Source organism: Halomonas dongshanensis, from assembly GCF_024790395.1.
GTDB lineage: Bacteria > Pseudomonadota > Gammaproteobacteria > Pseudomonadales > Halomonadaceae > Vreelandella > Vreelandella dongshanensis.
On the sequence record NZ_JAJISC010000002.1, the window covers coordinates 401,098 to 457,063 of the forward strand.

Here is a 55,966-nt window from a genome sequence, read left to right on the forward strand (position 1 = left end):
AGAGTTGTTGAGTGATAGAACAGAGAGTGTGTTGCGCATGAGGATGGCGTTCGACAAATAGCATGATAAATAATTACCGTAAGTGATGCGTTGGCCGACAGTAATCCGAACAGCTTTGGCTGCTCGGAAAACGCTTTCTCATCCACTGAAAGAAAGTGATTGTCTTTTTATTTTTGGAAACGTTGCATGGCCTTCTGCGCTTCTGGATGCAACGCATCCTCAGCATATAAGGATTGTGCGATGACATCCCATTTCTCGGTACTATTAGCTTCAAGTGCGAAGTAGCGCTTGGCCGTAGCAACAGAATGAGCTGGGAGCGTGGCGAGCTTGGTTGCTTCCTCAAGGGCCAATTCGACCGGTGTTTGATCGATATGGCTTACCATATCGGCTAGTCCTATCCTAAAAGCTTGTTCTCCTGGGGTTGGCTCGCTTGCCAGAGTCAACCGTCTTGCGCGGTTGATGCCCACTTTGAGTGACAGTATGTGTAGTCCAAAACCGGGTAGCCAGCCCAAAGACACTTCGGGAAGATGCCAACGGGCCGTTGGAGTCGTCACCACGCTATCGCAGGAAGCAGCGAGCACGAATCCTCCGCCCATAGCAGCGCCGTTTACTGCGGCGATGACAGGCTTGGGAAAGACGAGAATTGAACGCATGAAAGCTGAGATTCGCGTATTGAGGGCCGCTACATCGTGGGGGCGCGCACGGCCAAATTCTTTCAAATCGGCACCAGCACAGAAAGCAGTACCGGCGCCTGTTAAAACCACGGCACGTACTTCTTGGTCTTGTTCAAGGTGGGTAAAAACACTTATTAAATCATCTAATAGCGCACTGCCAAGAGCATTGCGGCGCTCAGGACGATTCAGTGTTACCAATGCGATATCACCACGACTTTCGATCTTTACGTAATTGGCCATTACTTTGTCTCGCCCTCAATCGTCGCGAGGTCTTGCGCTAAGCTCATTGGCTGGTCGCGAAAAATACGCGCGTCCATTTTGCGTAAGTTATCAGCAACACGAATATTAAAACCAATACGGTCCAAAACGTGCTTTTTTAAATCAACGCCATCGGCTATCTCAATGAGAATCAAGCCTTCATCGTCTAGCGTAAAAACGGCGCGCTCGGTAATATATAAAACTTCCTGTCCGCGACTACGTGCAAACTGACCGTTGAAGGTTATTTGCTCAACCTTTGGTACCCATTTTTCAATATCACCATCGCGGTCTATGCTGAGGCCGCCTTCGCTATTGGGCGCCGCTTGGAGGCCACCAGTCGTTAGCGTGCCGGAAAAAACAATTTTGCGAGCACCTTGGCTAATATTGACGAATCCCCCAGGCCCAATGATGCGATCACCAAAGCGTGAGACGTTCACGTTGCCGTTTGCATCGACCTCAGCGAAAGAGAGGAATGCGACATCGAGACCGCCGCCATCATAGAAATCAAATTGATCTGGCTGCGGCACCAGCATGTCGTAATTAACTCCTGCACCGGCGTCTTTTCCTGGAGCAGGCATACCTCCGACGATGCCTTGTTCAGAGGTCATCGTGACTTGTTTGTAGACATCCTCCTCGGCTGCGATAACAGTAATACCATTTGAAACACCAAAGCCAATGTTGACGGTTGCCCCATTGCGTAACTCCATCGCGCCGCGGCGGGCGATGACCTTTCTTAAATCCATCTTGAGCGGTTTGGTTGAGCCACTTGGAACTCTCAGCTTACCTGCATATGCGGCGCTAAACTGGGTCTCATAAGTTTGTTTTTGATCTGGATCGATAACCACATAGTCAACCAGAAAGCCGGGTACACGTACTTCGCGTTGGGGCAGGCTATGGGCGGCGGCAGTACGCTGAACCTGTGCAATCACGATACCGCCGTTACGCTTGGCCGCAGCAGCCACGGAGTAGTTCTCGCCGATATAGGCCTCGTCTTCAAGGGTAAGATTGCCGTGCTCATCTGCGACCGAGGCGCGAATGATCGCGACGTCGATAGGCGTCGTTTTATAAAGCAGGTACTCCTCGCCCTTGATATCCACGAGTTCCACCAAATCTTCCGTGCTCGAAGGGCTTTGTCGGCACCCTTGCTGGCGCGGATCGGCGAAGGTATGCAGCCCGACCTTGGTGAGTACCCCAGGGCGCCCCGCCGCGGCTTCGCGCGTCAACTGAGCAAGAGCGCCTTGCGGCAAGGTATAGGCTTCGATCTTGTCTTGCATGGCAAGCGTCGAGAGTGAAGGGGTGTTGTTCAATCCACTGGCGACGATGCGTTTGAGCAGCGTCGGATCGTCGAAAAGGTTCAAGCCTGCCTTGTCCCAGTCGCCAATCGATACGGTCGCTGTGACCATTAGACTTTTGGGAGAGCCGCTGGCGTCGAAGCGCTCACGAATGGCGCGCAGCATCCGCTCGGGTACGCCATGGCCACCCCCTGACCCGCCAATGTAAAGACGGGCATTATCCTGGATCAATTCAGCGGCAGCAGCCGGTTCGATTATTTTGTTGACGGCAGTGGCGGACTGGACGGATGTCATCTTGCTTCCTCGTTGTGTTGGATGGATTGCATTGGGCTAAACAGCGCCAAGGGGCGCCATCATTGATGGCGTCATATCGAGTCGCTATCCACCTGCGCGCTAGGCGCGTGACTGTGGTTGGTAGCGTCGCGCAATATCGCGCATCTGGGTTATCTGAACGGGAGTGGCGGGCGGTGCCGTCGTGCCTCGAATCCGCAAATCCCGAGGAACGAGCACTCGTTCGATATCGGCGTCTCTTTCGTTCATACGGCGCATTAGCAAACGCACGGCCTCTTGCCCAATGTTGGTGCAGGGAACGCGTAGGGTCGTCAGGGCCGGATGCCATAAGCGTGCCTCGGTGACATCGTCATAGCCTGTGACGGAAAAGTCCTGGGCGACTTTCAGACCCAGGTTTTGTAACGCCAGGATGGCACCAAAGGCTGCCACGTCGTTGAAACAAACGGCTGCCGTCGGCGGATTCTCCAGGCGCAGCAAGTCGATGACCGCATCGTGCGCATCCACACGTGTGGCGGGGCAGCGAACGATCAGCTCGGGATGAACGGTCAGCCCTGCGCGCATGAGCGTCTCTTGATACCCCTGCATCCGCTCGACCCCGGAAGAGAAGGTTTCGTTCGCGCCTACGAAGGCGATACGGCGATGACCAAGCTCTATCAAGTGCTGGGTGAGCTGGCTGATCCCTAAGCGGTTATTACCGCCGATATAATCAAGTGCCACATCCTCGACATAGCGCGAAAAAAGCACGCAAGGTAAATGCCAGTTGCGAAGGTTGCGTAGCCACGCAGGATCCGTTCCCGCGGCTGGTGACATGATCAGCCCGGCGACGTTGTACTCTCGGATCGTATTGACGAACTCTTCTTGTACCTTGGGCGAGTCCTGGGTGTTGCCCAGTACCACGACGCGCCCTTGATCGGTCAAACTTTGTTGGATTTGCGCCACGATTTCAGAAAAATAGGGGTTGGTAATATCGTGAACGGCGAGACCGATGATATGGGTATTGGACGTGCGCAGATTGGCCGCCGCACGGTTGTAAACGTAGCCCAGCCGCTCGGCATGCCCCAATACGAGATCGTGTGTTCGCTTTGGAATGGTGGGGCTTTCGCGCATCACGAGTGAAACCGTGGCGCGCGAAACGCCAGCCGCTTCGGCGATATCGCTCAATGTGACGCGCCGTGCGGATCCTGAGCGACCGCTCTTTTGGGTGTTGTCGTTGCCACGTTCGCCAGCTTGTTTTTTCATTTTGCTCCTCTCGACATGTGCTGCTTGCATTTGGCTATGGCCTGCATCGCGTAGGGGAATAAATCTGGCTATTCAACCCAACGTTGTCATCCTACATGCAGCAGCATGCCGAACCGTAGCTGCGAACAACGCTGAAAATCGGTGACGCGCTATAGCTCGGGCAGGTGAAGGCCGCCATCGACATGCACGACTTCCCCGGTAGAAAACCCCAACTTTCCTTCTGCTAGTGCCGCAACGGTATTTCCCACATCGAAAGGCGTCCCCCAGCGGTTGATGGGAGTGAAACCGGCCGCGAAGCGAGCCTCGTAGCTCTCGCGAGCCACAGACGTCATCATCGACTCAATGACGCCTGGACGTACTTCGTAGGTGTTGATGCCGTGCGGCGCGAGTCGCAACGCATACAGCTGCGACATCATCGCAAGGCCTGTTTTGGAAATGCAGTACTCCCCGCGGTTCGTCGAAGCCATCGCAGCGTTGGCAGAGGAAACCGTCACGATCGAGCGGAAAGCTTCGGATGAAACCTGCACCATTTTCCGGGCGACGGCCTGGGTCAAAAAGAAGGTGCCACGCAAATTGATGGCGATCAGCCGATCAAAGCTCTCGGATGAGATCTCGAGTAAATCCCCCCGGGTTTTCACCGAGACCCCCGCGTTATTGACGAGGCACTCAAGCCCACCCAACGCTTCCCATGCCGTCTCTACGAGATGCTCATGCTCCTCGACATGGGAAATATCACCCAGCACGACGGCGCATTGGCGACCGTAGTGACGAACTTCTTGCTGAGCGGCCTGAAGGTCATCCGAATCAGCAAGGTCATTCAAGACGACATCGAAACCTTGCTTTGCCAGGTTCGTCGCAATGCCTCGGCCTATTCCCCTGGCTGCGCCAGTCACCAATGCGCGTTTTTCATGTTTCATGATCGAGCTCCTTTATTCAGTGCTTTTACAGGGTGCTTATACTTTTGTTCATTGATCTTTAGTCTTGGTTTTGTTGTTGGTCTTTAGTTTAAAACGTGGTTTTAAACTTTAGTATGAGTCTTGCATGATTAATGCATTGATTGTGGCCTTTTAAAATCCATGTTTTTTAGTAAGATGTTGTTTATTAAGTGATTTGTTTGATAAGTCCAACATTTTAAAAACGCGCTAGACGGCTGAATGGCCTTTGTGTATCGTTATACTAGATCGAGATAGTAAATACAACGCCACGCGACTTCGATAATCGATCCAAGAGGGTAAAGACCTTGAAGTATAAAAAACATCACACACTTATCGCCGCCACTTGCTTCCTTGCGACTTCCTTCATGGCAACCAATGCCATGGGGCTGGAGTTGACTGCCGCCCATGTCAATCCTTCCGGAGAGCCATCCAATGTGGCCTTTGCCGAGTTGGCCAGACGCCTGGAGAATTCCGAGACGGGTTTGTCCATGACCGTGTTTCCACAGGGGCAAGTGGGGGGCGAAAAGGATGCCATCGAACAGGTTCAGTTCGGGGCGCTCACGATGACGACCGTGGCAACGTCGAGCTTGTCCTCCTTCGTGCCAGCGGTTGGGGTCTTCGACATTCCATTTTTGTTCCGCGATAGCGATACCCACCCTTGGCATGTCGTGGATGGCCCTATTGGCGAGGAGATCGCCCAGGCGGTCGAGGCGAGTTCCGATCTCGAAGTGTTGGGGTATTGGTCTGCCGGTATGCGCCATATCTTTACGCGCGACGTCGATGTCGAAACGCCTGCGGATCTACTCGATTTGAAAACGCGGGTGATCGGTAGTCCGGTCTATATCGATACGTTCAATGCATTAGGCAGTAAGGCGACGCCCATGCCCTATGGGGAGCTCTACACGGCGTTGGCCACCGGCGCCATCGATGCTGCCGAAAACGATATTTCGGGCTACCGCAATATGCGCTTTTATGAGCAGGCGCCGCATTTGTCGCTTACCGGGCACTTCTTTCTCTATAAGTTGGTAATCGCCAATCGCTCCGCTATGGAGGAGCTGTCGCCGGAACAGCGAGCCGAGTTCGATGACATATTCGCTGAAGTAACCGAAATGCAGCGGCGCCTCTTTCAGGAAAATCGCGAACAGGATTTGGCATTTCTGCGTGAGCAGGGCGTCACGATAACAGAGCCTGATGTCGACGCTTTCATTGACGCCACGAGTGGTGTGGCTGAGCGCTACGCTCAAGAGTTTGGCGTGGATCTCGTCGAACGCATTCGTAATACCCAATAATCGACGACATTCATGGGCCATCCATTAGCGGATGGCCCTTACCACCTCAGCCAAAAGGGCGACTCCATGTTCTCGAACCTGATGCGTATCGAGCGTTGGCTCGAGCGTTTAGAAGAGGCCATCATCTTTACGGCATTAGTGACGATGACACTTACGCTTTTCAGCCAAGTGTTCTCGCGTTTTGTCTTGTCGACGCCGCTGGATTTTACCGAAGAAGTCACGCGGATTTGTATGATCTGGCTCGTGTTTATCGGTAGCGCCCGAGCACTCAAGAAATGCGAGCATTTTCTAGTCGACTTCTTGGTCAAGTCGCTGCCGTCAAAAATGGCCTCGTTAATGGGCCATGTAGGCGATGCCGTCACGATAGTGCTGATCATTGCCCTGGTATGGGTCGGCTACGGCTTCGTGCTCAAAGGGGCTGGCCAAACCATGCCGGCGCTTGGCGTATCGGTCGCCGTGCAAACAGTGGCCATGCCGCTTGGCTTCGCCTTCATGCTTTTCCATTGCGTCTGTTCACTTTTGCGCCGCCAGCACATCAACGTCAACGATGGGGCGCCTGCGCCCTCTAGCGAGGTGTGACATGCTGCCCTGGATACTTCTTGCCGTTTTTGTCTTGATCGCCATACGGGCGCCCATCTTCGTTGCGCTCGGGGCGCCAGCCATGGCGTATTTGGCGCTAAAGGGCGTACCGCTCGCGTTGGCGCCGCAGCGCATGATTGGAACGATCAATGACAGCATTCTCGCCGCCATTCCGATGTTTCTTTTGGCGGGGCGGCTGATGAACTTTTGTGGTGCCACCGAACGTATTTTCAATTTTGCCGAAGCGCTGATTGGCTATATCCGCGGTGGTTTGGGGTATGTCGCCGTACTCGCGAGCATGATCTTTTCGGCGATGTCGGGGTCTGCAGCGGCCGATGCCGTCGGTGTCGGTACGATCACGGTAAAGGCCATGCGGGAGCGCGGTTACGATCCGGCCTATGCCGCAGGCGTGACATTGAGCTCATCGCCTCTGGCCCCCATCATTCCGCCCTCGATCATCATGATCATCTTTGGCGCAACGGCGAACATCTCGATTGGCCGTCTCTTCATCGGCGGCATCATGCCCGGTTTGATGATCTTCGCGCTCTTGATGCTGACCGTGATGATCGTCAGTTGGAAACGCAAGTACCCTAAAGGCGATGCGTTCTCCATGAAGCGTCTTGTCAGGACCTTTTGGCGTGCTTCTGCCGTGCTCGTTACGCCGGTGTTGATTATAGGCGGTATCTTTAGCGGAACGTTCACGCCCACCGAGGCCGGCGTTATTGCGGTGGTCTACGTCATCATTCTCGGCATGTTTTACCGCTCTCTCTCCTTTGCTAACTTCTATCGCGAAGTCGTTGGGGCCGGCACCGCCGTGGGGGCATTGCTGTTAGTCGTAAGTGTCTCGGGATTGGATGGCTGGGTTTTCGCACGTGAGCAACTGCCCATGACGCTGGCCAACCACGTGATGTCGTTGACCACTGATCCTACGGCCATCCTGGTCTTGATTTTGCTGGTGGTGTTGGTGCTTGGCATGTTCATGGATGCGACGCCGATCATTCTCATGGTCGTACCCGCCATCATGCCGTTGGTTAGTAATACGACGATCGACCCCATTCATTTGGGCGTTCTGTTCTGCATCACCTGTGTCATCGGGTTGATAACACCGCCTGTCGGGGTGGCGCTCTATGGGGTGGCGATGGTGTCCAGGCTTCCCGTGGAACGCGTATTTCTCGCCAGTATGCCGTTTTTCGCCGCGCTATTCGGCTCCCTCGTCCTGCTGATTTTCTTCCCTCAGATTGCGACCTTTCTCCCTAATCTCATCCTAGGAGAATGACGTATGCGTTTATTGATCACGTCTGCCGAAGAGGTGGCGGCCAGCATTCAGGATGAAGCAACGATAGCCGTTGCTTCGAATGGCGGAGGAATGCTCGAACCCAATGCCATTTTTGCAGCGATCGAAGCGCGATTTCTAAAAACGGGGCATCCCCGCAATCTCACCCTCATTCATGCCATGGGGTTTGGTGATCGTGACGGTCGAGGAGCCAGCCATTTTGCTCACGAAGGGCTCGTTCGCCGTGTCATCGGCGGGCACTGGACATGGTCGCACAAGATGCAGCGGCTGGCCCGAGACAACAAGATAGAGGCTTATTCGTTACCGGCGGGAGTCATCTCCCTCTTACTGCGTGAAAGTGGTAGCGGCCGGCCAGGGTTAATCACTCAAACCGGGCTGGATACGTTTGTCGACCCAACGCAGCAGGGGGGACGCGTCAACGCCTTGGCGACACAAACGCTGGTCGAGCGGATCGAGCTGGATGGCCAGCCCTTCTTACGCTATCTACCTTTCAACGTCGATCTGGCCCTTATCAAAGGGACGCTCTGTGATGCGGCGGGAAATATCTCCCTGGGAGAAGAGCCTGTCGATCTCGATACCAAGGCGGCGGCGCTCGCTGCCTATAACAGTGGCGGGCGCGTGATCGCGCAGGTGCGTGAACAGGTCGCCAATGGCGCCATTCGACCGCGCGATGTGACCGTGCCGGGTGTCATGGTGAATGCGTTGGTCATTCACCCAGAGCAGAGTCAAACCTATCGTGGTGGGTATGACGCGGCGTTTTTCGGTAAAGGAGACGCCACGACGGTTGCCGACACTCTCGGCGTGGGAGAGGGCGCCAAAGGCGTGATCGCCTTGCGCGCTGCTGACGAGCTTACCGAGGGGGCGGTCGTCAACTTTGGCTTTGGCGCATCGGCAGGCGTTGCCGGTGTCATCGCGGCCAGACATACCCAGGATCGCTACTGGACGACCGTCGAGCAAGGCATACACGGGGGGCGGATGATGACCGACGAGCTGTTCGGATCAGCCCACGATCCCAAGGTCATCGTATCGACGACCGAGCAGTTCGATTTTTATCACGGCGGCGGGCTGGATATCGCGTTTCTGGGCATGGCCGAGTGCGACCGATTTGGCAACGTCAACGTTAGCCATATCGGTAACGGTTTCATCGGCCCTGGGGGGTTTATCGACATCACACAGAATGCACGCAAGTTGGTGTTTTGTGGAACGTTCGATACCAAGGGCAGCCAGCTCGACATTGGGGAGGGTCGGCTCGCGGTGAAGCAGCCCGGCAGTGTTCGCAAGTTCGTAAGCGAGGTGGCTGCCGTGACCTTTAGCGGTCGTCGGGCGACGGCGATGGGCCAGGTCGTGCTGTTCGTGACCGAGCGCGCCGTCTTCCAGTTGACCTCTGACGGTGTAGAGCTGATCGAGGTCGCACCCGGTATCGACATCGAGCGAGACATTCTTTCTGGCATGGATTTTCGTCCTCTCATCCGTTCACCACGCCTCATGAACGCGGAGTATTTCAATGCAGCATGAACATCTGAATATAGATACCCAAGGCACCGTTCGAATTTTGACGCTTACGGGAAAGCCCAAGCGTGGTAACCCGCTCACCCAAGCGCTGGCGAGCGATCTGTTGGCCGCCGTACTCGATGCCGAAAACGATTCGACGATTCACGCGATCGTCATTGCAGGTACGCCGACTCACTTCTCGGTGGGCGCTGATCTGAACGAAGTGCGTCAGCTCTCGGGCGTTTCCGCCGTTTTGGCTGACTGGTTGCAAGAGTTCGATCGTATTGCCGAGGCGCGCAAGCCAACGATTGCTGCCGTGCGTGGTTACGCGATGGGCGGCGGTTTCGAGCTTGCCTTGACGTGTGATCTGATGGTGGTGGCCGAGGATGCGCAGCTTGCCCTACCTGAAACAGGGGTAGGTGTCATTGCCGGCCAAGGGGGGACGCAGCGCATCCTGCAGCGTGCTGGGCGCTCTTATGCTAGCGATTTGATTCTAACGGGACGCGTGCTCGACGGCATCGAAGCCGTTCAGGCGGGAATAGCGGCTCGCGTTTGTCCTACCGACCAGGTCGTGGAGACGGCGATCGCCGTTGCCCATGACATCGCCAAGCGCAGCCCCGCCGCGATTCGCTTTGCTCGTGAAGTGCTGCACGAGGCGAGCGATAACCCGATTCGGCAGTCTTTGAAGATGGAGCGGCTATATGCCTCTCTCGTGCTCGATACCAGTGAATGTCGTGAACGTATCGATGCGTTCTTCTCTCGAAAGTCCTGAAAAGCGAAGCGTCCATCATGTCACAAGAGACCGCGTCTAACGTTGGCTTGCCGCTACCCATTAACGGCAAGACACGCCTTTACGCCATCCTGGGCGACCCCATTGCCCAGGTAGGCTCGCCCGGGCTTTTCAACCCCTGGTTTAGGGCGCAGGGGATCGAAGCGCTACTGTTTCCCGTCCATGTGGCCCCATCGCACCTCCCATGCGTGTTTTCAGGGCTACTGAACGTACAGAATTTTGATGGCTGGGTCGTGACGGTGCCCCATAAGGTTGCCGTGATGGATCTCATCGATAGCGTTACACCGCGTGCCCAGGCCATTGGGGCCGTTAATGCCGTTCGTCGCTTGGCAGATGGCAAGACGGAAGGGGACAATTTCGATGGCGTGGGCTTTGCAAGATCGCTGGCATCGCAAGGGATCGAGGTAAAGGGCAAGCGCGTATTGATCCTTGGCTGCGGCGGTGCAGGGCGTGCCGTCGCCTTTGCAACGGCCAGCGAGCAACCGTTGCAGGTCAACGTAGAAGACATCTCTCAAGACAGCGCCTGTGGGCTCACGGCTATGCTCACGGGGGCTTTTCCTACCTTAACGGTCGAGCGTGGCGCGGGTGACATCTCACGTTTCGACATCGTCGTGAACTGTACCACGCTAGGTCTCAAGGGCGACGACCCCCTGCCTTTCGATGTGGCAAGCCTTAACGATGGCACCCTCGTCGTCGACATCATTCCTCACTCTACGACGTTGCTCCTGGAGGCCGCTGAGCGCCGTGGCTTACCCATTCACCGTGGTAAAGGAATGCTCGAAGCGCAGGTCGCTGCCATTGGCGAATTCTTTGGTTACCCAGCGCTGAACTAAGCGCGTTTAGCAAAACGTTTGACGCTGATAGCGACGGCATCATGTTGATTTGTGAATGCGCCGGTTACCCGACACGACGATTAACCCAGAGGACAAACATGAACATCACACTGCCTGATACTGCTGGCCGTAGGACGAATTTCGAACTGAAGGCGCAGCCGATTACCGCTGCAAAACTTGGCCCGAACCCTGCGCGCACGGTGTACTCGGCAGCGCATGTCGTGGCCGATCCCTTTGCCGCGGGCGACCCCACGGGCCCGGCCCAGATCGACTGGCATGCAACGATGGCTTTTCGCCACTACCTGGCCGACCTTGGGTTAGGAATCGCTGAAGCCATGGATACGGCGCAGCGTGGCATGGGGCTGGATTGGCCTGGCGCCTTGGAATTGATTCGCCGAACACGGGAAGAGCTCCCTAATGCCCGCATTGGAAATGGGTGTGGAACGGATCAGTTGGACCTCAAGGATGCGCGTTCGCTGGATGACGTGCGCCGTGCCTACATGGAGCAGTTAGACGCTATTCAGTCGTTGGGCGGCGATATCATCCTGATGGCGAGCCGAGCGCTGGCCAAAGTGGCGGTGAGCGCAGACGATTACATTCGCCTTTATGGCGACATCCTTTCCGCCTGTGACAACCCCGTTATCCTGCATTGGCTAGGAAAAATGTTCGACCCGGCGCTGGCCGGATATTGGGGAACGGACGATTTCGAGCAGGCACTGGAAACCGTGCTGCAGATCATCGTTGACAACCGCGATAAGGTCGACGGTATCAAGATTTCACTGCTGGATAAGGACAAGGAGATTGCGCTGCGCCGCCGCCTCCCCGATGGGGTGAAAATGTATACGGGCGACGACTTCAATTATCCCGAACTCATTGCCGGTGATGCCCAGGGCTATTCGCATGCGTTACTCGGTATCTTCGACCCCTTGGCGCCCATCGCTGCGCGGGCCGTCGCTGAGCTTGGCGAACACGACACTCAAGCGTTTCGTCAGCTTTTGGACCCCACGGTTCCCCTGGCGCGACACATCTTCAAGGCGCCCACTCAGTTCTATAAAACGGGCGTCGTCTTCCTGGCCTGGCTCAACGGTTTTCAAGACCATTTCATCATGCTCGATGGTGCACAAGCCAAACGCGCGCTTCCTCATTTTGTCGAGCTGTTCAAACTCGCCGATAGCTGTGGCGCCCTGCGCGATCCTGAGCTGGCAATCGAGCGAATGAAAAAGCTGCTCGCACTTTATGGGGTGTAATCATGCGCGACTTCTCACAGGATCTATCAGCCCTTGCGCTCAATACCGCGACACTTGGACATAATCTCGATGGGTATGGAGCCGGGTGGACGCCAGAACGCGTGATCGATGCATGCGCCGAACGCGGATATGGCGGCATCGTATTCTGGCGACGTGAAATCGGTACGCAGGCTGCTCGAATCGGGCAGTATGCCCGTGACGCCGGGCTTGAGGTCGTAGGTCTCTGTCGCACCCCCTTTTTGGTCGGGCCCTTGGCGCCTAAAGGCCATGAGGCGATCATGGAGGATTTTCAGGCCTCCATCGACATGGCCGCAGCGCTAGGTGCGCCGGTGCTGACGATCGTCGTGGGCGGCGTGGAGGCGGGTACCAAAGGAGTGCGTCCCAGCCTCGATCTCGTCGCTGAGCGGGTCACGCGCATGGCGGATGTTGCTGCTTCTCATGGCGTCAAACTGGCACTCGAGCCGCTAAGCCCGGTTTATGGCGGTAACCGTTCATGCCTGGTCACGATGCGCGATGCGGTCGATATGGCCTTGGCGATCGATAAAGACAATGTGGGCGTGGCGGTCGATGTCTATCATACCTGGTGGGATACGGATCTAGAGCGCCAGCTTGTCCGCTTGCCCGCAGCGAAAATTCTCGGTTTGCATCTTTGCGACTGGCTCGCTGACACGACGGACGTGTTGCTGGACCGTGGCATGATGGGGGATGGGGTAGCGGATATCCGGGCTATCCGGCGCAGTGTCGAAGCGTGTGGCTATAAAGGCCTTTGCGAAGTCGAAATATTTTCGGCTCGACACTGGTGGACACAGGAACCGGCAAGCGTGCTCGACGAAATCGCCCATCGCTTTCGGACCTGCTGCTGAGGCCCAACTGGCATGAGCCGCCGCCCAAACGTTGATACCGTCAGTTGCCTTACACCCGCGCCACTACTCTAAGGCGTACATAATCGGCGCTCCAGTTGCCGTAGCTGTCGCGTAGGCTGTGGGAGAGTAGGGTGATGACGTTCTCGACGATGGCTTCTTGCAGGTCTTCGTCGAGGTTGTGCAAGAAAGGGCGGGCGAAAGTATCGAGCCAGCCGTTGATGCCGGTGGGTAGCGGCGTGGGACGAGGGATCAGCTCGATGCTGTCGACCTTGAAGCCCACGGTTTGCAGCAGGTGGGTGTACTCTTCCACGGTGGGAAAGTACCAAGGATGGCGACCACGAATGCTGATGCCGCGAAAATGAAGCGCGGCAATGAAGGCCGTGCAGATCGCCGCTACGTTGCCGTGACCACCGAACTCGGCAACGAAACGCCCACCCGGCTTCAATGCCCGCTTGACGCCCGCGAGCACCGTTTGCGGGTCGAGCATCCAGTGCAGCGCGGCGTTGCTGAACACTGCATCGAACTCGTGCTCGAACGCCAATTGATGACCATCCATGACGTGCGCGGTAATTCCACGCGCGCGCGCGGCCTCCACCATCGATGCCGACGCATCCACCCCCACCACCGAGGCGCCTAGCTGCGCTATGTGCTCGCTCAACGTGCCATCGCCACAGCCAAGGTCAAGAATGCGCTCGCCCGGCTGCGGCGCCAGTAACTTGACCACCGCCTTACCGTGATGTGCGACGAAATTGGCGTTATGCGTATAGCTACTCGCATTCCACGCTTGCCCAGGGGCAGTGTTAGGAGAATCGGTCATGGCGGCTTCCTGATGTCTTTTTTGATTGCTTTGCATGAGTATAGCCTGAGCCCGCCTAACGTATTAGGGCGTAACGGAAAATCCTACATGGGCAAGAAGTGGGGCAATCGATTAGTAAATGGCTATGTCTTACTATTTGAGATGAAGTCGTCTACTTGTCTTGGTAGCGTGTCGAAATGCGCGTTAATAACGCCCCCTTTTATAACGACAAGCAAAATACGACACGCACAATGGCTGATTCGGATCGTACTTTCAGTTCTGGACATAGCCCAGGATACACTTCAGGGCCTACCACGCTGCTGCATGCCATGCAGCTTCTTCAGATTACCGCGCGTGGCGGGCATCGCGGTGCTGGGATAGATGATTATCTGGATGCGCTGGAGATCAGCCGTCCCACCCTCTACCGCCTGCTCAAAAGCTTGAAGGAGCAAGGGTTTCTGCGTCCATCGCCTGTTAGAGGGCGCTATCTGCTTGGCTATGAGCTACTGGTGCTTGGTGCTCAGGCAGGTAACGGCGCTGGGCTTCGCGATCTGGCCCGCCCGCGGCTGCTTTCCTTGGCGCAATCCTTAGGTGACAGCTTCTATCTGTTTGCGCGTGATGGCGTCAACGCCGTCTGTCTTGAGGTGCAAAACGGTGCCTCTCCCGTAGGTAGCTTCGTGCGCGCTACTGGCGGGCGATTGCCTCTAGGCGTTGGTCAAGCCTCTATCGCGCTGCTCGCGTATTTGCCCACCACTGAGCAGGACGCAATTTTGGCTGTCAATGCTTGCCTACTCGAGCGCGATTACGCCATCGCCATTGCCGATATCAAGGCTGAGATTTGTCACCTGCACGCCCACGGTTTTGCTCGGGGTGTGGAGGGTTCGCTGCTGCCCGAGTTCGCCGGTCTTGCGGTGCCAATTCTCGATCACAGCGGACACCCGCTGGGAGCATTGAGCTGCTCGATGCTGAAGTCGCGCATGACCGATGCCCACCGAGAGGCGGTGCTGACGCAGATGCGTCACGAGGCCAATGAAATGGTTACCCACGCTCACGGCTTGCTCTACCTGGAATGACTGCCATGTCCCGACTTACGCACCCCACTCATCAACGTCGCTGTGGCTGGAACGCTTGGCTGCCCGAGCGCCACGTTCAAGCGCCGCTGGCAGGGCACCAGCATGCTGATATCGTCATCGTTGGTGCCGGATATACCGGTGTTGCTGCCGCGTTAGCTTGGCAGCAGCACCGTCCCGATGATCGCATTCTAATATTAGAGGCCGAGCAGGTAGGTGAGGGAAGCCCTGGGCGTAACTCGGGTTTCATGCTGGAAATTGCGTTGGCCAATGATGCTCATCCGGATGAACTCGCGCGCATGTCGCGCCTGAATGCTTTGAGTCGTGAAACCATGGCGTGGCTGCGCCAGCGAGTCGAGCAACAAGGCGCGGACTGTGAACTCCAGCACAGCGGCACCTATCGCGCTGCGCGAAGCGAACTGGGAATCGAGGCACTGGCCAAATACCGCCGCTTTCTCGACGCCGCACAACTTCGCTACGAAACCCTTGATCGTGAGGCGCTTGGCGAGCGGCTAGGAAGTCGTTATTACCGTCAGGGACTCTACTCGCCGGATTGCTATTTAGTGCAGCCAGCGGCATTGATTCGTGCGCTGGTGGATAGCCTTCCAAGCGCTATCACGCTGCATGAGTATTCCCCAGTACGCGATGTACTCGCTAATGGCGCTGGCTGGCGAGTTATCACCGATGAAGGCGAGATCAATGCGCGGCGGGTCATCCTCGCTAACAATGCTTTCTCTCGTGCGCTGGGCGCTGATGCCTCCCGACTAACTGCCATCTATACCTATGCGGCCCTGACCGAAGTACTGCCTGAGCCACAGCGCCAGCGTATCGCCGCTACTCCTTGGGGGCTTTTGCCCGCTCATCGTTTGGGTTGCACCCTGCGTACTACCCAGGATGGGCGGCTGATGATTCGCTCGCGCTACAGCTACGAGCGAGAGGCCGATAATGCGCGCATCGAGAGAGAGCTGCGCAATAGCCTCGAAGCTCGCTATCCCGATCTTTCCCCCATTCGCTTCGAAAGTATGTGGGGCGGTACCACTGGACTTACTTATAACGGTGCGCCGCTTTGGGGTGAGATCGCCCCAAGGCTTTTCGTTTCGGCAGGCTGTAACGGCGGCGGAATCATCAAGGGCACTTATCTGGGCAATGCTCTGGCACGTCGCGCCATGGGGCTGGCGACCGAAGATATTCCCGCGCTCTTTGGCCAGGCCAGTTGGATGCCGCCAGAACCCGTTCGCAAGCTAGGGTTCCACCTGAAAAGTCGATTGGAGCAGCGCAAAGCCTCGGAAGAGACCTAAGGCATTTTTCCTTCTGGACATTCTTTAACGACTTATAAAAAAAGAGAGATGAACATGTCCCCAGATCAACACCTCGGCATTTTATCCATTCTTCCGGCTGCGCTTGCCATCGTACTGGCGTTCGTCACCCGCAATACGGTATTTTCTCTGGCGGTGGCATGCTTCGTTGGAGTATTGACTCTAGGCCAGGGGTTAATGGGCTTTCCCACCTTGCTTAAGGAGACCTTGGGCACCACCAGTTTCTCCTGGATTTTGCTACTCGAACTCTTCATTGGCACCGTCATTGCTTTTTTCCAGCGCACCGGCGCGATCCAAAACTTCACGCTTTGGGTTGAGCGACGCGCGCTGACCCGGGTGCGGGTCCAGCTCATTGCTTGGGTCATGGGCATGTTCGTTTTCTTTAGCGACTACTTCAGCCCGCTGTTCGTAGGCAGTACCATGCGCGGGCTCACCGACCGCTACCGCGTCTCGCGCGAAAAGCTCGCCTACATTGCTGACTCCACGTCGGCGCCAGTGAGCGTGCTGGTACCAATTACCGGCTGGGCAGTCTTCATCTCGGGGCTTTTGATCGGCATGGGACCGATCGATAATGCGGCTCAGGCGATGGGGGTATTTCTTCGCGCGATTCCCTTCAACCTATACGCGTGGATATCGGTGCTGACGGTAGGATTGGTCATCCTCGGCGTTATCCCGCTGTTCGGCCCGATGCGCCGAGCCGAGCGCCGCGCTAAGGAGGAGGGGAAGGTGCTACGCGATGGCGCCGAGCCGTTAGTAGGCGAGGAATTAACCGAGATTCCCGCCTACCCAGGCGCGCGCACTAGCCTATTCTTGAATTTTTTTGCCCCGGTGCTGATCGTCATTGGCGTCGCCGTGGGCACGTTCATCGTACTCAACTCAGCCAAGACCATGGAAGCCTTTCTGGCGGCAGCGGTATTTCTTGGTGTGGTGATGCGGCTACAGGGGATTCCCTTCGACGACATCATGAAAACTGCCATTTCGGGGATGAAAGGCGTAATGCCCGCCATCATCATTCTGGCGTTGGCCTATTCGCTCAACCAGCTCTCCAAGGATATGGGCACGGCCAACTATATCGTCGAGGCGTCACGCAACTGGCTCACGCCTTCGCTTCTGCCCGCCATTACCTTCCTAATCGCCGCTCTGGTAGCGTTCTCCACGGGCTCTTCCTGGGGCACGTTTGCCATCGTCATGCCGTTGGCGGTACCGCTCGCCTTTAACTTTAGCGCCGATACACTAACGCCATTGGTCTACGCGACGGTGGCGGCGGTCGCCGGGGGTGGGGTCTTTGGCGATCACTGCTCGCCGCTATCGGATACCTCAGTGCTGGCATCTACCGGAGCGGCGTCAGACCATATCGACCATATTAAGACCCAAATTCCGTTTGCCCTGGCCGTGGCTGTGCTATCGTTCTTTGTCTATTTAATGATGGGCGCAACGTTCTAACTCGGAGATGACGTGGGGCTGCTACAGTAATACCAAAGCCCCACGAGGAGTGCTGACATGGCCGGTGGTTGGGCGCGTGATGGCGCCGAGCAGGAGCAGATCGAAAGTACGCTGGAAGATGCCGTGCAGCGGGCGCGAAGCGAGATGCCCAAAGGCGAGAGCCGCCGCCACTGCGAGGAGTGCGATGCGGTGATTCCTGAGGCGCGGCGCAAGGCCGTGCCCGGCGTGCGGCTGTGCATTGAATGCCAGAGCGAGCGCGACCGTAAGAAAACCAGTGTGAGTGGTTATAATCGTCGCGGCAGCAAGGATAGCCAACTGCGCTGAGGCGGCAGAATATGCGATGCTAGGCGTCTGTTAATCACGCATTCGACCTACGAGACCGCATGAACGACGTTATCGAACTACTCAAAGCCCACCGTTCCATTCGCAAGTTCAGCGACCAGAAAATCCCTCATACGTTGCTGCTCGAGCTCATTCGCGCTGGGCAAGCAGCGGCCACGTCGAGCCACGTTCAGGCCTATACCGTCATCCACGTGGTCGACCCTGCCAAACGCGAGAAAATCGCCGAGCTCGCGGGTGGGCAAGGGTACGTCGCGACCAGCTCGGATTTTCTCGTCTTCTGTGCCGATATGAAACGCCCGACCGATGCCTCCGAGCGTACCGGCGCCAACGTTGAGCGCGGCATGACCGAGCAGTTGCTCGTGGCCACCGTCGACGTGGCGCTGATGGCCCAGAACGTGGCTATCGCCGCAGAGTCCGAGGGGCTTGGTATCTGCTACATCGGCGGTATTCGCAACAACCCCCAAGCCATTAGCGAGCTACTGGCGCTGCCTGAGCACGTCTATCCTGTCTTTGGCATGTGTCTGGGCTACCCCGACCACTCGCCGGAGGTAAAACCGCGCCTGCCCGTCGAAGCGATCCTCAAGCAAGACGTCTACAGCGATGATGGTGAGCAGGTCGCCGCCTTCGATGCCGCCATGCGTGACTACTACCAAGGACGCGGCAGTAACAACAAGACCACCGATTGGTCGCACAACCTCACACCGCTATTCGACAGTAAACTACGCCCCCATATGCGCGATTTTCTCATCGCGCGTGGCTTCAAGATGAAATAGTCCAGGCCGCTACTACGGCGTACGGCTACTTGGCTCGGCCTGCGGGTGTGGTTGATATATAATTAGCTGCTTAATTATTTATCAACCCGCAGGCAGTTCCATGGTCCAGATTTTCTATTCTCACCACACCGACACGCGTGAGTTCGTCCACCGTCGCATCAATACCGAGAGCTTCGATAAGGCCTGCGAGATCGTCGACCAGTATCCATGGGCTCAGGAGATCGCGCTGTTCGAAGAGCTAGGCGAAGGCGGTGGCTTCGAGTTTTTACTGGGGGATCGTAGAGGGCCGCACGCGCATTATCAGTTTACCCCGGTCGAAGAGGGCAAGGGCTTTCTCGATGTCACCGTGGTGGCGAAAAGTGGTTTGCTCGGCGTGCTAGGGCGCCGAGCCTTGAGTCGGCATTTCGATCTCGTCACCATCGAGGCCGCCAAGACGCACATTCAGGAGCTGTTCGAACACTCCGTCGAGTTTTTGTATAGAAAACATAAGTTACTCAAAAAGTGACAAGCCCGCGCTGTTTTGCAGTGACGTACAGGAAAAGAGAGCGTAAGACGCAAAGGATCCAACGGTAAGGAGGAATCCAATGACAAGCGCGCCACATACCGTAACGACACGTACCATGACACCCAACGAGCGCTTTTACGCCGAGCAAATGCTTACCCTGCGGCGCTGGCGTATGCGTTCTTATGCCCTAATGGGAGCGCTACTTTTACTGATGACGGCGGCAGTGATATGGCTAGGCTGGCAGCACCCCTATCTATTGACATCAAGCACCCTCGTTCCCTTCTTGCTCATCATGGTGCTAGTGCTGGGTATCTTTGGGGGGATACGCATTGCCAAGATGGGGGTGGGTAGAAAAGTCGTTCTAGGAGAGAAGGTTCACGTGCTGCAAGGGCCTTTTTCTGTAGTGACGCGCAATGGTGGCGGACAGAACGCCAGTTGGAGGGAGTACTTCGTAGGTAATGTCTCACTTAGAACGCCTTTATTGACGGACCTCGTTGCGCCGAAAAGCACTGATCAAGAAATAGAGGTAGCTGCGGTCTATCTGGAAACCTATCCAAAGAAAGACAAGCTATTCGATAAGTATCAAGGTACGGAAGCCCTTGCGCTTTACATCGAGGACCAGATCGATATCGATACGCTGATCGAAAAGCGTGGCCGGTACTATTTAGTGGCTCACTTCATCAAAACACTGCTCTTTATGATCTTCGTGCTGCTTGCAGGCGCTGGGCTTCTAGTGACCACCCTGAGTGCCGAATTCATAACGAGCATGAGTAGCGTAGCCGTATTGGCGGTCTTCATTGGCGATCTGATCGTAACGGTAGTGGGGGGCTATCTACTGATGAAACTCTCACGCAAGGTGCGTCAGTGGCTCAACCCGAAAGAGCGTGGCATCACTCACGCGCAGCGCGTTCGAGGGCTCTAGCGTGTCTGACGATGTACAAACGCTGGGGCATCGAGAGCTGACGCCCAATGAGCGGTTCCACGTCCGCCAGATTGCGCTGTTCAAGCGTTTAGGGCTCCACGCAACGGCAATCATTGGCGCGATTTTCGGACTGCTGGCTTTGCCTGTTTTTGCGCTCGCGTTGGGGCTGCTGTTGCGTTTTCAGTTCATCGTTGCCTTGATCGCGGCGGCAACGGCCGCGCTCATGGGGTACTTGGCACGCAGTATGATCCGCCATGGACGCCGCCGAAGACTGCACATCGCACCGCAAGTGTCCATGATCAAGGGGATACTGGAAGAGCGAGCGGACCGCTATTCCAACCCCAACGGCGGTGTCACCATCTTACATGAGCATATCGTCGGACCTTTCGAGTTCATTCGTCCGCTGGATGCGGAAGTCATATTTCGGCCCTTCGTTGGCAGGGTCTTCGAGGCGCACGTGGTCGAGCTTTATTACCAGACGTCGAATGGGGCGTTGATACCACTGAAGAAAAAGCGTGAAGCGGTACTGCTCAAGCTGGGGGAGGAGGTCGATATCGATGGCGTCTACCGAACGTATGGCCGTCTCTATTTTTATCGCTACTTTCTGGGGCATGCCATGATCATCGGGCCTTCGGCGCTTTTGAGCCTTGTGCTGATGCACTACACGATTCCGCTTGCCAGCGCGTACGGGCTAGGGTTTTTCACCGGAATGCTGGCCATGATCGTGCCTCTGGCCGTTGCCTTCGCCGTTGGATCAATGGTCTATTTCCTTTATCGCGCGTTGCGCAAGCGCATCGATCCAGGGTTCGTGAAGACCCATAAGGAGCGGCTAAGGGGGTAGGTGTGGCTCTCGAATATCAACGTGCCGGACGCCGTAGCATTGACACGAGACGCCGTGCTACGGTCGGACGGTTAGCCTCTTCTTCCATCGAGGATATATCCATGTTCACCGGTCTCAGCGCCTTCCCCTTGACGCCCATTAACGAGCAGGGCATTCGCGAAGACGCATTCGTGGGTCTGGTACAGCGCCTGGCGAAGGCGCGGGTGGATTCCATCGGCGTTTTGGGCTCGACCGGCAGCTATATGTATCTATCTCTTGAAGAGCGAGCCCGCATAACGCGGCTGGCGGTGGAGCACGCCGAGGGAGTGCCGGTCGTGGTGGGAGTTGGCGCGCTGGCCACGCGCGATGCGATCCGTCTGGCCGAGGATGCCCAGAGCGCGGGCGCGAGCGGGGTGCTGCTGGCGCCGGTATCGTATCAGGCGCTTACCGAGGAGGAGGTGTTCGAGCACTACAAGGCAGTGTGCGAGCACCTCGATGTCCCGCTGTGTGTCTACGACAATCCGGGCACCACGCATTTCTCTTTCAGCGATGCTCTGCATGGGCGTATTGCCGAGCTTCCCCGCGTGGCGTCGATCAAGGTTCCGCCGGTGTCGGCTGAGCCCAACGCGGCCGAGGAGCGTATCGCGCGGCTGCGCGCGTTGATTCCCGAAGGCGTTACGCTGGGTATCAGCGGCGACCCGGTGGCGGCGGTGGGGCTGACGGCGGGCTGCGATGCCTGGTATTCGGTGCTGGGCGGGCTTTTGCCGGAGCAAGCGCTTGCCATCACCCGTGCCGCCCAACGAGGGGATGCACGCGAGGCGCAGCAACTGTCAGAGGCATTCGAGCCGCTTTGGGCGCTCTACCGTGAGCATGGCAGCCTGCGCGTTATCGCCACCCTGGCCGAGGCAATGGGCCTAGTCAGAACACCGTGCCTGCCGCTCCCGCTCAAGGCCCTCGAAGGCCAGGCGCGGGAGCGTGTCGAGCGCTTCATCGTAACCGGTTTTACTCGGTGAGTTCGATCAGGCGATCCGCGTAGTCGGTAAACAGGCCGTTCACGCCCCAGTCGAGCAGGTGCTGCATTTCGTCGGCATCATTGACCGTGTAGACATGCACCGCCAGGTTGTTCTCCTGAGCCTGCTCCACGAAGTCTTCAGTGATGACCGGCTCGCCGTCATACAGATAGTTGGTGCCCAGCCCCACGGCGTAGTCTGCCACGGCCTGGAAGTCCGCATCGGTGATTTCGTCGGGGCCCGGCGTCACACCGGTCCACTCTACCAAGCGCTCGTCGTTGTTCTCGTCCGGGTAGTACCACACCAGTTGGATCAGCGGGATGCTCGCGTTCAGATCGTGAATCTTGAGAAGGCTCTCTTGATCGAAGGACTGGATCAGCACACGGCCGGTGTCGATCATGTCATAGGCTTCCAAGCGGCGAACCAACGCCTCTTCGACACCGGGGTTGAGCTCGGGGGATTTGGTTTCCAGATAGTAGCGAGCGTCCTGACCGAAGCGGTTGAATACTTCCTCGAGCGTTAGTATTTCGGCGCCTGCGAAGGTGTCGTCGGCAAGCTCGGGGTTCTCCTCGTTGAACCAGCTGCCCGCATCGAGATCCTTGAGTTCGGCCAAAGTGTGGTCGTTGATATGGCCCTCGCCGTTGCTGGTGCGCTCGAGGGTGTCGTCGTGAAAGGCGACCAGCTCGCCATCGCTGGTCATTTGAATATCCAGCTCGAGGTAGTCCACGCCCCAAGCGTGAGCCAACTCGAGCGCGGCCATGCTACTTTCCGGCGCATGGCCGCTGGCACCGCGGTGAGCGATCACCTGAAACGACTCCAGATCCTTTAGCTGCTGCTCCAGCGGCGTGGCATCGGCCAGCGCGCTACCGGATACCAGAGCACCGGCGAAAAGACCCAAGGGAAGAAAAGCGGTTGTGTGATGTTGCATGGACAGTCCTTTTGTTGAATGGTCGCTCAATGACCTTACCGGTTTTTAACGCGCTTCACCAAGTGGGGGTAGATACGTTCCTATGAGTACCTTGCAGGACCATGAAAGCGATTTTTCCAAAGGTTGGGTGACCGAGGCAGGCTTCAAGGTGCTCCAAGATGCCGAGATCTATGGAGCCTCGGCCAGCATCGGTGCGGGTAGTACGTGTCTGGCCACGTTATGGCAAACGCTCGATGAACGTGTGCTTTCGCTTTATATGCCCGATGAAGGGCAGGCGCAGGTGAGCGATGCCGCCGAGTTGGCGCACTGGTGCGAGCGCTATTTCCCCGACTGTTTTGCCGAATATCGAAGACGCCGAAATGGTGGCTAGAAGCTTTGAGTGTGCGGTAGCGGCTTGATCGTGCAGAGGGCATCTTCCATTAACGGATCGCTCAAGTTGTAGAACAACTGCATGCAGTGAACTCGAAGTATGGCAGACAGCGGATAGGAAGATGGCTCGTTCTGCCCCCTAGTATAATAACGAGTTATATTAGGTAAAATTAGACATGGCTTGCCGTTTACATCAGACTGTAACACAACGTTACCTTTGTAAGAGATTGGCTATCCATTTTGTAAGCCTTTTCTTACACGGCTGTAAGCCATTGTAGACAGTTGCCCTCAAGGGGTTGCCTTGTGGCACCAAGCCGCTACCCTGAGTCGTTCTCATTGCCTATAACGATCAGGGAGCGGCACCATGACCGAGAGCACCGGCGTGCATTTCACCTTGACCCTGCCCGGCGCCGAGGAGACCGCCGTGGTGCGCTTTACCCACCGCGAAGCGCTCTCGACGCCGTTCGAGCTGAACGTCGAGTTTGCCAGCCGCGCCCACGATCTTTCCCCTGCCGACTGCCTGGATCGCAACGCCACCCTGACCATCTGGGAGGACGGCACGCCGCTGCGCCGAGTGCATGGCATCGTCAGTGAGTTTGCCCAGGGCGACCGGGGGCATCGCCGCTCCTTTTACCACGTGGTCATTCGCCCGGCGCTGTGGCGCCTGTCGCTGCGCCACAACGCGCGTATCTTTCAGGGCATCACGCCGTTTGACGCCATCACCACGCTGGCCGACGAACGCGGTATTACCGACCTCGCCTTTGCCACCACCCGCACCCCGCCCGAGCGCGAGTTTCTGGTCCAGTACCGCGAGAGCGATCTCGACTTCCTTCATCGTCTCGCCGCCGAAGAGGGCTGCTTCTACTTCCACGAGTTCGATAACGCCGACGACGGCGCCCACCGGCTGGTATGGGCCGATAGCGCGCGCGTGCTCCCGGTACTGGGCGAACGAACCTACCACGGCCGTGCCGGCGGTACGCCCCCAAAACGCCATGTGCGCGCCTTGCGCCTGGTCAGTCGCGTGCGCCCCGCCTCGGCGATGCTCAAAGACTACAGCTTCAAACACCCGGCCTACGCCCAGCGCCACGAACACACCGCCCCGGACCTCGACGAGCACGCCCAGCGCGACGACTACGAGCACTTCGACTACCCCGGCCGCTATAAACAAGACGCTTCGGGTAAGCCCTTTACCCGCCACCGCCTAGAAGCACTGCGTGCCGATGCCCGCCTCGCCGAGGCCGAGAGCGATCTCCCCGAGCTTGCCCCCGGCGTCTGTTTCACCTTGACCGACCACGATAACGACGCCCTCAACTGCGATTGGCAGGTCATCGGCGTCGAGCACGTGGGCGAGCAGCCCCAAGCGCTGGAAGAGGATGGCATCGCGCGGGGAAGCGCCACTGGCGACGCCGCTAGCGAACTCATGACGCGCTACCACAACCGCGTCACCCTCATGCCGCGCGAGCAGACCTGGCGGCCCACGCCTAACCCCAAACCTCGCGTCGACGGCCCCCAGGTTGCGTTCGTGGTAGGCCCCGACGGCGAAGAGATCTACTGTGACGAGCATGGCCGGGTAAAGGTGCAGTTCCCCTGGGATCGCTACGCCGAGCCCAATGAGACCGCCAGTTGCTGGATCCGTGTGGCCCAAGACTGGGCCGGGGGCGGCTATGGCAGCGTGGCGATTCCCCGCATTGGCTACGAAGTCATCGTCTCGTTTCTCGAAGGCGACCCGGACCAACCGCTGATCACCGGGCGCACGTTTCATGCCGTCAACACCCCGCCCTACGCGCTGCCCGAGCACAAGACCCGCACGGTGCTGCGCACCCAGAGCCACAAGGCCGAGGGCTTCAACGAGCTGCGCTTCGAAGACGAAGCCGGCGAAGAGCAGATCTGGCTGCACGCCCAAAAAGACCTGGCGCTACTGACCCTCAACGACCGCACTGAAGAGATCCGCCACGACAGCCACTTAACAATACACCACGACCGCATCAGCGAAATCGACAGCGACGACCACCTCACCGTCCACGGCAACCGCTTCACCCACGTCCACGGCGACGACCACCTGCAGGTCGACCAGACGCACCACGCACGCTACGGCGATGCGCAGCTCACCGAGGCCGGGCAAGAGATCCACCACAAGGCGGGCAGCCAAGTCATCCTCGACGCAGGGGCCGAAATCACCCTCAAGGCCGGCGGCAGCTTCGTCAAACTCGACCCCAGTGGTGTGACCATTATGGGGGCGCAGGTGCGTATTAACTCAGGGGGAAGTCCGGGTAGGGGGACGGGGCAGGCGGCGCTGAATCCTTTGCGCCCTCGTGGCAGTGAAAGCGGCATAGGCAGCTATGATCAGTCGTTCATTGCCACGTGGAGCGGTACCGATATACCCGCTGCCCATATGCGTTATCGCATTACCGATGCCCAAGGTAATGTCATAAAGGAGGGGCGCACGAACGAGTTAGGTGAAACCGGGCTTACTGAAAGCGACGCGCCAGGCCGCTTGCACATCGATATTCTAGGAGACTAAGCGTGTCTACGAATGACGTTTTAGGTGCTACTGACGCGGCCTACACACCCACCGACGACACACAACCTGTCGTAGTGAGCCTACATGTGTGTAACAAGCAGGTGCCACCTGCCAACGAGAGCTTTTTAGGCAACTGCGAATGGTACTATCGCCCCCTGCACGATGAGTTCATCGAGAAAAGCGGTGTTGCAAGCTGGGAAGCCTTGAAAGCCTGGGCCACGTGGTGGAATCCCTTTAGTGATTCTGATGTGGTTCGACGCCTCTTGGCCAACCGCGATGAATTGATTGCGCCGGAAAGCACCCATGCCCACTGGTCGCGGCACGCCAATTTCATGATGCGCCATATCGGCTGTGGGCATCTGCCGCCTGACTATTACATCAGCTACGGTTATTACTACTGCTACACCTACGGTGAGCGGCTATATCCTCGTTTAAGCGATGCTGGAAAAGAGTGGTTAGCAGAAGCGCGATATTTGTTACAAGCAAATATCGAAATTGGTCTTAAAGATAATATGGACGGCGATGAAATCATGGTGGTATGCCGCCGCTATCCCAATCGGACTGTGCAGATGCAAGTTCCCCAATATGAGTTGGAAATTGATCCCACCACTTTTAAAACCTTTGCTTTCAATACCCATGTGCCTGCTTATCTAGATGCGGGGCTTGCGGACTTACCGATTACCGACTTGATGCGAATCGGCACCCAACCTAATGTCGAAGAGTGGCTGGATGGCGAAACATGGAAGCAAGCCACCGACAGCGCTGTCGAGGTAGGTAAGGATAAACTCAAGGGGGCGGGAGCTGCTATCTCAAGCGGGGCACAGGCAGCGGCCGAGGCCGTGGGTGAAGGTATCAGTGCTGTGGAACAAGCCCTATCACGGTTAACGCAGCACAGGCGTTAGGAGTCACTATGCGTCGAGTTCGATGGACAATCGCCATACTGGTCATTGCAATAGCCGGATATGTCATAGGGAGTGGAGGTATGTGGGAGCGCATCAGCAACGATTTTACGAAGGAAGATACTCCTTATGGGCCTGGAGATTTTCGAATTCGTAACGAACAAATTCTATCAATGAAATTGACCAACCCAGAGATAACATTCAAGCCACGCGAAGAGCGCAGTGATCCCAACAGAGCAGAACCTACGGAAGCGTGGATGGGGGACGTTGGTGAGTTGGTTAACCGTCGCACCGTACGCATTCTGGCAGGAAATATCGAAGATGGGATCGAGCGACGCTTTGATGAGCGGGCCCAGCAGGCAGATTGGTGGCTTTCTCCCGACTGGAATACGCTTTATCTTGCGACAGGCTGGGCGGATCGTTCTATTAACAAGCCCCCAGGACAGCGCTATCACCCTCAGCTCACTCAGCTATTTAAATCCACTGACCAGGGCGAATCCTGGGAAAAAATGCGCTGGCCCGAAGATCAAAATATTACGGCCCTGCGATTTATCGATCCCCAGCGCGGTTACCTGATCGGCTGGGGCCCCCATATTTGGCGTACCGAAGATGGCGGTGAGTATTGGGAGGAAATTCCTGTGCCAACAGGGGCACGCAATCCTGAAAACGAACGCCAGCGTTTCGATCTGGTTGCACTGGGCCAGGATGATGTCTTGCGCATGGCGTTCTTTGATGAGGCCCGTGGCGAAAGCGTCATTTACTCTCTCCCTTGGGGCGAAGACGAACCGGTCTTCGAAGTGGCCATAGGTGATTACGGGGTGAACGACATCGCCGCTAATGAGCAGGGCGAGGTCTATATTCTGGCCCGCAAGGGGCGCCCCATGTCCTTGATGCCCAGGGAACAACTGGTCCACCACCCCAGCTCTGTTTGGCATTGGAATGGCGATCAGCTAGCCGAGCTGCATGAGTTCGATAGCGATATTGTGGGCTATGCCCTATATATCACGCCGGAAGAAGGGCTGTTGTTCGATGGAGTTAACGAAGGCAGCCTGTTGGGCCAAGATGTCACCGCCGTTAGCTACGACGGCGGCGCCGATTGGATGATAGAAAACGAAGGGCGAAGTGCCGAGGGTGGCTATTACGATACCCGCACAGGCGAGCGGTGGCGTGTTTCTGGTTATTCGCTTTATCGGCGGGAGATTCCCTGAATAATGTGGCTACCCTTACGGCCTGAGCGTCCCGGCACTGAAATTGCAATGGGCCTGACGTCGGATGCCCTGCACAGGGAAGCGTAGCGCCACTTGGACCTGAATAGCATCGGACAGAGGCAGTCGCTGAACTTGGAACACGGCTATACCGAACGTGACTAGTTGGAATCGCCTCATCGTGCGCGGCGCGCAATCAGGGTACCAGTACGACGCCCTGGGCCGCATGAGCTTCCGCGCCCTGCAAGGCGAGCACTACCAGGTATTTCTTGCAGCTCCCTAATGGCGGGCTTGGTGATGATACCTGGTTGGGGCTGGGCTCTGCTGGGGCTAGGACTGGCCATCGGTGGATCAAGCTATGCTGCTATGAATCAGGACACCCCCTTCGAGCAGTTACTAAAGCGAGGGCCTTTGGGCACGCATTCCGATAGCGCCACGGTATCCGCTAACGATACCATTTACTATCCTCAGCTTTTGACACAGCTCAGCCCCATTAATATCGATGTAGTCCTCTATGGCAGCCTAAATCGCTCAGAACAGCTATCCTTGCTTGACAGTGTATGGGAATCGACTGCGAACAATCCCAGTAACCGTGATTATGTCGTGACCATTAGCACACCGCTCATTAGCCGTTATAAAATCGGTGAGACATTGAATCTAGGGGTTCAGGAGCTAGAGTAGATGGATACTGGTACCATCACCCCACTTGGCACCTACGAACAACTCTCGTATATCACGGGGGCGCCAGAACCCTTTGAAATTGGAAAGTGTCAGCTACTACCACAGCAAAGCGCCGTACGCTTTCTAGTTAAGCGCAAAGTTGCCGAGGAAAGCTATGATATGGGGGCGACCTCTTTAACCTCTACGTCACGACTTCGCATCGCCCTACAAGCCCGAGTCGAGTGGGAATTGGGAGAGATGGTGCTGCCCACCCCAATGTTGAAAGAGTACGAGCCCTACGCAGAAGGTCAACATGATGCGCTACCAGCGCGGTCATACCGCACGGTAAATAATCCGGTCGCTAATTTTATCAACTCCTTGATAGGGCGAAACCAAGATCCACGCTATTGGTACATCGAGGAGTTTCAGGTATGAGTGAGAATGCCTCCAAATCTTACAGCTCTACTGTTTACCGTGCTGATAAAATTCCAAAAATACCTGCGCCCACTAAAAAACGCGAGCGGATTGGAGAAGAATTGCTGCCTTATGGCAACTATGCAAAAATAAATCCTCATAATAAAATATGCGAAGATGCAGAGTTTGTTCAGAAGCGGGGTGTAGAGGATAGTAGTTTATACGAAATAGATGATTCCTGGAATCATCAAAAAATTCAGTTTCTTAGTAATAGCTCGATAGCTTTAATGAGTTTTTCGATAATTCCATATTTGGTGGTTTTGGTTTTAGGAGGGATTTGGCTCTTTTTTATCATAGAGATTTCCAGATTCGAAGGTGCGTTAAGTGTTTTTTATACTCTTTTTTTTCTATTTTCGGTTATATTGGGATTTTTGTAATCGGCCCTTTTTTGACAAGAGCAATAATGAGTGGCGTAGTTGTTTTTTTAACTCCTTTTAATTTCTTTTTTAAAGGTAAAGAAGACGCTTACTTAAAAAGTCGACAAAGTGAGCTCAACCGCCAAACCGGCATGGCGAGCTTCTCCCAAGGTAAAAAAAAGCAGCCACTCGTTGCACCCTTCATCGAATTTGATGGTTACGTCGAGCGCGTGGTACAGCGGGGCGGTATCTTCTATCGGTTGATGTTCGTGCATCGCTATACCGGTAAGCAGTTCAGCCAGACTTCCCTTAGTACCATCGTCGATCATAAGCACGAAGTGCATGCCCTCTGGGATATGCTACAGCGCTATATGGATGTAAGTCAGCCATTACCCGATGTGCCACGCCTGGAACCTTTCCGCCATCTCGACCCCACCACAGCCGAACACGACAGGCAAACTGGGCGCAACCCTCGATACTGGCGCGACCTCGATTTGGAAGTCTGGAAAGCAAACGAAGGGGCAAAAATGCGACAAGCGCAAATCGATTTTCCATGGGGCCGCCAGCGCTGTCAGCTCACCCCACAGCTCGGCAAAATCGATATGGCGGCTTATGAGGCTAAAAAAGCGGCTGCAGCGGCATAAAGTATTTAACTCTCGACCTGACATAAGTCGGTGAAGCCCCGCACTGTGCTGCGCTAGTAGCCCGAGCAGGGGGAAGGCGACGCAAGGTCCGCTGTTGCCAGGAGGGGCGCTATGCGTTGATAAAGTTGGCGCCGCTATCGGTTCAAACTCGAACGACCCTATTCAATGGGATAGTTGACGAGTGCCACTACTGGTCGCTCATCAAAGACGAACGTCAACCCCATTTACAGCGCGAAGGCCCTTGGTTGCTAAGCATTCCTCATGACCGGCTGGATCAATTACACCAGGTTTGACAGCTTTGATCGTTATATCGCTGGCGGCTCCTGGAACCTCCTGGGTGCCTTCAGTATAAGGCCTGGAGGTATCTACGAAACCCGACAGCTAAAGGCTTTGAGTGTGCGGTAGCGATATTGAGTTGTTAAACGAAGCTCCTTCGCCGTTTGCTAATGGTCTTGATACTGCACCAATGAGGCGACTAACGCTTCGGTTTCTTTCGGATGAGTTAGGCGGACGATACGAAGGTGGCGATAGCGTGCATCGAGCATGCTAGCGACATAACGTTGGCGGTTCGAGCGCCAGTTCATCAGCATCCATACTAGAATAGAGTCCCGGCTCATAAACGTTTGGCGAAAGCTCTCGCGATTACCCGTGCCGGGCCAGAGCTCTTCCTGGCTGATAATCCGTGAAATAGCCCGGTGAAGTGATTGGCGGAAGATGCGCCAAAAGCCGTAATCCAGCCAGACGATCATATCTGCCTCACGCCATTTTATTTCGCGGGTACGGTTGAAGTTGCCATCGAGTACCCAGCCTTCGGAATGGTCGGCCAGCGCAGCCTCGAGCTTTGGAAAAAACTCCTCATCCGGCGTGCCCTGCCAGTTGGCACGCCAAAATAGCTGATCGAGCTGTATATAAGTCACGCCCAATGCATCGGCGAGTGCTCTGGAAAGGGTACTCTTGCCGCTGCCGCTAGAACCCACAACGTTGATTTTCATGATCGCGACCTTCAAAACGGCGCGCCATTTTACGTAGACATGGATTTGTAGGCAAGATACTCGCAGTTTCTTGGGAGCTGAGCTTGTCAGCCTCAGGGGTGTCCGAGTCGAATTTGGGACAGTTAGCTGCGCTGATAGCTCGCTCTTATAGCTTAGTTTTTCAATAATTTAAAGAATTTTAGGGCTATTCAGCTTGATGATAGGCATAAGTTGGGCTCGGTTATTGCGGCTACATTATGGTTTGAGAATCTACGACGTTATTTTAAGCGTTTAAACCGAGTTGCAAGACATCGTGGCCAGAAAAATTAACGTCTTCTTATCGGTCGCTTAAGCCTATTTATATGTCGAAGCCTCTATTTGGAAGAAAGCAAATATATAAAATGGTTGACCATTTTTAGGTTAAAAATTGTTCATGAAAAAAGGACGGGCATAATTTTAAATATTTTATTAGTATATTTCTAATATTTAAATTTTTAAGTTTTTGAATTTTATTGATTTTTTTTGAATTATACTAAAGTATCCTATCCTAGGCGGAGGCGTTTCCTTATCTTCAATTGGTCAACCAATTGGAGGTGACTTGAATGAGTCAAACCGCTACCGCATCGAAGGCCGATACCCTCAAGGCGCTTCGGCAGCGAGCTTACAATATTCGCCGCCACGCCCTGCGCATGGGCGAGGTGCAAGGTCAGGGCTATGTGGGGCAAGCCTTGGGAATCGCCGATGTGCTGGCCGTTTCCTACTTCCACGCGTTAAAGATCGACCCCAGGAATCCTGAATGGGAAGAGCGGGATCGTTTTCTGCTCTCCATTGGCCACTACGCCATTGCCCTTTACGCCGCCCTGATCGAGGCCGGTGTGATCAGCGAGGACGAAATCGAGGACTACGGCAGCGACGACAGCATCCTGCCGATGTCCGGCATGGCGGCATACACCCCGGGCATGGAAATCACCGGTGGCTCGCTCGGTCACGGCCTGGGCATTGGTGTTGGCATGGCGCTGGGCCTCAAGCGCAAGCAAAGCACATCAAGAATCTTCAACCTGTTATCGGATGGCGAACTCAACGAAGGCTCCACTTGGGAAGCCGTCGCCTCCGCCTCGCACTTCAAGCTCGATAACTTGATTGCCATCGTCGATGTCAACGACCAGCAGGCCGACGACAAGTCTTCGCTGGTGCTCAACTACGAGCCGATCGCGGACAAATGGACGGCGTTTGGCTGGGAAACCTACCGTGTCGATGGCAACGACCTCGACGCCGTACTCGAGGCCTTTGATAGCGCGCTGGCGAGCAGCTCTGGCAAACCCCGAGTGATCATTTGCGACACCTTAATGGGCCGGGGCGTACCGTTTTTGGAGGAGCGGGACAAGACTCACTTCATTCGTGTCGACGAAAATGAGTGGAGCGTGGCGCTCCAGAAACTCGATGACGTCTACGGTATTCAGTCAGGGGAGAAATGAGATGAGCGCCAAGAAGAAGCTGAAAACGTCGGCCATGATCGCCTCTATTGCCGGTGAGGACCAGCCTACGACGGCAGCGCCGTTCGGCCACGCACTAGTGGAAGCCGCCGGCAAAAACGACAAGATCGTCGGCATGACCGCAGACCTGGGCAAGTACACCGACCTGCATATTTTCGCTCAGGCCTACCCCGAGCGTTATTACCAGATGGGCATGGCCGAGCAGTTGTTGATGATGGCCGGCGCCGGCATGGCCCGTGAAGGCTTCATTCCCTTCGTGACCACCTACAGCGTGTTTGCCTCGCGCCGCGCCTACGACTTCATCTGTCTGGCAATCGCTGAGGAAAATCTCAACGTCAAGATTGTCAGCGCCTTGCCCGGCCTGACTACCGGCTACGGTCCGAGCCACCAGGCTACCGAAGATGTCGCCATTTTCCGCGGTATGCCGAATCTGACCATTCTCGACCCGTGCGATGCGGTGGATATCGAGCAGTCCGTTCAGGCAATGGTGGATTTCAATGGGCCGGTGTATCTACGCCTGTTGCGGGGCAAGGTGCCGCGCGTGCTCGACCGCTTCGAAGGCTACCGCTTCGAGATCGGCAAAGCCAAGCAACTGATCGACGGCAAAGACGCCCTGATCATCTCCTCGGGTCTGATGACCATGCGCGCCATCGAAGCCTCCGATGAGCTCAAGGAGAAGGGCAAGAGCGTCGCCGTCCTACACTGCGCCACCATCAAACCGCTGGATAGCCAGACCATTCTGGACGAAGTGCGCCGTCATCCGGACCGCCCCGTTTTCGTCGCCGAAAACCATTCGGTGGTGGGTGGTTTGGGTGAAAGCGTGGCATCGCTTCTGATGAAAGAAGGGGTGGCCGTGAAGTTTTACCAGATCGGCCTGCCGGATGAGTTTTTGGATGCCGGTGCACTGCCTACTCTGCATGACCGTTACGGTATTTCTACTAAGGAGGTAGTCAAGACCATCGAACAAAACGCTTTTTGATGTGTGAGTTTTCAGCTTGCGATACGTCAGTCATAACCTACAAAAATTAATTTTACTGAGAGAAACGTCATGAAGAAAACTGTCCTTACGACCGCCATTGCCAGTGCCGTGTTTGCCATTAACGCCAACGCCCAGCAGGTTCTTCAACTGACCCACAACGCAGCGGAAGGCAACCCTAAATGGGAGGCCTCGGAGCTTTTTGCTGAGCTGGTCGAGGAAAAGACCGGCGGTGAGCTTGTTGTCGATGTGGGCGGTAACGCCCAGTACGGAGATGACATGGAAGCTCTGACGCTGATGCGTATGGGTACCCTGGCGTTCAGTACCAACAGCCAGGGCGCAACCTCAAGCGTTGTGCCGCAGTTCTCCGTGCTGGGCCTGCCTTTTTTGTTCGACTCGCTGCCCGCGGCCTGGAAGGTCATGGATGGCGACGTGGGCGAAGAGCTCAAGCGTCTAGCCGAAGAGCAGAACCTGGTGCTGCTCGGGCTATGGGACAACGGCATTCGCCACGTCAGCAACAACGTGCGCCCGATCGAGACCCCGGCAGACCTGCAGGGCCTGAAGATTCGTACGCCACCGGATGAAATGACGGTCGATATCTTCGAGGCGCTAGGCGCGAACCCCACGCCGATGAACTTCTCCGAACTTTACATCGCGCTCGAGCAAGGCGTGGTGGACGGCCAGGAAAACCCCTTGATGAATACCTACTCCTCAAGGCTTTACGAAGTTCAGGACTACATCTCGCTGACCGGGCACAAGTACGAGTCCACGCCGCTGCTCATGAGCAAGATGATGTGGGACATGCTCACCCCAGAGCAGCAGCAAGCGGTTCAGGAAGCGGCGGACGAAGCGGGCGAGTTCAATCGCCAGGCCTCGCGTGAAGCCGACGAGCAACTTCGCACCCAGTTGCAAGAAGCTGGCGTCGCGATCAACGAAGTGGAAAAGGCGCCCTTCATCGAAGCGACTTCCTCGGTCTATGACCTGTGGCGTGAAGAGTACCCCGAACTTGTGGACATGGTGGTGAACGCCGCTCACAACGGGCAGCAGTAACGAGCCGGAGGGGCATTTTCATGACGCTCTCAGTCGAGAGCCGCAAAAGCGAAGCCAGCAGGCCGGCTTCGCTTCTAATCGGCTCGAAAAACATGATTTATCAGATAGCCAAGTGGGTGGCGATCGTCTCGATCGTGAGCATTTTCATATCCCTGCTCACTGGGGTCGTCGTGCGTTATCTGTTCTCGACGAACCTTGGCTGGGTGACGGAGATTCCCAACCTGTTCTTTCCCTGGCTGACCATGGGCGCCATCGTGGCGGCGGCGGCCAAAAACGAACATATCGGCATCGAACTGTTGGTGGAAAAGCTGCCGAGATTTCCCCAGCGCGCGGTGACGCTGTGCGTCAACGTGATCGCGCTTGTGGCGTTCAGCACCATGGCCTATCACGGTTTGAACGTGGTGGACATCGCCGGTGGTCAGCGCTTTCCCATTACGCGGCTGGGCATGTCCTGGGCGTACTGGTCGGTGGTGGCCGGGTTTGCAGGGCTGGCGCTGGTCGCGCTGCTCAATATCGTGTTGATTCTGGTAGGTGGTGAGGTGCAGGCCGACCCGCAAGTCTCGCAAGGGGAGGAAGGAATATGACGGTTCAAATGCTCGCGGCGTTTGTTCTTTTCTTGCTCATGGCCATGCCGGTTGGGTATTCATTGGTCATAAGTGGCTGGGCGGCGCTTTCAGTCTTGGGCCCTATGCCCTCGAGCATGGCGATCATGAAGATCTTTCAGCCTACGCAAAGTTTTCCACTGCTCGCGATTCCTTTCTTCATTCTATCCGGTAGCTTGATGATGTCGGGCAAGCTCGGGCAGAAGCTAGTAGGGCTTGCCTCGATGCTGGTGGGCAAGTATCACGGCGGGCTCGGACAGGTAAGCGTGGTGGGCTCGACGGTGTTCGGCGGTGTGTCCGGCTCGTCGGTGGCGGAAGCTTCGGCGCTAGGGTCCATGCTTATACCTTGGCAGAAAAGAGAGGGGTATCCTGGCGCGTTCGGCGCGGCGGTCACATCGGCGTCCTCTGTCATCGCGGGGCTTATGCCACCATCGATTCCGCTGATTCTGTTTGCGACCGTCTCTAACAGCTCGATCGCTTCGCTGTTCGTCGCCGCGGTCATTCCCGCGCTGATGCTGTCGGCAGGCATGATGCTAGCCTGTTATATCGTTGGCAAGCGGCGCGGTTTTCCCCGTCTCAAGCTAAAGCATGCCCGCGCCGAGATGGTCAACACGCTGTTCACCGCGCTACCTGCGTTGTTGATGCCGATATTCATTGTGGTGCTACTCAGAGCCGGTATAGCCACTCCTACCGAGGTCAGCATCATCGCCGTGGCCTATGCATTGATGGTCAGCGGTATAATCTATCGCGATTTGACCGGCGAGCGGGTAATGGCGGCACTGGTCAACACTGTGATTACCACAGGGATCGTGATGCTGATCATCGCAGCGGCCAACATCATCGCCTATATCCTGACCTCCGGTGGTGTGCCCCAGGCAGTAGCCCAGTGGGCCGTAGAGTATCTCAAGCACCCGCTTTTGATCATTCTGGCGATCAACCTGCTGTTGCTGTTGATCGGCATGTTCCTGGATCTGCCCGCCGCCATTCTGCTTCTGGGGCCAACCCTTGTCTCCATTGCCAACGCGATCGGTCTGGACTTGGTGCAGTTGGGCATCATGATGTGCGTGAATCTGAGCATCGGTCTCTTCACTCCACCCATCGGCACGACATTGTTCGTCTCTGCGGCAATTGCACGTGAACGCATTGGCGCAGTGGTCAAGGAGCTCCTGCCTTTCTATCTGGTCGCCCTCATCGTGCTGCTGCTGGTCTCCTACGTGCCGGCGCTGATCATCTACTGAGGTTCGCTATGTATAACATTGCTTTTGCAGGACTCGGCGCCATGGGCCGCCCCATGGCAACGTGTTTGAAGAACGCCGGATTCGATGTGTTGGGCATCGATGCGTTCGAGCAGGTAGAAACGGCTTTCAATGGCCAACCCACTTCCCGTGAAGCGAAGCACCGTTATCTCAATGAGAGTGAGGCGCTGTTCATCATGGTGGTCAATGCCGAGCAGGTGCGCGCCTTATTGTTCGGTGACGAAGCCGCTGCCGATGCAGCATCGAGCGTGGTGTATTCGCTGAAAGAGGGCGCCTGTATCGTGCAGATGTCCACCATCGCGCCGGACGACGCCGCCAGTATTGCCAGCGAAGTGGCGGCGGTCCGTCCGGATATTCACTACATTGATGCGCCGGTGTCCGGCGGCGTGGTCGGTGCCCAGGTCGGCGAGCTGACCATCATGGCCGCCGGCAGCGACGAAGCGCTTGGCCTTTGCTCGAAAGCGTTCGAGGTCATGGGAAAGGCGGTATTCGTGGCCGGGCCCGTGCCTGGTCAGGGCGCGGCCATGAAAGCCGTCAACCAACTGCTGTGCGGCGTACATATCGCCGCAGCTGCCGAGGCGCTTGCGCTTGCTGAAAAGAGCGGTATTGAAGCCTCGGTCATGCTCTCCATGGTGCAGGGCTCGGCCGCATCGAGCTGGATGTTAGGCGACCGCGGCCCGCGCATGATTAAAGAGCCCGACGATGTCACCAGCGTCGTCGATATCTTCTGCAAGGACATGGGCATCGTCTGCGACTCCGCCAAGGCTGCCAGGGCGTTCACGCCGCTGGCGGAAACCGCCCGGCAGATGTTCGTGGCAAGTTCTGAACGCGGCGAAGGTAAGCTCGATGACAGCCAGGTCATCCGCACCTACCGCCTGCTCAACGGTTGTGGCTGAGCAGTAAAAAGCTACCGGCGTGGCCCCTATGCCTTTGGCGATCGCGGTTACAGGGGGCAGCCACCTGTATAGAGTGTTTGAAAGAGATGATATGACTCACACAAAATCGATAAGAAAGGAAAACGTCATGCTGCTTAAAGACAAGGTATGTATCGTGACCGGCGCGGCTGGTGAGAAAGGCATCGGTCTGCGAACCGCGCGGCTTTTTTACGAGTACGGCGCCTCCATCGTAATTTCCGATATCAACGAGCAGGCCTGCGAGGCGACCCGCCAGGAGTTCGACGCTGAGCGCTCACTGGTCGTAACCGGTAACGTCGCCAATCGCGACGATTGCTTCGAGCTGGCCCGCGCTGCGATGGAAAAGTTCGGTAGAATCGATGTGCTGGTGAACAACGCAGGCGTGACCCAGCCGGTCAAGTTCGAAGAGATCAAGCCCGAAGACTACGACCGCATTCTGGACGTCAACCTGCGCGGCATGATGTACATGTCCCAGGCAGTGGTACCGCACATGAAGCAAGGCGGCGCGGGGTCGATCATCAATACGTCGTCTGTATCCGCCCAGCGCGGAGGTGGCATTTTCGGCGGCCCGCACTACAGCGCGGCCAAGGCGGGCATGCTGGGTCTGGGCAAGGCCATGGCGCGAGAGCTTGGTGCATCGGGTATTCGCGTCAACTCCGTCACACCGGGCCTGATCACTACCGAAATCACCGCCGGTAAGCTTGATGATCAGATGAAGGCCAAAATTATCGAAGGCATTCCGCTGGCTCGCCTGGGCGCACCGGAGGATATCGCCAATGCCTTCCTGTTTCTGGCAAGCGATCTTTCCAGCTATATCACCGGCGCCACGCTCGACGTGAACGGCGGTATGCACATTCACTGACTATTTCACTGACTATGGTAAGCTGCCTCTGTATTCAGAATGAGTACTCATGATACGTACTTTGATTGCACCAGTGATGACGACTGGGTATAGGGGTGGCATTTGGATGACGCTATGAGCCAACTTGATCCGAACCTTTTGGATAGGCTTAAGGAGTTTGTTTCCGTCTCCGAACTGTCCAAGGATGGTCGGCTGAAACTTCCTCCTGAAAGAGCGTTATGTGAGCATTTCGATATGCACCGCTCGTCGGTCAGAAACGTTCTTTCGATCCTACATAGCCTTGGTTTCATCGAGCGAAAGCAGGGCAGCGGCACTTTCTTGAAGATGCCCGAGCCGGTATTCATACAGCTCTATTTCGAGTTAGCGTTGAAGCTCAACTATATCTCGGTGGACCATCTTGAAACCGCTCGAGAAATGTTTGAAAAAGAGATTGTCCAGGCCGCTGCGGTTAACCATCAGACTTATGAATTAGCCAAGCTTGAGGTGCTGTGCAGCAAGATTGTCAATTCCACTGACGTACTGGAAGGCATACAGGCCGATTACGAGTTTCACGAACTGCTCGCGATCATGGCCAAAAATCCCGCCGTGCTGATCATATTTCAAGGGCTTTCCTCGGTGCTCAAAAAGGTGCTGCATCAGCGTCGGGTGCTGGCTAGGCAGTCCTCAGAAGCGCAAAAGAAAACCAACGAGACCCATATCGCTATCGTGGATGCCGTTAAAACCCGCGACCGGGAGTTGGCGCGCCAGGCCATGCATGATCACTTTGAAACCTGGAACCAGCACACCATGCGGACATTCAATGCTTTAGGCGAGAGCATTGGAATAAGTGGCTGATCGTTCATAATTACAGGTTAGTTATGTGGTACTCAATAGCCAATGGCTCTTTCATATTTTCGGTCGTAGTCGTAGTGCCGTGCTTCATTGGGGATCATCTAGTGCCTATATTTTTTAGATACCATCAGCCTCCCGCCTAAACCACTCCACTAACCGCTCGCAGCGCTGCGCGCCCGGGTGGCTCCCGTTCTTATCGAGCAGCCAAAGGCAGAGCCTGGCCGAGGTTTCGATGCTACCCCAGGGGGCGATGAGCCGTCCGCTTTTCAAGTCGTCCTCCACCAGCAAGCGGGGCGCGATGGCAACGCCAAGCCCCGCCGTTGCGCCTTCCAGCAAGTAGTAAAGGTGCTCGAAGCGCTGGCCTGTTTTGAGTGCGTCATCAAGCGCCTCTGGCAAAAGCCCTTGGGCGCGCGCCCACTGTGGCCAGGCCTGGGGGCGCGAAGCGGTGGTCAAAAGGGGCTGCTCGAAGAGCGTCTCAGGGCGGGCTGGGTCGATTCGGGCGGCGAGGGCAGGGCTTGCCACGGCGCAGATCTCTTCGGCAATCAGCTCGACGACCGTGACGTTTGCGGGCCAGGGCGGTTCGGCAAATAAGAGCATTGCGCTTACCTGCTCGGCCTGGTCGGATATCTCGCTTTGGCTAACCACCACCTGCAAATTGAGCTCGGGCAATGCCTGGCGAAGCGGCTCCAGCCGTGGAATCAGCCAGCGCGCCAGAAGGCTTCCCGGGCAAGCGAGGGTAAAAGGCGCGCCTTCCACCTCACGCTTGAGCGTAGCGCAACTCTCGTGCAGGCGGGCAAAGGCTTCACTCAACCCGCTTTGCAGCGTTTCGCCGTGAGGGGTGAGTGCAATGCCTCGCCCCGCCTTGGCGAAAAGCGCGGTGTTGAAATGGGCATCCAGGCTTTTCAACTGGCGGCTAACGGCGCCATGGGTCACGTTGAGCTCCCTGGCCGCAGCGCTCACACTACCCAGGCGCGCGGTGGCTTCAAAGGCGCGCAGGGCGCTCAAGGGGGGTAGGCTCTGGTTCATCGATAGGTGACCTCAGCTCACAGGTGGGTGATATCTTATCGATTTTTTTATCGCTTGGCTTTGGGTAGCGTAAGGGCATTCGCATATGACCCGAGGTCGCCATGAATCAACCCGTGAATCCCGCGCTAGCTCTGCCCGATGCCAATGGCCTGTTCGGCCAGTTCGGCGGACGCTTCGTAGCCGAAACGCTGATGCCCTTGATCCTCTCACTGCAGGAGGAGTACGAGAGCGCCAAGCAGGACGCCGACTTTCAGCGCGAGTTGGCGTATTTCCAGAGTGACTACGTGGGGCGGCCGAGCCCCTTGTATTTTGCCGAGCGGCTCACCGAGCACTTCGGCGGCGCGAAGATCTACCTGAAGCGCGAAGAGCTCAATCACACCGGTGCGCACAAGATCAACAATTGCATCGGTCAGGTGCTGCTCGCCAAGCGCATGGGCAAGAAACGCATCATCGCCGAGACCGGCGCGGGCATGCACGGCGTGGCCACCGCCACCGTGGCGGCGCGCTTCGGCCTCGAATGCGTGATCTATATGGGCAGCACCGACATCGAGCGCCAGCAGCCCAACGTGTTCCGCATGAAGCTGCTTGGCGCCGAAGTCATTCCCGTTACCTCCGGCACTGGCACGCTGAAGGATGCCATGAACGAGGCGCTGCGCGACTGGGTAACCAACATCGACGATACCTTCTATATCATCGGCACCGTGGCAGGGCCGCACCCGTACCCGGCCATGGTGCGTGATTTCCAGGCGGTGATCGGCCATGAAACCCGCCGCCAGATGGAAGAAAAAGAGGGCCGACTGCCGGATTCGCTCATCGCCTGCATTGGCGGTGGGTCGAATGCCATGGGGCTTTTCCATCCGTTCTTGAGCGATGAAAGCGTGCACATGGTCGGCGTCGAGGCGGGCGGCAAGGGCGTGGCGACGGGCCAGCACGCGGCGAGCCTCAACGGCGGCGCGCCCGGCGTACTGCACGGCAACCGTACCTTTTTGCTGCAGGACGAGGATGGCCAAATCATCGACGCCCACTCGATTTCGGCGGGGCTCGATTACCCCGGTATCGGCCCCGAACACGCTTGGCTCCACGAGCAGGGCCGCGTCGAGTACGTCTCCGCGACCGACGACGAGGCGCTCGAGGCGTTCCAGATCTGCTGTCGCGAAGAGGGCATCATCCCTGCGCTCGAAACCGCCCATGCCTTGGCAGAAGTCGCCAAGCGCGCGCCCACACTGCCTAAGGATCACCTCATGGTGGTCAATCTGAGCGGGCGCGGTGACAAGGACATGATGAGCGTTGCCCACTATCTAGGAGACAAGTTCCAATGAGCCAGGCCAACTCGACCGTCGGCACCAAACGTATTGAGCGCTGCTTTGCCGCCCTAAAATCGCAAAACCGTCCGGCGCTGGTAAGCTTTTTGACCGCCGGCGACCCGGACCCGGAGACCTCGCAGCGCCTGCTCGATGGCCTGCCGGAAGCGGGCGTCGATATCATCGAGCTGGGCATGCCCTTCAGCGACCCGATGGCCGATGGCCCCGCGATCCAAAAGGCCGCGCTGCGCGCGCTGGCAGCAGGGCAAACCCAGGCCAAAACGCTTGCCATGGTGAAGCGCTTTCGTGAGACCAACCGCGACACACCCATCGTGCTAATGGGCTACTACAACCCCATTTACCGCTACGGCGTCGAGCGTTTTCTAAAAGACGCCGCTGATGCCGGAGTAGACGGGTTGATCGTGGTGGACATTCCCCCGGAGCACGACGACGAACTCTGTACCCCCGCCGCGCGCTACGGTATCGATTTCATCCGCCTGGCGACCCCCACCACCGATGCCAAGCGCCTGCCCCGCGTGCTCGAAAGCGCCTCGGGGTTCATCTACTACGTCTCGGTCGCCGGGGTTACCGGCGTAGGCGCACCGACACCGGAAAAACTCGAGCGCGCCGTGGCCGAGCTGAAACAGCACACGTCGCTTCCCGTGGGCGTCGGTTTCGGCATTCGCACGCCGGAACAGGCCGCCACCATCGGCTGCTTCAGCGACGCCGTGGTGGTCGGCTCGGCGCTGGTCGAGCGCATCGAGCACGCTAAAACACCGGATGAAGCCGTGGCAGGCGTTCACGGGCTCGCTAAGGAGCTTGCGCAAAGCGTACGGCGGTGCCGTGAGGCGGTAACGGTAGAAGGTGAATAAAAAATCGAGGTTTGGTTGCCTACTGAATGTTTTCTTGATGAAGTGAACAAAATATTCAGTTTGGGGCGCAACCAGTATGAAATTCGTGGGCTATGCGTATCTTCATGAACGACTAGCGCTAGGGGTATGTGCGCCCACATGCCCCGCTAAAGTGCGCCCTATCACACGCATCATGACGATGGGACAAGAAATAGCCGTCCCTACCGAGCGTGCTCCGGATGCTTCGTTGCTAAGTCATCTGCTGTTTGCACTATTCTACGAGTCGCTAAAAAGACCTGAGATCATGCGTATACTTAGCAGTACACTAGCGGACGAAAAACTCTAATCAGCGATGCTACTAAAACTGGGATGTTTGCATAGGAATTTCAAGGCACAGCCTTGTATACAGATGTGTTTGTTTCGATATTTCAAGTATAGCTAAACAATACACCCAGTTTTGAAAGCTCGGTCCAATAGCCAGGAAAGGTCTTACCCACACAGTCTGGCTCTGATATCTTAATTCCGCGGCACTTAAGCCCCGCTAATGCAAAACTCATGGCGATACGATGATCTGACATGGTGTCTATCGTGCATGGATGGGCATGCTTGGGCAATGCTGGATCACCAACGACTATCAGGTCGTCTCCCTCAATGGTTGCAAGGCCCGGTTTGATGCAATTGAGACCTTTATGGACAGCCGCGATACGGTCGCACTCTTTGACCCGAAGATTCGCGATGCCGGTAAATCGTACGGTTGATGAACCAAACGCGGCCAATACTGCCAGCGTGGGGATTGCATCTTGTATTTGAGCGCCATCAATAAGGGTTGGCAGTGAAGGGAATGACTGCATTAACCTATGCGCTGCTGCATCGGGTTGGGAAAAATCGTTAGGCGTATATCCCAGGTCAATCTTACCCCCGGTTAATTTCTCTGCTGCCCAGAAGTAAGTAGCGGCCGATGCATCGGGCTCTACCCTAAAGTGGCAAGGTGTATATCCTGTCCTTGCAATATGGAAGCTGTTCTCATCATCCTGATAGATGTGGGCACCAAAAGCTTCCATAACGGCGCGTGTAATCTCTATGTAACCTAAAGCACCGATATTATCTTCGGCAAGCTTGATAGTTGTAGCGCGTTTGCTCAGTGGAGCTACTAGCATTAGAGATGAAATAAACTGGCTGGAGAGAGTGCCGCTGATGTTTATTGTACCGCCAGGTATGAAGCCCTGCCCGTATACAGTACAGGGCGGACACCCCGAGGAGGGAACAGTCACATGGATGCCAGCCGTATTTAAGGAATCGATCAAAGGGTGTATCGGCCTTTTCTGCATGTGCTCGTCACCATTGAGCACGACTTTACCTTCAACCAGGGCGCATGCAGCCGTCAGAAATCGTATCGCTGTTCCTGCGTTGCCAAGATACAACGAGTCGGAAGGCTGCTTAAGTGACCCCGTACCGTCAAGTTCGATATTCGTATCGCTGGAGAAGTTGATACGGACGCCGAGCTGGGTGAGTGCCTTCATCATGTAGCGCGTGTCATCGCTGACGAGCGCACCGGACAGTGAGCTTGTACCGGTTGTCAGGGCGGCTACAAGCAGAGCTCTATTTGTGATTGATTTTGAGCCCGGCACGGCTACCTTTCCGCAGAGTGGTAATGGAGAGCACAATATTTCGATGGTAGGCGAGGTGGTCGTCATTAGAAGGATTCTCCAGGGATGAAAGTATAACTAGAGGAAACTTCACGCTAAGCCTGAAGCCGAGAAGGTAAAAGAAGTCATGATAGACGAGTAAAAAATATCAGAATAGAATAGTGTTGAGACCTAATTGTTAGAAAAAGAGACGAAGCTATGCGCCGCCTTCCTCCTTTGAAAGCTATTGCTGCCTTTGAGGCGGCGGCACGTCATGAAAGTGTGACCAAGGCCGCCATCGAATTGAACGTTAGCCATAGCGCCATAAGCCAACAGATAAAAATATTGGAGCACCACTTCAATCAGAAGCTTTTTCAGAAGAAAGGCAACGGTATTGAGTTAACGCCGAAGGCGAGGAATTTTCTTAAAGATGTAACGGAAAGCTTGGATATCATCGCAGTAGCGTCACAAAATCTAACTAGCTCTAATATTCTAAATCGCATCAGTGTGAATTCAACGCCCACCTTTTCAGTACAGTGGCTAGTACCTCGCATTGCTGAATTTCAAAGAGCGTTTCCAAACATTGAGGTTAAAACCGAAGTATCCACAACCGATGTGTTGAGTAAAGCTTACGAGCAGAGTGACCTGATTGTCAGGCGTTACCCGATGAAGAAGTCAGGAATGGAATGTGTTCGTATACTTGATGATGTTTCTGTAGCGGTTGCTGCCCCTAGACTATTTGAAGAAGAACGCCTTGAGTCACCTTCGGATCTGCTTCGCTTTAAATTGCTCCATACCAAAAGCCGGATATCAGCATGGCCCAACTGGTTTCGCAAAGCGGGTATTATCACTAACCAGACACTAGCAGGGCAGGTCTTCGATCATATCTTTCTTAGCTTGGCATCTGCCAGGAGTGGGGCAGGTATCTGCCTCTGCCCCCATGTATTTGTTGAAGATGACATTAGAGATGGTCGGCTGGTAAACGTCTTTTCTGAAAACGTTATTATCGGTTCAGGTTTCTACGCCCTTTACGATAAAAAAAGCCGTGGCGTTCATAATATAGAGCGTCTAATCCGATGGCTGATGGGCGAGAATATTGCCGATACTCCTGCCTCCCTTGATATCGAATGGGAGCTTTATTCCTAGAACTATCAACCATTACACACCGTGTTTGTTCACTGCTCTACTGCGGCCCATCTGCTTTAGACGGCTATTAATATTTCCTGCCTCTCATTTTGTACTGTCATCAACTCTACAAGAGATCTTTTAATAAGTTTCTCTGGCTTAAAGATGCCCTATGTGTAAGAAATTCTTACTTAAAGGGTAGGAGTTCTCGCTGGTGTAACACTACGTCTCCAGCATAGGGTTCTGGGTATACGGGAATCAGATAGCACGTATCAAAAGAACACTATCAGGAGACATGTATGGCTGAACTTATATTGCAAGATATCCGCAAGTCCTACGGTGATACCGAAGTACTCAAGGGTGTTAGCCGCCGTATTGCTGATGGTACCTTCTTTACTCTGCTCGGCCCGAGCGGTTGTGGAAAAACTACGCTACTCAGAATTATTGCAGGATTCGTATCGCCTACACAGGGGACCGTCCATTTCGGTAGGGATGATATCACCCGAGTTTTACCCCATGAGCGGGGTGTCGGGATGGTATTTCAGGATTATGCCCTTTTCCCGGATAAGAACGTCTTCGACAATGTTGCCTATGGGCTTCGAGCACGTAAGTTATCAAGCAAAGAGATCCAGCGCAAGGTCCCAGAATATCTGGAAAAAGTGGGGCTTGGCGGTCTTGAATCGCGATTGCCAGCAGAAATGAGCGGCGGCCAAAGGCAGCGGGTCGCGCTAGCACGTGCGCTGGTCATTGAGCCACGTGTGCTCCTAATGGATGAGCCACTCTCTAATTTAGACGCCTCGCTTCGCGTGCAGATGCGCGATGTGATTCGCTCGCTTCAGCTGGAAACCCGAACAACCACAATCTTTGTAACCCATGACCAGGAAGAAGCGCTCGCCATGTCAGACGAGATCGCTGTCATGAAGAATGGGTGCATTGATCAGTGTGGAGCGCCTGCCGATGTTTATCGCAATCCCAAAACGGCCTATGTGTCACGTTTTGTCGGCTCGGCAAACCTAATAGAGGCCGAGTTCCTGGAGCATGGTCTAGATGGAGTAGACCGCTACCGTGTTCAGGATACGCTTGTTGCGGGGCGTACGATGGAAGTAGCCGCAAATGGCCGCTACCTGATGATTGCCCGCCCTGAAAATATCAAGATTCGCAGGAAAGATAGTGACCCCGTCGGTGGCGAGCTGGAGGGACGTATTGCTTCCTTCCAGTTCCAGGGGTATCGAACCAGCTTTCATGTCGTCTTGAAAAGTGGTGAGGATTTGCATGTCGAAACAGTCGGTGAAGCTGAAACCAGTGCACTGGGGCGCGGCGATAACGTTATTGTTTCTATCGGTGAGAAGTGCCTTTTCGTTCCGGAGGCTTCGGCATGAATCGTTTCTTTCCATGGGGATTTTTGAGCGTAACTGCGCTTGTATTTCTTGCCATCTTTGTGGCTTATCCCATTTTAGGGGTGCTCTTTCGAAGTTTTATAGGTGAAAACGGTGCATTTTCACTTGATGGGTTCGAAACCTTTCTGACTCGCGGCAAGTATCTCGAAGCGCTCATGAACACAGTCATTCTTGGCTTAATAGTGACGTTGACGTGTACGATTCTAGGCGTATTTCTTGCTTTTGTTGTGGCACGCTACGATATTCCATTCGCTAATATTGTGCTGTTATTGCCGCTATCAGTGCTCATTATTCCTGAGCTAATCTCTGCCCAGTCCTGGGTGATGGTGTTTGGCAACAATGGGTTGATAACGAATCTGTTTAAAGCGCTTGGGTTACCGTTTCCCCGCTTTTACGGGTGGTTTGGGCTCATCTATGTCATGACGCTAACTTACTATGTTCACGTCTTCCTTGCGGCACTAGCCGCTTTGCGTGGGTTTGATCATAGCCTTGAAGAAGCAGGGCAAAGCCTTGGAACTGCACCTTTTACAACGTATTTCCGTGTGGTTTTCCCCACTATTCTCCCAGCCGTGCTCGCCTCTGGCCTGATTGTTTTTACCCTCGTTATTGGCAATTTTGCCATTTCCATTGCCTTGGCACAGCGCGTGCCGCTTTTATCGGTCATGACGTATCGAAGCTTTATCAGTGAGCTTGGTGGTAATCCCACTATGCAATCGACGTTAGCTACTGTATCGATCCTACTTGTCTCCGGTGTCTTGTTTCTACAGAAGCGCTATCTCTCCAAGCGGAACTACCAAATGGTGGCTGGGCGCTCCACACCACGCATTAAGTTACGGGGTTGGAAAGCCCTGCTTATTTCGGGTGGGGCGGGGCTGATTATCGTATTGTCGCTAATGCCCGCCCTGGTGGTGTTGATGGGGTCCTTCACCGTGTCACGCGGCCCGGTTATGTATTGGGGACAATTCACGCTTGAGCACTACGTGCGAATCTGGGATTTCAATCTGGCTGTTATCGGCAATTCCCTCAAATTTGCCTCGCTAGCGACCGGCTTGGGTGTGTGCTTCGCGACGCTTGTCTCATATCTGCTCGTCAAAAAACGCAGTGTGTTTAGCCCGGTGCTTGATTACCTGCTGCTATTACCGCTGACCATTTCCGGCACGGTGCTAGGGATTGCGCTGGCACAGGGGTTTAACTCAGGTCCTATCGTGCTGTCAGGAGGCCTATTAATGGTGCTTGCGATGATGGTGAGGCGCCTGCCCTTTGGTGTACGCAATGCCTCATCAAACCTGCATAACATCTCAAACTCTATCGAAGAAGCGTCTGTCAGCCTCGGCGTTCCACCCGTACGAACCTTCTTCAATGTCGTTTTGCCACTGATGGCTCCTGGTATCGCCGCGGCGGCCATTCTCACCTGGGTCACTACCGTTGCTGAGCTGAGTGCAAGCGTCGTGATCTATCAGGCGGGACAGGAAACCCTACCCATCCAGATATTTCGTCTCATTAGCTCAGATTTGATGGCCCGAGCATCTGCCTTTGGGGTTATCAACATGTTCATTATCCTCGTTCCTGTTTTTTTTGGGATCAAGGTGATGAAAGTCCGGCTCTTTTCATCTTAATCGAAGGGAAAATACGCATGAGATACTTAGGCTACGCTTCTACATTTACTCTTCTGACCATCATTGGGGCAGCCACTAATGCTACTGCTGGCGAGGTAAATCTTTACACCTCTAATAGCGAAGATGCGGTTGCACTCGTACTGGATGCCGTTGCTGAGCAGGCACCAGACATCAAGATTAACGTCATCGGTGGAGGATCTGGCTCGTTATTGCGTCGTATCGAGGCAGAGCAATCAGCCCCGGTGGCAGACCTATTCTGGAGCAGCGGCTTCTCTACGTTGGCGGGCTTTTCAAACCTGTTTACAGCCTATGAGTCGCCCGAGGCTGATTCCCTTCTTCCAGCGCTGCAAACAGAGAGTGCTCCCTGGACCGGAACGAATACCCACGTAACCGTCATCATGGTCAATTCTGATGTGCTTGATGGCGAGGCACCGCAGACATGGGAAGCGCTGATGGATAAGCGCTGGGCGGGGCAGGTAACCATGGCCGATCCAGCCAACTCAAGTTCTTCCTATGCGCAGCTTTATGGCATCTACCAGCTTTATGGCGAAGAAGGGGTTAGAAACCTGGCTGACATTGTCGAGCTGCAAGGAAGCACCAGCGGTGTCTACAAGGCAGTGGCACAGGGTGAATATCCGCTTGGCATGACAATGGAGTATGCCGCACAACGCTATATACACGGTGGGCAAGATGACATTTCAATGATTTATCCCACTGATGGGACCTTCCTGTCGCCCGAGGGCATGGCGCTCATCAAAAACGGCCCCAACTCTGAAGAGGCCAAGCAGGTTTATGACCTCCTGCTATCACAAAACTTGCAGGAACAGCTCTTCGATTTGACCTTTCGCCGTCCTTCGCGAGCGGATCTTGACGATGCCATTGCCAACAGTGGCCTCCCGTTAATGGAGGATATCAATATCATCGAGGTCGATGAGACTGAGGCGGGAGAGCAGCGTGATTACCTACTAGAGCTTTGGGCTGACGCACGAGGCTAGCCCTTCGTACGCTGATAGTCGGTAGGAACACGCCTAGCTCACACCTCAATAATCAAGGAAATAAAATGGGAATCCTTTCATCCAAATTGACGGCTGTTAAGCCCTCCCAAACGAAGGCAATGACCGCACTGGCTGCGAGCCTTCGAGCTCAGGGTAGAAGCATCATTACTCTGAGCCAGGGAGAGCCTGATTTCGAGACACCCGCCAATATTAAACAAGCCGCCATCGCAGCCATTGAGGCTGGCCATACGAAGTACACTGCCGTGGCCGGTATCGATGCGTTGCGGCAGGCCATTGTGACCAAGTTCCAGCGCGAGAACGGGCTTAACTTCACAGCAGAGCAAATTACGGTGGGATGCGGTGCCAAGCAGCTTCTATTCAATGCCCTTGTGGCAAGTTTGGATGAGGGCGACGAGGTGGTCTTCGCGACGCCGTGCTGGGTTTCCTATCCGGAAATGATAAAGCTAGCCGGTGGTATTCCTATCGCGATGGCGACCCATATCGATGATGGTTTTATCCTGCAGCCTGATATGCTTCGCAAGGCCCTGACACCGTGCACAAAGTGGCTGATGCTCAATTCCCCTTCGAACCCAACAGGGGCAGTTTACACGCGTAAAGACTTGGAAGCGCTAGCTGAAGTACTCCGGGATTATCCGGATGTCTGGGTGCTTTCGGATGATATCTACGAGCACTTGGTATATGGCGACGCTGAATTTGCCACCCTAGCAGCGGTAGCTCCGGATCTAGCACCCCGTACCCTGACGGTTAACGGAGTATCGAAAGCTTATGCTATGACGGGGTGGCGAGTTGGTTATGCAGCGGGGCCTCTTGAGTTGATTAAAGCAATGAACACGGTGCAGGGGCAGTCCACCTCTCATACAAGCTCAATCTCCCAATTTGCAGCCGTTGAAGCACTACTGGGCGATCAAGGTTTTTTAGTCGACTTCCGACGTGCATTTCAAGCGCGCAGAGACTTAGTAGTAGGACTGCTGAATGCCATTCCAGGGCTTGAGTGCCGTACACCCGACGGGGCGTTTTACGTTTTCGTTGCCTGCCAAGAATTATTGGACAGTAAAACGCCGAACGGTCAGCACCTTGAAACAGATATGGATTTAGCGATGTATCTGCTGGAAGAAGCTGGCGTGGCCATAGTGCCGGGCTCAGGGTTCTTGGCTGACGGCTTTATCCGCATTTCCTACGCCGCCTCAGAAGACGAGTTAACAAAAGCTTGCGCTGCGATTAGTGAGGCCGTGCAGAAGCTTTCTATCACCCACGCTTGAATTCAAGGGGAGCAATCCTATGCGAAACACAAATAAGCGCCTTCGCGACATCATCTCCAATGGCGGCATGGCGAGAGTAATGGCCGCCCATGACCCGCTTTCTGCCATGCTAGTAGAGGAAGCTGGTTTTGATGGTATCTGGGCCAGTGGCTTTGAGTTTTCTGCAGCGATGGGGTTGGCAGATGTATCACTCGTCTCGATGACGGAACACCTCGATAACATGCGCAGAATGGCCTCACGTACTCACCTACCTATCGTTGCAGACATTGATACTGGTTATGGTAATGCTATCAATGTTCTTTACACCGTCGAGCAGTTCGAAGCGGCAGGTGCGGCGGCTGTGGTGATTGAGGATAAGATGTTCCCGAAAGTGACCTCACTTATTGCTGGCGGTCGGCAGGATCTAGTTTCCATTGCAGAGCACCAAGGCAAGATTGAAGCGGCGGTAAGCGCCCGTAAAGATCCGGACTTCATGATAATTGCGCGTGTAGAGGCGTTGATTGCTGGGCGTGGAGAAGAGGAGGCGTTAGCACGTGCTCATGCGTACGAGCAGGCCGGTGCGGATATGATTCTCATCCACTCCAAGCAGAAAACGCCGGATGAAATTGAAAGCTTCATCAACGCATGGACGGGCAGTGTACCTATCGTGATTGTTCCAACGGCTTACCCGCAGATGACGGAGGCACGTGCAAAAGCATTGGGGAAAATCGGCATCCTTATCTACGGCAATCATGCCATTCGCGCTGCCGTTACCGGGATGCAAAAGGTCTTTGCGCAGATTATCGAAGACGGTGGAATTGAGAGGGTTAATGATACGATCATTCCCGTTGCAGAAATATTCAGGCTGCAGCGCATGGATCAAATAAAGGAAAATGAAAAGCGTTATTTGCGTTGAGCATCATGTTCGTCTTATCGGAAAGCGACTAAGTGTAGTGGTCAAGTGATATAGACCACCACCTTTTGAGTTTTCCAATAGACTTGCTCAGCCACATTAGGCTGCAGTCTATCATTATGCTTGTATGGCTAGAATTGCCGGAAATTGCATGATTAGAGGGGGTTGCCGAGCTCCCGCCTAAATCATTCCACTAGCCGCTCGCGGCGCTGCGCGCCCGAGCGGCTTTATATGTCGATCAAGCAGCCGAGGGGTGCAATGGTAACGCCGAGTCCCACTGTTACGCTTTCCCGCAGGTAGTAAAGGTGCTTGAAGCGCTGGCCTGTTTTGAGTGCAGCATCAAGCTTCGGTCGCCGGAGTGACCGGCGTAGGCGCACCAACACCGGATGAAGCTCACGGGCTCGCTAAGGAGCTTGCGCAAAGCGTACGGCGGTGGCGTGAGGCTCAGGCCATCGTTTAAACGGTCCCGCCATTGGCCCTGAGCGTCTGGCCGTTGACCCAACCGCCAGCGGGAGAGGCGAGGAAGGCTACCACGTGGGCGATGTCGTCGGGTTCGGCGATGCGCTCCAGCGGTGCCATCTTCGCCAGCCGTTCGACGAGTTCGTCGGATTTGCCCTGCAAAAAAAGATCCGTAGCGGTGGGGCCGGGGGCTACCGCGTTGACGGTGATGTCGCGCCCGCGTAGCTCCTTGGCAAGAATCGCCGTTAGCGTTTCCACCGCCGCCTTCGTGGCGGCATACACGGCGTAGTTTTCCAGCTTCAAACCTACCACGCTGGTGGAGAGGTTGATGATGCGCCCGCCGTCTTGCAGACGGTTGGCGGCTTCGCGCAGGGTATTGATCGTGCCTTTGAGGTTGATGTCGATCTGCGCGTCCACGACGCTCGGGGCCATCTGGCCAAGCGGTGCGAGCGTCATGATGCCCGCGTTGTTGACCAGCACATCGAGGCGGCCGTGGGTGGCCTCGATACGCTCGAAGAGCGCTTGAACGGCAGCCGCGTCAGCGATGTTCGCCTGCATGGCGTGGGCCTTGCCACCCGCATCGATGATCTTTTTCACCACGCTGTCAGCAGCCGCGTGGTTGCCCGCATAGTTGACCACCACCGCGAAGCCCTCTTCGGCGAGCTTGAGCGCAATAGCGGCGCCGATGCCGCGTGACCCACCGGTAACCAATGCAACCTTGCGTTCTGTCATGTTCGTTTCTCCTTCGGTGCTGATGAATAAACCCTTGCCAGCATAAGAAAGTCGGTGCGGTCTATAATCAGGGTTTTCTTGCCAGCACTGTTTGGATAACGCGAACAATGGATCGATTGGACGCGATGCATGCGTTTACGCGCATCGTCGAACGCAGAAGCTTTACCGGCGCCGCGCAGGATCTCGGCTATTCGCGCTCGACGCTGACCGAAGCCATCAAGGCGCTGGAGGCGCGCCTTGGCACGCGGCTATTGCAGCGCACGACGCGTAGCGTACGCCCAACCCAGGATGGCGAGGCGTATTACCGCCACTGCCGCGATATTCTGGAGCGCGTCGATGCGGCGGAAGTCGGGGTGGGCGCGAGGCCTCAGGGTACGCTGCGCGTCGATATGCACGGCACGCTGGCGCGCCACTTCGTTTTGCCGCGTCTGGCCGAGTTCATCGAGGCTTACCCGGAGGTCACGCTCGTGCTGAGCGAAGGGGATCGCCTCGTCGATCTCGTACAGGAGGGCATCGACTGCGTGCTGCGGGTGGGCACGCCGCAAGACAGCGACCTGGTGGCTCGGCGCATCACGCTGCTCGACGAGGTAACGGTGGCGGCCCCAGGCTATCTCGCAAGGCAGGGTACGCCACGAACGCTGGCCGAACTTAAAGGGCATTGCATGGTGGGCTTTCGCTCCAGCCAGCGGGGGCGCACCCTGGCGCTCGAGTTCACGCGAGAGGGCCGTCTGGAGGAGATCATGCTGCCCGCTACCGTGACCATGAGCGCAGCGGAAAGCTATTACGCCGCTGCGCTTCTAGGCCTGGGGATCATTCAGGTGCCGCGCTACCATGCGGCAAACGACCTTCGCGCTGGGCGGCTGGTCGAATTGCTGCCGAACATGCCGCCGTCACCCTCGCCGGTTTCACTGCTATACCCCAGCCAGCGCCAGCTTCCGTCACGCGTGCGGGTCTTTATCGATTGGATCGTGAGGGTATTTGCTGAGCAGGTTTGAGCAGATAAAACCCAAACCTCTGCTTAAAGCCGCTACGCTGGAAGCGATACCCAGCGATGAAAGAGGAAAGATACGCATGGAAAGCGCCGCTTACTGGTACGCCGTTGCCACCGTACTGCTATTTCTCAAGATGTTCGCGACCTCGGCCTATCAAGGCTACCACCGCATCGGCAAGATGACGTTCAAGACACCGGAGGATGCCAAGCTTGCCGGTCGGGCGCCTGCCGATGAGGAGCTGCCCCAGGTGCAGCGCGCCGCCAAAGCCTGGGCCAACGATGTCGAAAACATTCCGATCTTTTTGGGCTTGGGCGTGGCTTACGTATTGGTAGGCGCCTCCAGCGGTTGGGCGGCTTGGCTGTTTCTTATCTTCACCGCAGCGCGCTATCTGCATACGCTCTGCTACCTGGCCGCTCTTCAGCCCTGGCGAACCATCGCCTACGTCATCGGCATCATGTGCATGTTCGTAATGAGTGCGCAGATCGTGGTGGCGTTGTTGTGAGCATCGAGCGGGCAGGTGAGTCGGTCGTTATTGGCTGGCTATAAGGGGCTTTAATACATGCTCCCATCCAATGGATAACGCTACGGCAGCCAATAGCGCGGCCATTATCAGGTTGAAGCCTTTTACTAAGCCTGGATGTTTGATGCGTTGGCCCAACAAGCTGCCAAGCACTACATAGCTGCCAGGGGCCCCAGCAGCAAGCAAGGCCAGCGCTGTAGCCCAGATGGCTAGGTTGATTCCCTCAATACTCTGAGCCGGAAACTGCAATGTAGTGATGGGCAAAACGGCCACCATGGATTTGGGATTCAAGAGTTGCATGACCAAACCGTCGCGAAAACTTAGAAGCTCTGAAGGGGCGCCATTGATCTCGAGCTCCGCGCTGGCGCGGGCAATTTTGATGGCTAGGTAAAGAATATAACTGCAGCCCAAAGCGCTTAGCGCTATCCGGGTTTGCCCATCGATCCAGGCCGCCCCGGCAAAGCCTAATACCAGCAGATAGAGCAGCATGGCGCTGCCTACTCCCAAACAAAAGCCGATCGAGCGCTTAGCGTTTCCGCTGATACCTATGTTTAGGCCGAGCAGATTGACGGGGCCAGGCGTATACATGATGCCGAGCGCATAGAGAATAATTCCTAGCATGATGGGATCTCAGAAAGAAGAAAGGGCGATTTAGCGAGCGATATCGCGCCGGTATTGGCTCGGCGTCATGCCGAAGATCCGCTTGAAGCGGCGGTTAAAGTGGCTCGCGTCGGAGAATCCGTAGCGCAAGGCGACGTCGACCAACGATGCGCCCTCTAAAAGAGCTGCGCGCGCCGCATTAATCCGGCAGTTGATTACGTACTGGTGTGGGGTAATGCCGTAGTGCTGGCGAAATAATCGCAGGAAATGGTACTTAGAAAGGTGTGCTGCCTGGCTAATCTCCTCCAGGGATATGTCCTGCGTTAAATGGGCATGAATGTACGCTTTCGCCCGCTGCAAGAGAGCATCTGGCCGTGAAGTGCGCTGCTCAGTGTGCTGCGCACCGCTCAGCTGTACGATGCGCTCGACGATTCGGTAAAGCGTATTCTCCTGGTCGATACAGCTAGCTGTGCTCTGGGTGACCAGCCGCGCCAGTTGCAAAATGGCAGTGCGTAGGCGAACGTCTTGTATCAGCGTTTTAGATGAGCGAAAAATCGCATTATTTGGTTGGCCCAAAACCTCGGCAAACATCGGGTGGAGCTGAGAAGGGGCAACGTAAAGCATTAGATAGTCCAGGGTATGCTCGCCGCCGGACTGGCCGTCATGTACCTCTTCCGGGTTGAACAGGATCACATTGCCCGGCGGGCTTTTGTGGAATTGCCCACCGCTGAAAAAGTCTTGCCGCCCACTCAGTGTCACGCCAAAGGCGTACTCCTCATGGGCATGGCGGTCGTAGCTGAAATCCTCGATCGCCGCGCGCAGCACAGTTAGGCTCGCCACATGCTGGCTCTTGATGAATTCAAATCGGCTGGCGTCTTGCATACCGTGCTCCTCGTATGTCACCCGGTAAGCTTAAGGCAGTTGTCCTTTCGAAAGCTTGTACAGAATTGCTCGAATAGATAACGAGTGAGCTTGTGCACCGACCACCCCATTGGCATTATCGAAGCCGCTGAATCTGGGCGTCGAGGGGCATCCGCTCTTCTCAGACGACTCGACGGTCTGCAGGCGCTGCGTCTGGGTATCAATTTCTAGCCAAAAAGGAACTGGCATGTTTCCGATCTCTATCAAGGGTGTGCTCACGCTTTTTGAGCGCCGGGTGGTGCTGACGCTCAACGATCGCAATGAGTGGGAGTTGCCCTCTGGGTACGCGCGCTCGATCCACGCGTTCAACGCCTCACTTTCCTGATTCGGACATCTTTTATGCATTACCGCCCCATGACCATCGATGATTACGATGCCGCCGTAGCGCTTTGGCAACAAACGCCGGGCGTGCGCCTGCGCGATGCCGATTCGCGTGAAGGTATCGATCGCTACCTGCGCCGCAATCCAGGATTGAGTGTGGTGGCCGAAGCCGAGGGGCGATTGGTCGGTACTATCATGGGTGGGCACGATGGGCATCGCGGCTTCGTCCA

At 55.8% G+C, this 55,966-nt stretch carries 57 protein-coding genes (2 of these 57 running past the window's edge); 45 read left to right on the forward strand and 12 right to left on the reverse strand.

All coding sequences use genetic code 11. The annotated features are described in order from the left end of the window. Positions 1-61, forward strand: the 3' end of a protein-coding gene (locus LLY24_RS05305; RefSeq protein ID WP_259035243.1) for a glycerate kinase. It extends 1,076 nt beyond the left edge of the window; only the last 61 of its 1,137 coding nucleotides appear in the window; its start codon lies off the left edge, out of view; the stop codon is at positions 59-61. Positions 62-167: 106 nt separating this feature from the next. Here LLY24_RS05305 and LLY24_RS05310 read toward each other — a convergent pair whose 3' ends face one another. From LLY24_RS05310 to LLY24_RS05325, 4 genes are all read right to left on the reverse strand, one after another. Beyond that, positions 168-914, reverse strand: a complete 747-nt coding sequence (locus tag LLY24_RS05310) for an enoyl-CoA hydratase/isomerase family protein (protein WP_259035244.1) — start codon at positions 912-914, stop codon at positions 168-170. Continuing rightward, complete coding sequence (locus tag LLY24_RS05315; RefSeq protein WP_259035245.1) at positions 914-2,518, reverse strand: acyl CoA:acetate/3-ketoacid CoA transferase; 1,605 nt, start codon at positions 2,516-2,518, stop codon at positions 914-916. Before LLY24_RS05315 ends, LLY24_RS05310 begins: the two co-directional genes overlap by 1 nt. Positions 2,519-2,617: 99 nt before the next feature. Next, the gene (locus LLY24_RS05320) at positions 2,618-3,754 is read right to left on the reverse strand and encodes a LacI family DNA-binding transcriptional regulator (protein ID WP_259035246.1); all 1,137 of its coding nucleotides are present in this window, start codon (positions 3,752-3,754) and stop codon (positions 2,618-2,620) included. 149 nt (positions 3,755-3,903) lie between these two features. Then, positions 3,904-4,671, reverse strand: coding sequence for a 3-ketoacyl-ACP reductase (locus LLY24_RS05325; protein ID WP_259035247.1), 768 nt, complete (start codon positions 4,669-4,671; stop codon positions 3,904-3,906). Positions 4,672-5,054: 383 nt separating this feature from the next. Here LLY24_RS05325 and LLY24_RS05330 point away from each other — a divergent pair, with 383 nt between their 5' ends. The 8 genes from LLY24_RS05330 (at position 5,055) to LLY24_RS05365 (ending at position 13,075) form a co-directional block, all read left to right on the forward strand. Beyond that, a complete protein-coding gene (locus LLY24_RS05330) occupies positions 5,055-5,978 on the forward strand; it encodes a TRAP transporter substrate-binding protein (protein ID WP_259035248.1) in 924 nt (307 codons plus the stop codon). Between the two features lie 66 nt (positions 5,979-6,044). After that, complete coding sequence (locus LLY24_RS05335; RefSeq protein WP_259035249.1) at positions 6,045-6,557, forward strand: TRAP transporter small permease; 513 nt, start codon at positions 6,045-6,047, stop codon at positions 6,555-6,557. Between the two features lies 1 nt (position 6,558). Continuing rightward, complete coding sequence (locus LLY24_RS05340; RefSeq protein WP_259035250.1) at positions 6,559-7,833, forward strand: TRAP transporter large permease; 1,275 nt, start codon at positions 6,559-6,561, stop codon at positions 7,831-7,833. A 3-nt stretch (positions 7,834-7,836) separates the two neighbouring features. Continuing rightward, on the forward strand, positions 7,837-9,366 hold the full coding sequence (locus tag LLY24_RS05345; RefSeq protein ID WP_259035251.1) for an acyl CoA:acetate/3-ketoacid CoA transferase: 1,530 nt from the start codon (positions 7,837-7,839) through the stop codon (positions 9,364-9,366). Then, complete coding sequence (locus LLY24_RS05350; protein ID WP_259035252.1) at positions 9,356-10,114, forward strand: enoyl-CoA hydratase/isomerase family protein; 759 nt, start codon at positions 9,356-9,358, stop codon at positions 10,112-10,114. Before LLY24_RS05345 ends, LLY24_RS05350 begins: the two co-directional genes overlap by 11 nt. A gap of 17 nt (positions 10,115-10,131) precedes the next feature. Next, on the forward strand, positions 10,132-10,965 hold the full coding sequence (locus tag LLY24_RS05355) for a shikimate dehydrogenase family protein (protein WP_259035253.1): 834 nt from the start codon (positions 10,132-10,134) through the stop codon (positions 10,963-10,965). 98 nt (positions 10,966-11,063) lie between these two features. After that, entirely contained in the window at positions 11,064-12,212 is a 1,149-nt protein-coding gene (locus LLY24_RS05360; RefSeq protein ID WP_259035254.1) for a dihydrodipicolinate synthase family protein, read from the forward strand. 2 nt (positions 12,213-12,214) lie between these two features. Further along, positions 12,215-13,075: a sugar phosphate isomerase/epimerase family protein gene (locus LLY24_RS05365; RefSeq protein ID WP_259035255.1), complete on the forward strand. Its 861-nt coding sequence runs from the start codon at positions 12,215-12,217 to the stop codon at positions 13,073-13,075. Between the two features lie 49 nt (positions 13,076-13,124). Here LLY24_RS05365 and LLY24_RS05370 read toward each other — a convergent pair whose 3' ends face one another. Then, positions 13,125-13,892 (reverse strand): class I SAM-dependent methyltransferase, encoded by a 768-nt coding sequence (locus tag LLY24_RS05370; protein WP_259035256.1) that lies wholly within the window; start codon positions 13,890-13,892, stop codon positions 13,125-13,127. Positions 13,893-14,200: 308 nt separating this feature from the next. Between LLY24_RS05370 and LLY24_RS05375 the strand changes: the two genes are divergently transcribed. The 9 genes from LLY24_RS05375 (at position 14,201) to LLY24_RS05415 (ending at position 22,075) form a co-directional block, all read left to right on the forward strand. Further along, complete coding sequence (locus LLY24_RS05375) at positions 14,201-14,944, forward strand: IclR family transcriptional regulator (RefSeq protein ID WP_259035257.1); 744 nt, start codon at positions 14,201-14,203, stop codon at positions 14,942-14,944. A gap of 5 nt (positions 14,945-14,949) precedes the next feature. After that, positions 14,950-16,239: an NAD(P)/FAD-dependent oxidoreductase gene (locus LLY24_RS05380; protein ID WP_259035258.1), complete on the forward strand. Its 1,290-nt coding sequence runs from the start codon at positions 14,950-14,952 to the stop codon at positions 16,237-16,239. 54 nt (positions 16,240-16,293) lie between these two features. Next, positions 16,294-17,700: a Na+/H+ antiporter NhaC family protein gene (locus tag LLY24_RS05385; protein WP_259035259.1), complete on the forward strand. Its 1,407-nt coding sequence runs from the start codon at positions 16,294-16,296 to the stop codon at positions 17,698-17,700. Positions 17,701-17,757: 57 nt separating this feature from the next. Next, on the forward strand, positions 17,758-18,024 hold the full coding sequence (locus LLY24_RS05390; protein WP_259035260.1) for a DksA/TraR family C4-type zinc finger protein: 267 nt from the start codon (positions 17,758-17,760) through the stop codon (positions 18,022-18,024). Between the two features lie 59 nt (positions 18,025-18,083). Beyond that, the gene (gene nfsA, locus LLY24_RS05395; RefSeq protein ID WP_259035261.1) at positions 18,084-18,815 is read left to right on the forward strand and encodes an oxygen-insensitive NADPH nitroreductase; all 732 of its coding nucleotides are present in this window, start codon (positions 18,084-18,086) and stop codon (positions 18,813-18,815) included. A gap of 100 nt (positions 18,816-18,915) precedes the next feature. After that, positions 18,916-19,320: a hypothetical protein gene (locus LLY24_RS05400; RefSeq protein WP_259035262.1), complete on the forward strand. Its 405-nt coding sequence runs from the start codon at positions 18,916-18,918 to the stop codon at positions 19,318-19,320. Between the two features lie 79 nt (positions 19,321-19,399). Next, on the forward strand, positions 19,400-20,242 hold the full coding sequence (locus tag LLY24_RS05405) for a hypothetical protein (RefSeq protein WP_259035263.1): 843 nt from the start codon (positions 19,400-19,402) through the stop codon (positions 20,240-20,242). Position 20,243: 1 nt separating this feature from the next. Then, entirely contained in the window at positions 20,244-21,083 is an 840-nt protein-coding gene (locus tag LLY24_RS05410; protein ID WP_259035264.1) for a hypothetical protein, read from the forward strand. Between the two features lie 101 nt (positions 21,084-21,184). Further along, positions 21,185-22,075, forward strand: coding sequence for a dihydrodipicolinate synthase family protein (locus tag LLY24_RS05415; protein ID WP_259035265.1), 891 nt, complete (start codon positions 21,185-21,187; stop codon positions 22,073-22,075). Here LLY24_RS05415 and LLY24_RS05420 read toward each other — a convergent pair. Continuing rightward, the gene (locus tag LLY24_RS05420; RefSeq protein ID WP_259035266.1) at positions 22,065-23,000 is read right to left on the reverse strand and encodes a glycerophosphodiester phosphodiesterase; all 936 of its coding nucleotides are present in this window, start codon (positions 22,998-23,000) and stop codon (positions 22,065-22,067) included. The two genes, LLY24_RS05415 and LLY24_RS05420, sit on opposite strands and share 11 nt — an antisense overlap. 82 nt (positions 23,001-23,082) lie before the next feature. Between LLY24_RS05420 and LLY24_RS05425 the strand changes: the two genes are divergently transcribed. The 7 genes from LLY24_RS05425 (at position 23,083) to LLY24_RS05455 (ending at position 30,128) form a co-directional block, all read left to right on the forward strand. Then, entirely contained in the window at positions 23,083-23,370 is a 288-nt protein-coding gene (locus LLY24_RS05425; protein ID WP_259035267.1) for a hypothetical protein, read from the forward strand. 363 nt (positions 23,371-23,733) lie between these two features. Then, positions 23,734-25,890: a type VI secretion system Vgr family protein gene (locus LLY24_RS05430; RefSeq protein ID WP_259035268.1), complete on the forward strand. Its 2,157-nt coding sequence runs from the start codon at positions 23,734-23,736 to the stop codon at positions 25,888-25,890. 2 nt (positions 25,891-25,892) lie between these two features. Next, positions 25,893-26,792: a hypothetical protein gene (locus LLY24_RS05435; protein ID WP_259035269.1), complete on the forward strand. Its 900-nt coding sequence runs from the start codon at positions 25,893-25,895 to the stop codon at positions 26,790-26,792. Between the two features lie 80 nt (positions 26,793-26,872). Beyond that, positions 26,873-27,997 (forward strand): WD40/YVTN/BNR-like repeat-containing protein, encoded by a 1,125-nt coding sequence (locus tag LLY24_RS05440; RefSeq protein WP_259035270.1) that lies wholly within the window; start codon positions 26,873-26,875, stop codon positions 27,995-27,997. 678 nt (positions 27,998-28,675) lie between these two features. Further along, entirely contained in the window at positions 28,676-29,089 is a 414-nt protein-coding gene (locus LLY24_RS05445; RefSeq protein ID WP_259035271.1) for a hypothetical protein, read from the forward strand. After that, the gene (locus LLY24_RS05450) at positions 29,086-29,505 is read left to right on the forward strand and encodes a hypothetical protein (RefSeq protein WP_259035272.1); all 420 of its coding nucleotides are present in this window, start codon (positions 29,086-29,088) and stop codon (positions 29,503-29,505) included. The genes LLY24_RS05445 and LLY24_RS05450 overlap by 4 nt, the downstream gene beginning before the upstream one ends. A 26-nt stretch (positions 29,506-29,531) precedes the next feature. Continuing rightward, complete coding sequence (locus LLY24_RS05455) at positions 29,532-30,128, forward strand: hypothetical protein (protein ID WP_259035273.1); 597 nt, start codon at positions 29,532-29,534, stop codon at positions 30,126-30,128. Between the two features lie 443 nt (positions 30,129-30,571). Here the strand turns inward: LLY24_RS05455 and LLY24_RS05460 are convergent, their stop codons facing one another. Beyond that, on the reverse strand, positions 30,572-31,120 hold the full coding sequence (locus LLY24_RS05460; protein WP_259035274.1) for a P-loop NTPase family protein: 549 nt from the start codon (positions 31,118-31,120) through the stop codon (positions 30,572-30,574). 581 nt (positions 31,121-31,701) lie between these two features. On the opposite strand from LLY24_RS05460, the gene LLY24_RS05465 reads away from it, so the two are divergent. From LLY24_RS05465 to LLY24_RS05500, 8 genes are all read left to right on the forward strand, one after another. After that, positions 31,702-32,574 carry a transketolase gene (locus LLY24_RS05465; RefSeq protein ID WP_259035275.1) on the forward strand — a complete coding sequence of 291 codons (873 nt, stop codon included), beginning with the start codon at positions 31,702-31,704 and terminating at the stop codon, positions 32,572-32,574. A gap of 1 nt (position 32,575) precedes the next feature. Further along, on the forward strand, positions 32,576-33,571 hold the full coding sequence (locus tag LLY24_RS05470; RefSeq protein ID WP_259035276.1) for a transketolase family protein: 996 nt from the start codon (positions 32,576-32,578) through the stop codon (positions 33,569-33,571). Positions 33,572-33,640: 69 nt separating this feature from the next. Further along, positions 33,641-34,618 carry a TRAP transporter substrate-binding protein gene (locus tag LLY24_RS05475; RefSeq protein ID WP_259035277.1) on the forward strand — a complete coding sequence of 326 codons (978 nt, stop codon included), beginning with the start codon at positions 33,641-33,643 and terminating at the stop codon, positions 34,616-34,618. Positions 34,619-34,710: 92 nt separating this feature from the next. After that, the gene (locus LLY24_RS05480) at positions 34,711-35,202 is read left to right on the forward strand and encodes a TRAP transporter small permease (RefSeq protein ID WP_259035278.1); all 492 of its coding nucleotides are present in this window, start codon (positions 34,711-34,713) and stop codon (positions 35,200-35,202) included. Between the two features lie 8 nt (positions 35,203-35,210). After that, positions 35,211-36,458 (forward strand): TRAP transporter large permease, encoded by a 1,248-nt coding sequence (locus LLY24_RS05485; RefSeq protein WP_259035526.1) that lies wholly within the window; start codon positions 35,211-35,213, stop codon positions 36,456-36,458. A gap of 8 nt (positions 36,459-36,466) precedes the next feature. Then, positions 36,467-37,372 (forward strand): NAD(P)-dependent oxidoreductase, encoded by a 906-nt coding sequence (locus tag LLY24_RS05490; protein ID WP_259035279.1) that lies wholly within the window; start codon positions 36,467-36,469, stop codon positions 37,370-37,372. Between the two features lie 127 nt (positions 37,373-37,499). Continuing rightward, complete coding sequence (locus LLY24_RS05495) at positions 37,500-38,252, forward strand: SDR family NAD(P)-dependent oxidoreductase (RefSeq protein WP_259035280.1); 753 nt, start codon at positions 37,500-37,502, stop codon at positions 38,250-38,252. 114 nt (positions 38,253-38,366) lie between these two features. Then, positions 38,367-39,086: a FadR/GntR family transcriptional regulator gene (locus LLY24_RS05500; RefSeq protein ID WP_259035281.1), complete on the forward strand. Its 720-nt coding sequence runs from the start codon at positions 38,367-38,369 to the stop codon at positions 39,084-39,086. A 114-nt stretch (positions 39,087-39,200) separates the two neighbouring features. Here the strand turns inward: LLY24_RS05500 and LLY24_RS05505 are convergent, their stop codons facing one another. Continuing rightward, positions 39,201-40,109, reverse strand: coding sequence for a LysR family transcriptional regulator (locus LLY24_RS05505; RefSeq protein ID WP_259035282.1), 909 nt, complete (start codon positions 40,107-40,109; stop codon positions 39,201-39,203). Positions 40,110-40,210: 101 nt separating this feature from the next. Here LLY24_RS05505 and trpB point away from each other — a divergent pair, with 101 nt between their 5' ends. Beyond that, complete coding sequence (gene trpB / locus LLY24_RS05510) at positions 40,211-41,428, forward strand: tryptophan synthase subunit beta (RefSeq protein ID WP_259035283.1); 1,218 nt, start codon at positions 40,211-40,213, stop codon at positions 41,426-41,428. Continuing rightward, on the forward strand, positions 41,425-42,282 hold the full coding sequence (trpA, locus tag LLY24_RS05515; RefSeq protein ID WP_259035284.1) for a tryptophan synthase subunit alpha: 858 nt from the start codon (positions 41,425-41,427) through the stop codon (positions 42,280-42,282). The genes trpB and trpA overlap by 4 nt, the downstream gene beginning before the upstream one ends. 407 nt (positions 42,283-42,689) lie before the next feature. Here the strand turns inward: trpA and LLY24_RS05520 are convergent, their stop codons facing one another. Next, complete coding sequence (locus tag LLY24_RS05520) at positions 42,690-43,955, reverse strand: 3-phosphoshikimate 1-carboxyvinyltransferase (protein ID WP_259035285.1); 1,266 nt, start codon at positions 43,953-43,955, stop codon at positions 42,690-42,692. Positions 43,956-44,105: 150 nt separating this feature from the next. Between LLY24_RS05520 and LLY24_RS05525 the strand changes: the two genes are divergently transcribed. The 6 genes from LLY24_RS05525 (at position 44,106) to LLY24_RS05550 (ending at position 51,194) form a co-directional block, all read left to right on the forward strand. Then, positions 44,106-45,032, forward strand: coding sequence for a LysR substrate-binding domain-containing protein (locus LLY24_RS05525; RefSeq protein WP_259035286.1), 927 nt, complete (start codon positions 44,106-44,108; stop codon positions 45,030-45,032). 278 nt (positions 45,033-45,310) lie between these two features. Next, positions 45,311-46,390 (forward strand): ABC transporter ATP-binding protein, encoded by a 1,080-nt coding sequence (locus tag LLY24_RS05530; RefSeq protein ID WP_259035287.1) that lies wholly within the window; start codon positions 45,311-45,313, stop codon positions 46,388-46,390. Then, positions 46,387-48,024 carry an ABC transporter permease gene (locus tag LLY24_RS05535; RefSeq protein WP_259035288.1) on the forward strand — a complete coding sequence of 546 codons (1,638 nt, stop codon included), beginning with the start codon at positions 46,387-46,389 and terminating at the stop codon, positions 48,022-48,024. The genes LLY24_RS05530 and LLY24_RS05535 overlap by 4 nt, the downstream gene beginning before the upstream one ends. Before the next feature lie 17 nt (positions 48,025-48,041). Further along, complete coding sequence (locus tag LLY24_RS05540; RefSeq protein WP_259035289.1) at positions 48,042-49,019, forward strand: extracellular solute-binding protein; 978 nt, start codon at positions 48,042-48,044, stop codon at positions 49,017-49,019. 119 nt (positions 49,020-49,138) lie between these two features. After that, positions 49,139-50,299, forward strand: coding sequence for a pyridoxal phosphate-dependent aminotransferase (locus LLY24_RS05545; RefSeq protein ID WP_259035290.1), 1,161 nt, complete (start codon positions 49,139-49,141; stop codon positions 50,297-50,299). Positions 50,300-50,318: 19 nt separating this feature from the next. Beyond that, entirely contained in the window at positions 50,319-51,194 is an 876-nt protein-coding gene (locus tag LLY24_RS05550; RefSeq protein WP_259035291.1) for a phosphonopyruvate hydrolase, read from the forward strand. A gap of 453 nt (positions 51,195-51,647) precedes the next feature. Here LLY24_RS05550 and LLY24_RS05555 read toward each other — a convergent pair whose 3' ends face one another. Beyond that, entirely contained in the window at positions 51,648-52,382 is a 735-nt protein-coding gene (locus tag LLY24_RS05555) for an SDR family oxidoreductase (RefSeq protein WP_259035292.1), read from the reverse strand. A 107-nt stretch (positions 52,383-52,489) separates the two neighbouring features. Between LLY24_RS05555 and LLY24_RS05560 the strand changes: the two genes are divergently transcribed. Together LLY24_RS05560 and LLY24_RS05565 are read left to right on the forward strand one after the other, a co-directional pair. Continuing rightward, positions 52,490-53,377: a LysR family transcriptional regulator gene (locus LLY24_RS05560; protein WP_259035293.1), complete on the forward strand. Its 888-nt coding sequence runs from the start codon at positions 52,490-52,492 to the stop codon at positions 53,375-53,377. 76 nt (positions 53,378-53,453) lie between these two features. Next, complete coding sequence (locus LLY24_RS05565; protein WP_259035294.1) at positions 53,454-53,876, forward strand: MAPEG family protein; 423 nt, start codon at positions 53,454-53,456, stop codon at positions 53,874-53,876. A gap of 27 nt (positions 53,877-53,903) precedes the next feature. On the opposite strand, the gene LLY24_RS05570 is transcribed toward LLY24_RS05565, so the two are convergent. Continuing rightward, a complete protein-coding gene (locus LLY24_RS05570) occupies positions 53,904-54,515 on the reverse strand; it encodes a LysE family translocator (protein ID WP_259035295.1) in 612 nt (203 codons plus the stop codon). Positions 54,516-54,545: 30 nt separating this feature from the next. Continuing rightward, positions 54,546-55,376: an AraC family transcriptional regulator gene (locus tag LLY24_RS05575; protein WP_259035296.1), complete on the reverse strand. Its 831-nt coding sequence runs from the start codon at positions 55,374-55,376 to the stop codon at positions 54,546-54,548. Between the two features lie 226 nt (positions 55,377-55,602). Between LLY24_RS05575 and LLY24_RS05580 the strand changes: the two genes are divergently transcribed. Beyond that, entirely contained in the window at positions 55,603-55,740 is a 138-nt protein-coding gene (locus LLY24_RS05580) for an NUDIX hydrolase (protein WP_259035297.1), read from the forward strand. Positions 55,741-55,754: 14 nt separating this feature from the next. Then, a protein-coding gene (locus LLY24_RS05585; RefSeq protein WP_259035298.1) for a GNAT family N-acetyltransferase crosses the window boundary here: on the forward strand, positions 55,755-55,966 show its beginning. The gene runs 220 nt beyond the window's last position; the window shows 212 of its 432 coding nt (coding positions 1-212); it begins with the start codon at positions 55,755-55,757; its stop codon lies beyond the right edge, outside the window.

What these genes read in the sequence shown, in the direction of transcription:
- LLY24_RS05445 (WP_259035271.1), top strand. Translation starts at nt 28,676, where the DNA reads ATGGATACTGGTACCATCACCCCACTTGGCACCTACGAACAACTCTCG.
- LLY24_RS05525 (WP_259035286.1), top strand. Translation starts at nt 44,106, where the DNA reads ATGCGCCGCCTTCCTCCTTTGAAAGCTATTGCTGCCTTTGAGGCGGCG.
- LLY24_RS05470 (WP_259035276.1), top strand. Translation starts at nt 32,576, where the DNA reads ATGAGCGCCAAGAAGAAGCTGAAAACGTCGGCCATGATCGCCTCTATT.
- LLY24_RS05335 (WP_259035249.1), top strand. Translation starts at nt 6,045, where the DNA reads ATGTTCTCGAACCTGATGCGTATCGAGCGTTGGCTCGAGCGTTTAGAA.
- LLY24_RS05490 (WP_259035279.1), top strand. Translation starts at nt 36,467, where the DNA reads ATGTATAACATTGCTTTTGCAGGACTCGGCGCCATGGGCCGCCCCATG.
- LLY24_RS05550 (WP_259035291.1), top strand. Translation starts at nt 50,319, where the DNA reads ATGCGAAACACAAATAAGCGCCTTCGCGACATCATCTCCAATGGCGGC.
- LLY24_RS05565 (WP_259035294.1), top strand. Translation starts at nt 53,454, where the DNA reads ATGGAAAGCGCCGCTTACTGGTACGCCGTTGCCACCGTACTGCTATTT.
- LLY24_RS05555 (WP_259035292.1), bottom strand. Translation starts at nt 52,382, where the DNA reads ATGACAGAACGCAAGGTTGCATTGGTTACCGGTGGGTCACGCGGCATC.
- LLY24_RS05415 (WP_259035265.1), top strand. Translation starts at nt 21,185, where the DNA reads ATGTTCACCGGTCTCAGCGCCTTCCCCTTGACGCCCATTAACGAGCAG.
- LLY24_RS05400 (WP_259035262.1), top strand. Translation starts at nt 18,916, where the DNA reads ATGGTCCAGATTTTCTATTCTCACCACACCGACACGCGTGAGTTCGTC.
- LLY24_RS05475 (WP_259035277.1), top strand. Translation starts at nt 33,641, where the DNA reads ATGAAGAAAACTGTCCTTACGACCGCCATTGCCAGTGCCGTGTTTGCC.
- LLY24_RS05460 (WP_259035274.1), bottom strand. Translation starts at nt 31,120, where the DNA reads ATGAAAATCAACGTTGTGGGTTCTAGCGGCAGCGGCAAGAGTACCCTT.
- LLY24_RS05545 (WP_259035290.1), top strand. Translation starts at nt 49,139, where the DNA reads ATGACCGCACTGGCTGCGAGCCTTCGAGCTCAGGGTAGAAGCATCATT.
- LLY24_RS05440 (WP_259035270.1), top strand. Translation starts at nt 26,873, where the DNA reads ATGTGGGAGCGCATCAGCAACGATTTTACGAAGGAAGATACTCCTTAT.
- LLY24_RS05350 (WP_259035252.1), top strand. Translation starts at nt 9,356, where the DNA reads ATGCAGCATGAACATCTGAATATAGATACCCAAGGCACCGTTCGAATT.
- LLY24_RS05535 (WP_259035288.1), top strand. Translation starts at nt 46,387, where the DNA reads ATGAATCGTTTCTTTCCATGGGGATTTTTGAGCGTAACTGCGCTTGTA.
- LLY24_RS05315 (WP_259035245.1), bottom strand. Translation starts at nt 2,518, where the DNA reads ATGACATCCGTCCAGTCCGCCACTGCCGTCAACAAAATAATCGAACCG.
- LLY24_RS05345 (WP_259035251.1), top strand. Translation starts at nt 7,837, where the DNA reads ATGCGTTTATTGATCACGTCTGCCGAAGAGGTGGCGGCCAGCATTCAG.
- LLY24_RS05405 (WP_259035263.1), top strand. Translation starts at nt 19,400, where the DNA reads ATGACAAGCGCGCCACATACCGTAACGACACGTACCATGACACCCAAC.
- LLY24_RS05325 (WP_259035247.1), bottom strand. Translation starts at nt 4,671, where the DNA reads ATGAAACATGAAAAACGCGCATTGGTGACTGGCGCAGCCAGGGGAATA.
- LLY24_RS05580 (WP_259035297.1), top strand. Translation starts at nt 55,603, where the DNA reads ATGTTTCCGATCTCTATCAAGGGTGTGCTCACGCTTTTTGAGCGCCGG.
- LLY24_RS05560 (WP_259035293.1), top strand. Translation starts at nt 52,490, where the DNA reads ATGGATCGATTGGACGCGATGCATGCGTTTACGCGCATCGTCGAACGC.
- LLY24_RS05370 (WP_259035256.1), bottom strand. Translation starts at nt 13,892, where the DNA reads ATGACCGATTCTCCTAACACTGCCCCTGGGCAAGCGTGGAATGCGAGT.
- LLY24_RS05365 (WP_259035255.1), top strand. Translation starts at nt 12,215, where the DNA reads ATGCGCGACTTCTCACAGGATCTATCAGCCCTTGCGCTCAATACCGCG.
- LLY24_RS05540 (WP_259035289.1), top strand. Translation starts at nt 48,042, where the DNA reads ATGAGATACTTAGGCTACGCTTCTACATTTACTCTTCTGACCATCATT.
- nfsA (WP_259035261.1), top strand. Translation starts at nt 18,084, where the DNA reads ATGAACGACGTTATCGAACTACTCAAAGCCCACCGTTCCATTCGCAAG.
- LLY24_RS05500 (WP_259035281.1), top strand. Translation starts at nt 38,367, where the DNA reads ATGAGCCAACTTGATCCGAACCTTTTGGATAGGCTTAAGGAGTTTGTT.
- LLY24_RS05320 (WP_259035246.1), bottom strand. Translation starts at nt 3,754, where the DNA reads ATGAAAAAACAAGCTGGCGAACGTGGCAACGACAACACCCAAAAGAGC.
- LLY24_RS05390 (WP_259035260.1), top strand. Translation starts at nt 17,758, where the DNA reads ATGGCCGGTGGTTGGGCGCGTGATGGCGCCGAGCAGGAGCAGATCGAA.
- LLY24_RS05420 (WP_259035266.1), bottom strand. Translation starts at nt 23,000, where the DNA reads ATGCAACATCACACAACCGCTTTTCTTCCCTTGGGTCTTTTCGCCGGT.
- LLY24_RS05375 (WP_259035257.1), top strand. Translation starts at nt 14,201, where the DNA reads ATGCAGCTTCTTCAGATTACCGCGCGTGGCGGGCATCGCGGTGCTGGG.
- LLY24_RS05385 (WP_259035259.1), top strand. Translation starts at nt 16,294, where the DNA reads ATGTCCCCAGATCAACACCTCGGCATTTTATCCATTCTTCCGGCTGCG.
- LLY24_RS05355 (WP_259035253.1), top strand. Translation starts at nt 10,132, where the DNA reads ATGTCACAAGAGACCGCGTCTAACGTTGGCTTGCCGCTACCCATTAAC.
- LLY24_RS05530 (WP_259035287.1), top strand. Translation starts at nt 45,311, where the DNA reads ATGGCTGAACTTATATTGCAAGATATCCGCAAGTCCTACGGTGATACC.
- trpA (WP_259035284.1), top strand. Translation starts at nt 41,425, where the DNA reads ATGAGCCAGGCCAACTCGACCGTCGGCACCAAACGTATTGAGCGCTGC.
- LLY24_RS05575 (WP_259035296.1), bottom strand. Translation starts at nt 55,376, where the DNA reads ATGCAAGACGCCAGCCGATTTGAATTCATCAAGAGCCAGCATGTGGCG.
- LLY24_RS05380 (WP_259035258.1), top strand. Translation starts at nt 14,950, where the DNA reads ATGTCCCGACTTACGCACCCCACTCATCAACGTCGCTGTGGCTGGAAC.
- LLY24_RS05330 (WP_259035248.1), top strand. Translation starts at nt 5,055, where the DNA reads ATGGCAACCAATGCCATGGGGCTGGAGTTGACTGCCGCCCATGTCAAT.
- LLY24_RS05450 (WP_259035272.1), top strand. Translation starts at nt 29,086, where the DNA reads ATGAGTGAGAATGCCTCCAAATCTTACAGCTCTACTGTTTACCGTGCT.
- LLY24_RS05480 (WP_259035278.1), top strand. Translation starts at nt 34,711, where the DNA reads ATGATTTATCAGATAGCCAAGTGGGTGGCGATCGTCTCGATCGTGAGC.
- LLY24_RS05465 (WP_259035275.1), top strand. Translation starts at nt 31,702, where the DNA reads ATGAGTCAAACCGCTACCGCATCGAAGGCCGATACCCTCAAGGCGCTT.
- LLY24_RS05505 (WP_259035282.1), bottom strand. Translation starts at nt 40,109, where the DNA reads ATGAACCAGAGCCTACCCCCCTTGAGCGCCCTGCGCGCCTTTGAAGCC.
- trpB (WP_259035283.1), top strand. Translation starts at nt 40,211, where the DNA reads ATGAATCAACCCGTGAATCCCGCGCTAGCTCTGCCCGATGCCAATGGC.
- LLY24_RS05485 (WP_259035526.1), top strand. Translation starts at nt 35,211, where the DNA reads ATGCTCGCGGCGTTTGTTCTTTTCTTGCTCATGGCCATGCCGGTTGGG.
- LLY24_RS05430 (WP_259035268.1), top strand. Translation starts at nt 23,734, where the DNA reads ATGACCGAGAGCACCGGCGTGCATTTCACCTTGACCCTGCCCGGCGCC.
- LLY24_RS05340 (WP_259035250.1), top strand. Translation starts at nt 6,559, where the DNA reads ATGCTGCCCTGGATACTTCTTGCCGTTTTTGTCTTGATCGCCATACGG.
- LLY24_RS05495 (WP_259035280.1), top strand. Translation starts at nt 37,500, where the DNA reads ATGCTGCTTAAAGACAAGGTATGTATCGTGACCGGCGCGGCTGGTGAG.
- LLY24_RS05520 (WP_259035285.1), bottom strand. Translation starts at nt 43,955, where the DNA reads ATGACGACCACCTCGCCTACCATCGAAATATTGTGCTCTCCATTACCA.
- LLY24_RS05455 (WP_259035273.1), top strand. Translation starts at nt 29,532, where the DNA reads ATGAGTGGCGTAGTTGTTTTTTTAACTCCTTTTAATTTCTTTTTTAAA.
- LLY24_RS05360 (WP_259035254.1), top strand. Translation starts at nt 11,064, where the DNA reads ATGAACATCACACTGCCTGATACTGCTGGCCGTAGGACGAATTTCGAA.
- LLY24_RS05570 (WP_259035295.1), bottom strand. Translation starts at nt 54,515, where the DNA reads ATGCTAGGAATTATTCTCTATGCGCTCGGCATCATGTATACGCCTGGC.
- LLY24_RS05425 (WP_259035267.1), top strand. Translation starts at nt 23,083, where the DNA reads ATGAGTACCTTGCAGGACCATGAAAGCGATTTTTCCAAAGGTTGGGTG.
- LLY24_RS05310 (WP_259035244.1), bottom strand. Translation starts at nt 914, where the DNA reads ATGGCCAATTACGTAAAGATCGAAAGTCGTGGTGATATCGCATTGGTA.